This window comes from Trinickia sp. (assembly GCF_051954495.1).
Taxonomy (GTDB): domain Bacteria; phylum Pseudomonadota; class Gammaproteobacteria; order Burkholderiales; family Burkholderiaceae; genus Trinickia.
Genome location: NZ_JBQCHR010000032.1, coordinates 1 through 56851 on the forward strand (window position 1 = coordinate 1; position 56851 = coordinate 56851).

The following is a 56851-nucleotide window of genomic DNA, read 5'->3' on the forward strand; positions in this document are numbered from 1 at the left end:
AGCAACGCTTTCGCTTCCTTCGGATGCTGCGCGCCGACGGGAACGCCGGCCGCGAAACGCGTGACGGACTGTACGGATTCGGGAATCTTTCCGACGAAGGTCGCGCCTTTCACCGGCAGCAACTCGCTCACCTGCTGGAAGCCGATTTCGTAGTCGCCGTTCGCGACCACCGACGCCACCGGAATGCGCGGGACCATCTTCGCCTTCGATTTGACTTGGTCCTCGATGCCGAGCTTCTTGAACAGTTCGCGCTCGATATAGACACCGCTCGCGCTGTCCGAGTAGGCGATCGACTTGGCGTGCAGCAGCGCCTGCCGCAGGCCGTCTTCCGTGCTGATGTCGGGCTTCGCGGCGCCTTCGCGCACGACCATGCCGATGCGCGAATCGGCCAACTCGACGCGCGATCCGGGGATGACCTTGCCTTGTTTGATCAGGTCGTCGAGCGCGTACCCGACCATGATGACGGCATCGGCGCTCTCGCCGCGCGCGAGCCGGTTGGGGATCGCTTCGGGCGATTTACCCATTGACGGTCCCAGCGCCGTGTCGAGCGTGTCGCCGTGCTCGGTCGCGAACTTGGGGCCGAGCACCTTGTACGCCGCGGTAAAGCCGCCGGAGGTGATCACATGCAGATCTTCGGCTTGCACGTTCGCGGTGGCCGTCGTTGCAACGAGCGCTGCCGCGCAAAGTTTCAGAAAGAGGTGTTTCATGATGGAAGTTGTCTCTGATTGGAGTTGTTTGACTGCGTGCTGATCACAAGGCCGTTCAGTGCGCCGGCGTGAGCATGGCCGCACGGCGGCGATAAAGTGCGAACGTGGCGACGAGGGCGCACGCCGCGGCGAAGCTCATCCAGTAGCCGGGCGCGGCTTTGTCCCCCGTCACATGAATGAGCGCCGTCGAGATCGCGGGCGTAAAGCCACCGAATACCGCGGTGGCCAAGCTATAGGCGAGCGAGAAGCCCGCCACGCGCACCTGCGCCGGCATCACTTCCGTCAGCGCGACGATCATGGCGCCGTTGTACACGCCGTACATGAACGACAGCCAGAGCAAGACGAGCAGCATGTTCACGAAGCTCGGCGCGTGAGCGAGCAACGAAAGCGCCGGATACGCGGTAGCGATGTTGAGCACGGTCATGCCGACGAGCAGCGGGCGGCGGCCGATCTTGTCGGAGAGGGCGCCGCCGATCGGGAGCCACACGAAGTTCGACACGGCCACACACAGCGTCACGAGCAGACTATCGGCGGTGCTCAGATGGAGAACCGTCTTGCCGAAGGTCGGCGCATACACCGTAATCAGGTAGAAGCTCGCCGTGGTCATCGCCACGAGCATCATTCCGGCCACGACGACGGCCCAATTCTGAACCAGCGTACGGAACACTTCGTTCATGCTCGGGCGATGCTTGCGCGCTTTGAACTCCTGCGTTTCCTGCAAGTTGCGGCGCAAGACGAAAATGATCGGCACGATCATGCAGCCGACGAAGAAGGGCACCCGCCATCCCCAAGCGGCGATGGCTGCCGCGTTCAGCGATTGGTTGAGCGCGAAGCCCAAAGCCGCGGCCACGACGATCGAGACCTGCTGACTCGCGGATTGCCAACTCGTGTAGAAGCCTTTGCGGCCGGGCGTGGCCATTTCGGCCAGATACACCGACACGCCGCCCAGTTCCGCGCCCGCGGAAAAACCTTGCAACAGCCGCCCGACGAGGACGAGCGCGGGGGCCAGCAGGCCGATGGTCGCGTAGCCTGGGACGAATGCGATGAGGATGGTGCCGCTCGCCATGATGGAGAGCGTGACGATGAGGCCCTTGCGACGGCCCACGTCGTCGATGTAGGCGCCGAGCACGATCGCGCCAAGGGGCCGCATCAAGAACCCGGCGCCGAAGACCGCGAACGTCATCATCAAGGCGGCAAAGTCGCTGCCCGCCGGGAAAAAGACGTGAGCGATTTGCGTCGCGTAGAAGCCGAACAGAAAAAAGTCGAACTGTTCCAGAAAATTGCCGGCTGTCACGCGGAAAACCACCGCGGCCTTGGAACGCCCGGTTGGGGGAGTAGAGGGGGAGGGGTGCATCGAGGTGTCTCCTGAAATACTGAAAAACGCAGTGGTCCGCTCTTCGTCGTTTCAGGCATGTTCGCTTGCAACCGTTAAAACGATAAGTGCAATGTTCTCAATGATTGATGTTGTTTGGTTATCAATCGAGGTCCGAGCGGCCCACCTCATTCCGCATACCATTGGCGGCGGGGCGGTGGCCCGGAAGTCATTTCAAAGGTTGAAATTCCGCGGTTTGCGGGCCGAGGCGAGGCCGATAAATTGTGGTTGCGTGCAGGAAGCAATGACGCCATAACAAACACGGAGACACACGATGCACCAGTCCAACCTGGAAGCGCGCTCGGCTCTCGGCCGCGCGCGGACCCGATCGATGTTGCGCGCAGCGTATCCGCGCCCCCATTTCCTCGTCATTCGCTGAGGCGCCGCCATGAAAGACTCGACTCGGGCGAATATTCCGGCGATCCTGCGCGTGGCCAGCGGCAACTTCATGGAGATGTTCGACTTCTTTCTCTATGGGTTCTACGCGCGATACATATCGGCGGCCTTTTTCCCTAGTGCAAACCACTACGCCTCGTTGCTGCTGACCTTCGCCACGTTCGGCGCGGGGTTCCTCGTCCGCCCAATCGGCGCCATTGTGCTCGGCGGCTACATCGATCGCGTCGGCCGGCGCAAGGGCCTCACTGTCACGCTCGGCATCATGGCGGTCGGTACGATCGCGATTGCGTGTGTGCCGACCTATGCCACCATCGGCATCGCCGCGCCCATTCTCGTCGTGATGGGGCGGTTGGTGCAGGGCTTTTCGGCGGGCGTGGAACTCGGCGGCGTCTCTGTCTATCTTTCCGAAATCGCCCCGCCGGGCCAGAAGGGCTTCTATGTCGGCTGGCAGGCTTCCAGTCTGCAGGTCGCAACGATGGCGGCGGCCGGTATCGGCTACCTGTTGAACGCGCTCGTGGCGCCGGAGACGATTCACGCGTGGGCGTGGCGGATTCCGTTTCTGATCGGCTGTCTGATCGTGCCTCTGCTTCTGATTTTGCGGCGCTCGCTCGAGGAAACCGATGCATTTCTCGCACGCAAGCGTCATCCGAAGTTCTCGGAGATCGTCGCTTCGTTGGTCGTCAACTTTCGGCTGATCGTCATTGGCATGATGCTCGTGGTCATGACCACCGTGACGTTCTACGTGGTGGCCGTCTTTACGCCGACCTTCGGGCGGGCCGTGCTCGGGCTCAGCGCGGCCGATGGACTGCTCGTCACCTTTTGCGTAGGACTGCTCAGCTTTTTTTGCGTGCCCGCCATGGGCGCGCTATCCGACCGCGTGGGCCGGCGCCCGGTGCTGCTCGTCACCACGGCGGCCGCGATCCTCACTGCGTACCCGGTTTTGTCTTGGCTCGTGTCGAATGTCAGCTTCGCCCACCTCTTGATGGTCGAGCTTTGGTTCGCATTTCTCTACGCGGCCTATAACGGCGCGGCAATGGTGATGCTGACGGAGATCATGCCGCCGGAGGCGAGAACCGTCGGATTTGCTTTCGCTTTCAGCCTTGCCGTCGCGATCTTCGGTGGATTCACGCCGCTGATCTCGACGTGGCTCATTCACGTCACGGGCGACAAGGCGGCGCTGGCGTATTGGATGACACTGGCGGCGTTTTGCAGCATGGCTGCGACCTTCATGCTGCCCAAAGGGGCCGTAGCCGAAGCGGGGTCGTTCAAGGCCTCCGGCGACAGGGCTGTTCCGGCGACCGGCTCCATCGGCGAGTAGCGCAGGCGCACCGTCATGCAACGGTCGAGCCGGCTTCGCCGAGGCCCGCATTCTTCGAGATAAAACCATGACCGACACCTCCAAAGACGAACTCAGAGTCTTGACTACCGGGATCCTGAAGCAACCGCTGCGCGAACTTGCCCTTCAGTTCGAAGCGGCGCATGGATGCAAAATTTCGGCGTCCTGGGGGCCGTCGTCCGGCCATTCTCCCGAAGCCAATCAGGTGCGAATCCGCAACGGCGAGCACGTGGACGTCCTGCTGATGGTGTGCTCGGGGATGGATGCATTGGTCCGCGACGGTCATTTCACGCCCATCGTGCGCAAGGATGTCGCCATGTCCAAGATCGGCGTGGCGGTTCGGGCGGATCACGCGCCGGTCGACGTGAAAACCGTTGAGCAGTTGCGCGAGGTCTTGCTTAAGGCGCGTTCCATCGGATATTCCGAAGGCGCCAGCGGAAGCTATGTCGAGAACACACTGCTCGAGAGACTCGGCATCGAGCACGAACTCGCGGGCAAGACGCATGTCGTTCTCGGGCAAAAATTCGTGGGAGAAGCCGTCGCGGCCGGGGAAGTCGAAGTCGGCATCCAGCAGCTCAGCGAGTTGCGGCTCGTGCCGGGCATCAACATCGTGGGGGCGCTGCCCGAGCCGGTGCAGTACGTCAGCGTCGTGTCCGGTGCGGTGTCCGCGAAGGCCCGCCACGTCGAACTCGCGACCCGGTTCCTCGATTTCCTCTGTTCGGATCCGGCGCTCGCTGCCTTTATCGCCGCTGGGCTCGAGATACCGTCCGCGAGTGCGCGTTCATGAAAACCGAGGGGCATCCATACCGCCATGCATGATCAGCATCTGATTCGCCTACTGGCTCGCCATGTGGTCGCCATGCAATTCGATCGATTGCAACGCGTGGAAGTCGACCGGACGAAACAGTGCATTCTCGATTGCCTAGGGAACATGCTTGCCGGCCGATACAGCGAGAAGGCCGCCGGCTTGCTGCTTCATGCCGGCAGCGATGATGCGGCCGACGGCGCCACCGTATTCGGCTTGCGCAAAGTCGCGTACGAAAAGGCCGCGTTCTGCAATGCGGCCTTTTCGAGAGTGATGGATCTGGACGATGGACACCGGCGGGCGATGGGGCACCCGGGCGTCGTGATCATTCCGGCCGTGCTCGCATTGGGCGAAGTGCTAGGCTCGTCGACCGCCGAAGCCATCTGCGCGATCGTTTCCGCTTACGATGTCTATGTGGAAATCGGCACGACCATCAACCCGTCCTCTTATACGGTGAAGGGATTCGATACGACCGGCGTGGCGGGCACCGTTGCCGTGGCGGCCGCTGCGGCCAAGCTGAAGCGGCTCGACATGGAACGCATCAAGCACGCGATGGCGATTGCGGCCTTGCATAGCGGCGGCTTCATCGAATACTTGAGCGATGGCTCTTCGGGCAAACTGCTTTGTCCGGGTTGGACCGTTGCCACCGGGCTCCGAAGCGTGGAAATGGCGCAATGCGGCTTCACGGGCCCGGACACCGTGCTCGAGGGCCGCCACGGCCTGTTCCGATGTTTCTCCGACCGTTTCGATGCGTCGCGTTTCGGCCTCGGGCTGGAGTCGGCTCGCCACATCATGTCGACCTACTTCAAGCTTCATGCTTGTCTGCGCCGCCTTCACCCCGCGCTCGACGGTCTTTTGTCGGCGCGCAAATCGTATGCGCTTTCGCCGGAAAACGTAAGGCGTATCGTGGTGCGCGCCGGCCAGTTCGTGATGAAAGCGGATGGGCGCCGTCCGACGACGCTCGTGGCCGCGCAGGGCAGCATGCCCTTCACGTTGGCGGTCGCGCTGAAATACGGCAAGGTTTCCCAAGAGACGCTATTGGCCGCCATGGCGGATCCCGACGTGGAAGCGATCGAGGAGCGGATCGGGCTCGAGTACTCCGCGACGATTTCGGCTCGCCAGGAGGTTGACGCGAGTCTTTGGGGCGAAGCCGAGTTGACGATCGAGACTGTCGACGGCCGGACTTTTACGGAACACACGCCGTTCGCCGCCGGCGAGCCTGAAACGCCTCTATCGTGGGACGATTTGCGGCAAAAGTTCGCCGACCAGCTGCTGCGAACGCCTATCGCGGATCGCACAGCGGCCATCGAATCGGCGGTCTCGCGGTTCTTGGAATTCGATCGGGTGGATGACTTCGTCCGCGCGGTGGCGTCGTCGTCGGGCGGACGCTTTCACGCCCCTTCGTCGGGGTGCTCGAGCTCGATGCCTCGTTGAACGTCTTTCAGCAGTTTCAGCAGGTACGGCGCAAGACGCTTCGCCTCCAGTTCCATTGGATCGCCGGTGGACGTGCTGACATTGAGCACGTAGGTAGCGCCGTCGAGCGGCAAGGGCGTGGCCAATGCGATCACTTCCGGTTGCCACGATACGGCGCAATAGCCTTGCGCCGCGATCTGATCCGATGCGAGCCCGATCGCCGCCGCGAGGTGCGGCCACTGCGCGCCGTATTTGCGCTTGAAAAAGGCAAGCAGCGCGTCGCGCTCGGGGCCTTCGAGCGTGGATAGATACGCGCGCCCGAGCGACGTCAGTTCCATGGGCACACGCTGGCCCGACACCACCTGGCGCAACGCCACCCTGCGGCTGTATCGGATCGATTCCAGATAGACCATTTCGTCGCGGTCGGGCGCGGCCAGGCCCACGTTGATGCGCTGGCTCTCGGCTAGCGCGCGCATCAAAGGGGCCGCAATCTTCAGCAGCGTGGACCCCGTCTTCATTGCATGAGCCAAGCTCAATACCGCGGGCGCCAAGCGGTAGGCCCGCGTGGCGCGATCGACCTGAAGGTACCCGGCGCCCGCCATGGTTTGCGTAAGGCGAGTGACCGTGGCGCGCGATAGGCCCGTCCGCTCGGCCAACTCCCCATTGCCCAGCACCTCCGACCCCGGACGAAAGGCCCGCAGGATTTCGATGCCGCGCTCGAGCGACCGGTTCGCCGGCGAGCGGCCTGGTTTGTCCGGCGAGGGGGGCTTCGCCGGTTTGGAGATGGGTTGGCGCGACATGCCGCGATATTGCCCCAGCGCTCGGCACACGGTCAATGAATTTCACTGTTTGAAAATGACTCGTCGGATTGCCGGCGATCCATGGCTAGACTAACTACACCCTGAACGACTGGCCGAGGCGCACGCTCCCGGCGGACACAGGGACACAAAGCCGAATCATATGAAGGAGACGAACATGTTTGCTGTCATGCGCAAGGCCCTCGTTGGCTTGGGTGCAGTCATGGTTTCTATCGCCGCCGTGCCGAGCGCCGCGCAGGCGGCTTTTCCCGATCAGCCCGTTCACATCGTCGTACCGTTCGCACCTGGCGGCGGCACGGATCTGATCACGCGCGCGCTGAGCGGCGGCATGGCGAACGCGCTGGGGCAGCCGGTCGTCATCGACAACCGCCCAGGCGCGGGCACCATCATCGGCGCGAACGAGGTGGCGCGCAGCAAGCCCGACGGCTACACGCTCGTGATGCATACGTTCGCCTTCGTCGTGAACCCCAGCCTGCACAAGCAACTGCCGTATTCGACGGAAAAGGGTTTCGCGCCGATCTCGTTGATCGCACGCGGGCCGACTGTGCTCGTCGTTCCCGCCAATAGCCCGTTCAAGTCGGTGAAAGATGTGGTCGATGCGGCGCGGGCGCATCCGGGCACCGTGACCTTCGCCACGCAAGGCATCGGCACATCGGCCGACATGGCCGGGGAACTGCTGCAAAACCTCGCCAAGGTGTCGCTCGTTCAAGTGCCGTTCAAGGGCGCAGGGCCCGCGCTGACCGATCTGCTGGGCGGACATGTGCAAATCATGTTCGGCACGGCGGCCGCGGTGTCCGATCTCGTGAAGTCGGGCAAGCTGCGCGCGTTGGCGGTGACCTCGCCGGAGCCATCGACTGCATTCCCCGGCGTTCCTACCGTGGCGCAAACCGTCCCCGGCTATTCGATCGAGGCTTGGTATGGCCTGTTTGCCGCGGCGGGCACGCCGCCGGACGTCGTCGCGCGCTTGCGCGCCGCGGCGGTAAAAGCCACGCAGACGCCGGAGTTCGCGGAAAAAATCAAGCATGAGGGGCTGACCGTTACCGCGAGCACGCCGCAAGTGCTGCAAGACTTCGTGCAGGCCGAGCAAACGCGGTGGCACAAGGTCATCGTCGAAAACCATATCGAAACCAACTGACGGCAGTTCATCGCCGGCCAAAACATGACTTACGAACTCATTGACTATCAGTGCGACGCATCGATCGCCACGATCACGTTCAATCGCCCCGACAAACGAAACGCGATGAGCGACGAGATGCGCACGGAATTCATCGACGCACTCGAGCGGGTGGCGGGCGACAAGACGATTCGAGCGTTGGTCCTCACCGGAGCCGGTAAGGCGTTTTGCGCCGGCGGCGACATCGCCGGCATGCAGCGGCGCATGAGCGCGCCGCCCGGGGAAGTCGCGTTCAACGGCTGGCACCGCCAGCAACGCGTGCATCGTACGCAGACGCTGTTGTACTCGATGCCCAAGCCGACGATCGCGGCCGTCAACGGCGCGGCGGCCGGACTGGGCGCGGATGTCGCGCTGGCCTGCGATTTCGTCATCGCCAGCGAGTACGCCAGCTTCACGTGGTCGTATGTGCTGCGAGGCATCATTCCCGACGGCGGCGGGATGTATTTTCTGCCGCGTCGCGTCGGACCTTCGAAGGCTAAGGAACTCGTGTTTACCGGGCGCAAGGTCTCTTGCGACGAGGCGTTGCGCTTGGGTATCGCGGACCGCCAGTCGAGCTCGGCCGATTTGCTGACGGACGCGAAGGCCTGGGCAAGCGAGCTCAGTGCAGCGTCGCCGACGGCCCTCGCGCTGGCCAAGGGCATTCTCAACCAGTCGTATGAATCCGACGTGCACGAGATCTTCGCTCAGGGAAGTCAGGCGCAGGGCATGTGCTACACCAGCACCGAGCATCGCGAGGCGGTGCAGGCTTTTCTTTCCAAGTCAGCCGCGAAGGAATGATCGACATGGATGCGATTCATCGCTTGTTGAAACCTCGGAGCGTCGCGGTGATCGGTGCGTCCGCGGATCCGGCAAAGACCGCGGGCCGTCCCGTCTCGTATCTGCTCAAGCACCATTTCGCCGGAGACATTTATCCGGTGAATCCAAAGGTCGGCGCCATCGGCGACTTGCGCTGCTATCGGAGTATCGACGATCTGCCCGCGGTGCCGGACGTCGGTATCGTATTGCTCGGCGCCGAGCGCGCGCACGAGGCGGTGCGCGATCTCTCGCGGCGCGGCACGGCGGCTGCCATTGTGCTGGCGAGCGGCTACCAGGAGATCGGCGATGAAGGGGCGCGCCGTCAAAAGGAACTGCTTGATGCGGCAGGCCCGATGCGTTTGCTCGGCCCAAACACGATCGGCCTCGTGAATCTGACCGACGGCATCGTGTTGTCGGCGACCGGCGCGCTGGAGATGGAGCAGTTTCCCGTCGGAAGCGTCGGGGTCGTGTCGCAAAGCGGCGGGATTCTAGGCGCCTTTCTGTCGCGGGCCTCGGCGCGCGGCATCGGCGTATCCAAACTCATCTCGACCAGCAACGAAGCCGATCTCGAACTTGCCGATTTCGTCGATCATTTGGTGGACGACGAGGCGACGCGCGTGATCGCGCTCTACGTCGAGACCGTGCGTAACCCCCTCAAATTCAGAACGGCGGCGCTGCGCGCCGCTCGCGCGGGCAAGCCGGTCGTGGCCTTCAAAATAGGCCGTTCCGAGGCGGGCGCTCAAGCGGCCGTCTCGCACACCGGGGCGATGGCCGGCGCCGATCGGATGTACGACGCGCTTTTCAAGCAGGTCGGCGTCATTCGGGCGCAGAGCTTCGACGACCTGCTCGACGTATCCGCCGCATTGGCGACTGGACGACGATTGAAAGGCCGGCGTGTCGCCGTGCTGACATCGACGGGCGGGGCGGGCACGCTCGTGTCCGACGCGCTCGGCGTGGCGCAGTTCGAGACGCCGACGCCCGACGAGCCGACGAGCCGTGCGCTGCGCGCGCTGCAGACCGGCGATCACGCCGTGCTGGATCGCAATCCGATCGACGTCACGTTGGCCGGGTTACGGCCCGACCTGCTGCGTGGAGCCATCCGCGCGTTGCTGGACAGCGCCGGCTATGACGCCCTCATCAGCATCGTCGGTTCGTCGGCCCTCTCGATGCCGGAACTGGTGGTCGGCGCGATCCACGATTGCATGGATGCGTCGGATAAACCGGTCTTGGCGTATGTGAGTCCGCACGCGCCCGAGATTCGCGCCTTGCTCAATAGTCGCGGCGTTCCGGCGCTGACTACCGCGGAGGGGTGCGCGGCCGTCCTCGGCGCGATGCGTCAGCACGACCAGTGGGAAGATGCGCCGGAGGGACAAGGCTGCGCGCCGATCCAGCTGGGCGATTTGCCGAAAGGGGCATTGGACGAAGCGAAGGCGAAGGCGCTATTCGCGCAGTTCGGCATTCCCGCGCCGCGCGAGGCCGTGGTATCCGATGCCGGCGAGGCCGAAGCGGCCGCGGCGTCGTTCGGGGCTCGTGTGGCGCTTAAATTGTTGGCTTCCGAAACCACGCACAAGAGCGATGTCGGCGGGGTGGCGCTCAATCTGGGCGCCGGCGATATCGGCGCGCGCCTGGAAAAGATGCGCGAAGACGTCGAGCGAAAGGCGGGCTTTCGCCCCGAGCATTTCCTCGTGCAAGAGATGGTGACGGGGGGCGTTGAACTGATCCTCGGCATGCACCGCGATGCGCTCGGTACGGCGATCCTGCTCGGCGCCGGCGGGACCGGCGCCGAGCTGCTGAAGGACACCACGCTGCGACTCTTGCCGCCGCAGGGCGGGATGAAACCGCAGGAGGCTCATGCCATGCTGCGCGAACTGAAGACGTGGCCGCTGCTCGACGGCTATCGCGGTGCGCCGAAATGCGATGTCGAGGCGCTGGTGGCGGCGATCGTGGGCTTCTCTCGGATGGTCGCGCAATTGGGTGAGCAACTGCTGGAAGCCGAGATCAATCCGGTGATCGTGCTGCCGGCCGGACAGGGCGTGCGTGCGGTTGACGGCGTCGCCGTTTTGAAGAGCTGATCATGTACGTGACCGAAGCATTAGCGCGCTACGCGAGTTCGCTGGCGGGGAACCCTCCGCCGACAGAGGTGCTGCACCATGCGAAGCGGGCCGTCATCGATTGGTTCGCATCGGCTTACGCGGGCTTGGGCACGCCGCCCGTGCCGATGCTCGAAGAGGTCCTGGCCGACGACATCGGTCATGGCCGCGCGACGCTCCTGCGGGGCGGACCCGCGACGCCGCGCGCGGCGTCGCTCATCCATGGGGCGGCGGCCCACGCCGCGGAAGTCGACGACAGCTTCCGCGATGCGATGTACCACCCCGGGGCAGCGACGGTCGCGGCCGCTCTGGCCGCCGCGCAACAGGCCGGAAGCAGCGGATTGCGCTTCCTGCACGGCGTGATCGCGGGATACGAAATATCGACGCGGATCGGCGTTGCGCTTGGACGCTCCCACTATCGCTACTGGCACAACAGCGGCACCGTCGGAACGTTTGGCGCGGCCGCTGCCGCCGGCGTCGCACTAGCGCTCGACGAAACGATGCATGCGCATGCGCTCGCGACGGCGGCGACCTTCGCGGCCGGATTGCAGCAGGCATTCCGAATGGACTCGATGTCCAAACCGCTTCATACGGGCCGCGCCGCCGAGGGCGGATATTTGGCGGCGCGTCTTGCGGCAGCCGGCGTGACCGGCGGCAAAGACGTACTCGAGGGCGAGAGCGGGTTTGGGGCGGCGATGAGCGACGAAGCCGATTGGTCCGGCGTCTCGGCCACGCTGGGACGCGACTTTCATATCGCTCGGCTCACGGTGAAGAATCATGTTGGCTGCGGACACACGTTCGCCGCGGTCGATGCCGCCTTGGCGCTGCGCCGGGCACACCCGTTCGAGCTCGAGCGGATAGACGGCATCAGCGTCGAGACCTATCGGCCCGCGCTCGACATCGCTTGCCAGGTTTCGCCGGCGACAGCGAACGAGGCTCGATTCAGCATGCGCTACATGGTTGCCTCGGCGCTGGCGCACGGCAGTCTGCGTCAGCAGGCCTACACGCCGGAGCGGCTCGCCGATCCCGTCGTCCGTCGGTTGATGGCGTGCATGGAAGTAGGCGTCGATGCGCAGTTAGACGCCGCTTTCCCCGGCGAACGTTCGGCGCGGGTGGTCGTGACGCTGGCCGACGGGACGCGTCACGTGCATCTTCAACGTCATCGCCGGGGCGACCCGGAATTGCCGCTTTCCGACGACGAGCTGAACGCGAAGTTCATCGAATTGGTGTCTCCCGTCGTCGGCGAGACACGCACGCAAGCCTTGCTTGCGCAACTGTGGCGTCTGGAAGATCGGCCGGACGTCATGGGGCTGGGAGCATGAGCGCCGGACGTTGACGCGCGGCGCCACGCTCGGACGAATGGGATGATCGCTCGTTCGTCCGAAACAGAAAAGAGATATTGGAGACGAACGATGACTGCGAATGCTTGGCTCAAGCGAGATATCGTGGGCGGCGCGTTGCTGGTGTTGCTGGGCGGCGCCGTGTTCTATCAAAGCCAAAGCTACGGCATCGGCACGCTGGGGCAGATGGGCCCCGGATTCTTTCCCGCCGTGCTCGGTGTCTTACTGGCGATTGCCGGTGTATTGATCGCGGCGAGTTCGAAGGATGCTGCCGCGCTCGTCAAGCCTTCCCGCGCTGCATGGCGAGGCGCTTCGCTCGTCTTGCTGTCGGTGCTCGCCTTCGTCGCGGCTGCCGCGCACGTGGGATTGCTGCCCGCCACATTTTTGTCGGTGGCCGTCGCGGGCTTCGCGGATCGTCGCAACAGCTTGCGCGACGTGCTGACGATGGCCGGTGTGCTCACGGTGTTCTGCTACGTCGTATTCATTTGGGGGCTGCATTTGCAGCTGCCGGCATTGATTTGGGAGTGGTGATCATGCACCAGACCATCGTCGATCTTCTCTATGGATTTGGTGTCGCACTGCAGCCGACGCACCTGATGTGGGCCGTCGTCGGGGTGTTGCTGGGCAACTTGATCGGCGTGCTGCCCGGCATGGGCCCGATTACCGCCATCTCCATCCTATTGCCGCTGACGTATTTCATGGCGTCGGTGCCGGCAATCATCATGCTGGCGGGGATTTTCTACGGATCCCAATACGGCGGCGCGATCGGGGCGATCTTGCTCAACCTGCCGAGCCATCCGCCGCATGCGGTCACTTGCATCGATGGTTATCCGCTCACTCGTGCGGGTAAAGGGGGCGCCGCCTTGGGCGTCGCGATGCTCTCGTCGTTCTTCGCCGCCAGCATCGGCATCCTGGTCATGATTTTCATGTCGCCGCTGCTGGTCAAGGTGGCCTTCAAATTCGGGCCGACGGAAATCGCCGCGATCATGGTGCTGGGGCTCATTGCGGGATCGACGATGTCGCGCGGCTCGCCGCTCAAAGGGATTGCCACCACGTTGTTCGGTTTGCTCTGCGGCACGGTGGGAACGGATTTGATCACGGGCACGTTCCGGTTCACCTTCGGCTCGCCGTCGCTGTACGACGGGGTGGAGCTCGGCGCCATCTGCATGGGGATATTTGCGATTGCCGATTTCGTCATGCACGTCAATCGAGAGAAGATCGTCACGACGAGGGCGAAGGTGCGCGCGCGCGATATGCGCCCGTCGCTGGCCGATCTGCGCAAGGCGGTGGCGCCGACGCTTCGCGGCACGTTGATCGGTGTGCTGTTCGGCGGAATGCCGGGCACGGGCCCGACGATCACGACCTTCATCGCTTACGCGTTCGAACGAAAGATCGCGAAGGATCCGAGCCGCTTCGGCAAGGGGGCGATCGAAGGCGTCGCGAGTCCCGAAGCCGCCTCGCATTCGAAGACGCAAGTGGATTTCATTCCCACGATGACGCTCGGCATCCCAGGGGATGCGGTGATGGCGCTCATCATGGGGGCGTTGATCCTGAAGGGCATTCAGCCGGGGCCGCTCTTGATCATCGATCATCGCGATATCTTTTGGGGCTTGATTGCGAGTTTCTGGATCGGCAATGTGATCTTGATGATTCTGAACGTGCCGCTCATCGGGGTGTGGGTCAAGATGCTGCAAGTGCCGTATCGCATTCTCTATCCCGCGGCGGTGTTCTTCGTATGCATAGGGGTGTACAGCGTGCGCAACGATTTGTTCGATGTTGCGTCGGTTGCCGCATTCGGCATCGTGGGGGCGCTGTTCATGGCGCTCGATTTTCCCGTCGCCCCGATCGTGCTCGGCTTCGTGCTCGGGCCGATGCTGGAATCGAATGTTCGGCGTGCCCTTTTGCTCTCGCACGGCGATCTCGGCGTCTTCGTGACGCGTCCCATCAGCGCGGCTGTCCTCGGGTTGGCCGCGCTCATCCTGGGCTGGCAAACGGGCTCGTTTCTCCTGTGGGGATCGAATTCGCTGTTCATGCGTTTGCGCGCACGCATGCAATACCGGATCACGAACGGGCAGGGATGACGGCGGACGCGGGCCTGCTATGCGGCATTGACCGAATCATGGCGACTGCCACAGCCGTCGTGAACGTCATCGGCAACCCCTTCGCAATCGACTCAGCGTCGTCTCTAGGATGTTTTTTATGCCACGCATCGCACCATTGATCCCGGACGCGCTGTCCGGCGAGCAACGCAAAGTCTATGACGCCATTGCGAGCGGTCCTCGAAATGGGGTCCGCGGTCCGCTGGCAGTCTGGCTCCATCGGCCGCAGCTCGCCAGCTGCGCGCAGGAACTGGGTCGGTACTGTCGCTATGACAGCAGCGTGCCGCCGCGGCTGTCGGAACTCGTCATCCTTCTGCTCGGACGGCACTGGCTTGCCGAGTACGAATGGGCCGCCCACAAGCCGTTCGCTCTCGAAGCGGGGCTTGCCGCCGATGTCATCGACGCGATTCGCGACGGCATCGAACCTCGATTCATCCATCGCGATGAAGCGCTCGTCTACGCGTTCGTTCGCGGGCTGCACGCGGATCGATGCATTTCAGAGGCGTTGTATGCAGCGCTTGTCGCAGAGCTAGGCGCGGGCGCCGTCGTCGACCTGGTGGGCATCGCCGGGTACTACACATTGATTTCGATGACGATCAAGGTCTTCGAGGTGCCGCCTCCGGCCGGCGTGTCGCCCGAGCTTCCCACGACGTTTTGAACAAGAGATATTCATGAGCACTAGACCCACTATCGAAGCCGGCACGGGCCGTTTGCAAGGGAAAGTCGCGATCGTGACGGGCGCGGGTTGCATCGGCCCGGGCTGGGGCAACGGACGTGCGGTTGCCGTGTTGTTCGCGGCCGCCGGCGCGAAGATCTTCGCCGTCGACAAGAACATGCAAGCCATGGAGGAAACCGTCCGGCGTGTCGAGGAAATCGGCGGCGAGATCGCCGTCCATGCATGCGACGTGACCGACAGCGACGCAGTGAAAGAAATGGCGGCGGCATGTTGCGCGAAGTATGGCCGCGTCGACGTGCTCGTCAACAACGTCGGCGGTTCGTCGGCGGGCGGCCCGGTTGCATTGGCCGAGCAAGCGTGGGACGCACAGGTCGCCTTCAATCTAAAAAGCGTCTATCTCGCCTGCAAGCATGTGATTCCGCTCATGGAGCGGCAGGGAGGCGGCGCGATCGTCAATACGGCATCGACTTCCGGCATGCGCTGGACCGGGGCCGCGCAAGTGGCCTACGCCGCCTGCAAGGCGGGCGTGATTCAGTTGTCGAAGGTGGTCGCGGTCGAATATGCGAAGAAGGGTATCCGGGTGAACACGGTCGTCCCGGGGCAGCTTCACACCCCCATGGTCGAAGCGCGTCTCGCCGGCCAGCGCTCCGGCGGTGACGTCGACAAGCTGCTCGAAAGCCGTATCGCCAGGATTCCGTTGGGATTCATGGGGGACGGGCGAGATACGGCGAACGCGGCGCTGTTCCTCGCATCCGACGAAGCGCGTTTCATCACGGGGACGGAAATCGTCGTCGATGGCGGTATGACGGCCCGGTGCGATTGAAGGCGATCCGCGTGATTGCCGGCGTCGCGGAAGCGGGGATATCGGGCCCGCTCGCAGCGCCACTCGCTTGGGCATCGTCGATCAAGGACAAGACACGATGACAATGGATGCTTGGATGCCGAGCCGCCGCACGCCCGACCCGGCCGTGCGAATACTCGACCCGCGCTTCGAACGCTACCGGCTTGCGCACGCGAGCGTCGAGCGCCTCTGGACGGGATGCCGCTGGGCGGAGGGGCCCGTATGGTTCGGCGACGCAAGAGCGCTCTATTGGACGGATTTGCCCAACGAGCGGATTCTGCGTTGGGACGAAGCCTCGGGCGCAGTCTGTACGTATCGCTCGCCTTCCGACAAGGCCAACGGCCTCACGCGAGACCGCCTAGGGCGGCTCATTGCATGCGAGCACGGCGCCAGGCGAGTGACGCGCACCGAATACGACGGCAGCGTGACCGTATTGGCCGACCGATACGACGGCAAGCCGCTCAATTCGCCGAACGACGTGATCGTTGCGCGCGATGGCGCGATATGGTTCACCGATCCGCCCTTCGGACTCGTCAGCGACTACATGGGGCAAGTTGCCGAACCGGAACTGCCGGCATCGATCTACCGGCTCGATCCAGTGACCGGCCAACTCGCCTGCGTCGCCGACGATGTGGCCGGTCCCAACGGCCTAGCTTTTTCGCCCGATGAGCGCACCCTCTATGTGGTCGCATCCCGCGCCCGGCCGCGCACCATCGTCGCGTTCGACGTATCGGACGGACGAGCCCTGGTTCGCCCGCGCGTGTTGATCGATGCGGCGGACGGCACACCCGACGGGCTGCGCGTCGACGTGGACGGGAATCTGTGGTGCGGCTGGGGGACCGGCAGCGATGCGCTCGACGGTGTGCGCGTTTTCGCGCCGGACGGCGCGGCGATCGGCCATATCGCGTTGCCCGAGCGATGCGCGAATCTCTGCTTCGGCGGGCGCCGCGGAAATCGCTTATTCATGGCGGCGACATCGTCGCTCTATGCCTTGTTCGTCAATACGCGTGGGGCGGCATAACGACGTCACGCGAGACGACGACCCAATCAAGTTCGCCAAGGAACCGGATCGAAGGCCCGCTTCGCGGCTTCCAAAAACACGCGCTGACGAATCGTCAGACCCTGGCGCGTAGGCGTCAGGGCGATGACCGGCGCGGGTTCGAGCCGCCATGCGGGCAACACGCGCTTGAGCTTTCCCTGCGCGATAAGCCGCGCGCAGTCCCATTCGGATCGGGCGACGACGCCCAGGCCATCCACCGCCCAATCCCTCACCACGGTGCCGTCGTTCGACGATAGCGCGCTGTTGAGTCGAACCGTCACCGCTTTGCTGATTCGTTTGCCCGCGGCATCGTGCTGCGTGAAACGAAGACGGGTCACGTCCTCGTCGTTCTCGCGCAGCGTCAGGTACGGGTGCATGTTCAGTTCGGACGGATGCTTGAGCTTGGACAGGCTGCGCGCCAACGCAGGGCTTGCGCACAGCACCCGGTCGTTCGGGGCCAGAAAATGCCCGACCCAGGACGACCCTTTGATGTGCCCGATGGAAATGACCGCGTCGGCGCCCGATGCCGCGGCGAGCGGGCTCTCCACCAAAATGAGCGAAACCGCGAGATGGGGATGCGAGCGATGCAAATCCCGTACGAGCGGCGCAACGTATTCGCGGCCGAACCCGAACGGGGCCACGACGCGCAAATGGCCGCTGACGCCGCTCGATTCCCCGGAGAGGCGGGACGGAATAGATTCGATCCGCTCGAGAATGTCGATCGCCTCCTGAACGAGACGCTGTCCCTCGTCGGTCAGCGAAATGCCCCTCGCCGCACGGGTGGCAAGACGCATCCCTACACGCTCCTCGATGCGCTGAAGCCGCACCGTGACCGCGGGCGGCGTGAGATCGAGCAGCCGTGCGGCTGCGGCCAGCGATTGCGACGCGCCCAGCGCGCGCAGCAGTTGCATGTCTTCGAGCTGAAGCATTAAAACTCCGTTAACGATGAATTCATTTCATATTAAACACGATGAAAATGTTTTTTTCTATAGTGGGAGTCGCGCGCGCTCGAGAGTCGGCGGCGCCGCTCGATGAGCGAGGAGCCCCGTCCCTCGACGCGCGACGGGCAGCGATTCTTTCTACTTACGGTGGTCTCGATGGATCAGCGGCAAAGCGATGCGCAGCACCCCAGGACAATGAACCCCGAGGGACTGGCGCCCCCCGGCGGTCACTACAGTCACGTTTCGATCGCAAATGGTCTGGTGTTCGTCTCGGGGCAACTGCCGATCGACGCGACGGGACGAAAACTGACGAGCGAGCCGTTCGAAGCTCAGGCCGAGCAGGTGTTGGCCAATTTGGCTCGCGCGCTCGCCGGCGCGGGGAGCGACGTCACGAAACTGGCTCAGGTCCGTGTCTATATCGTCGATGTCGAGTACTGGGCGCGTTTCAACGAGATCTACGCGCGCTGGGCGGGGGAAGCGCGACCCGCGCGCGCCGTGGTTCCTGTTCCCGCGCTGCACTTCGGTCTGATGATCGAGATCGAAGCGGTCGCCCAGCTGTAGCGAGCCGGATCGAATTGGCATGCCGCAAGTGCGTCGATCGTTACGAGCCGTTCGCTGGTTTTGGAGTTTGGAATGCATTTCGAATCATATTGGCTGGATACGTCCGAGCCATTCGCCAACCATTCGCCTGACGAGCACGGCGGACGTTGCGACGTGCTCGTGGTGGGCGCAGGGATCACGGGGTCGGCCGCTGCGTTGGCGCTGACCAAGAAAGGCGCGCGCGTCATCGTCTGCGAAGCGGGAACCGTGGGGCAGGCGGCATCGGGCCGCAACGGCGGCATGTGCAACAACGGGTTCGCACAGGATTACGGATCGCTCTCGCAACGTATCGGCACGGAATGGGCCAATCGGCTATACCTCGCGTTCGACGCCGGCGTCGACACGGTCGAGCGATTGGTCAGGGAAGAGTCGATCGATTGCGATTTCGTACGCTGGGGCAAGCTCAAGCTCGCGGCGAAACCGGAGCACTTCGACAAGCTCGCGCGAAGCCAGGCGCTGCTGGCCGCCGGGGTGGACCCCGATACGCGCCTCGTCACCAAGGCGGAACTGCGAGACGAGATCGGCTCCGACCGTTATCACGGCGGGCTGCTTTTCAAGAAGAGTGCGGGGATGCACGTCGGGCGCTATGTAAGGGGCCTCGCGAGGGCCTCACAAGCGCGTGGAGCGCATATCCTGGAGCATGCGCCGGTTCTGGGGCTGAAAAGGGAATCGGGCGGCGGCTATGTCGCGCAGACACCGCGCGGAGAAATCAGCGCGGCGCAGGTCCTTCTCGCGAGCGGCATCTCGCAGGTGGGGCCGTTTGGCTGGATCCGGCGCAGAATCGTGCCGGTTGGCGCGTTCCTCATCGTCACCGAACCGTTGCCGTTGGATTTTCTCGATCGGTTGATGCCCACGCGCAGAATGGCCACCGACACCAAAAATTTCGTCAATTTCTTTCGTGTCACGCCCGACAATCGAATACTGTTTGGCGGACGCGCGCGCTTCGCGACCTCGAACCCTCGCTCCGACGAAAAAAGCGGCGCGATCTTGCGACGGCAAATGGCAGCCGTGTTTCCCGAACTGGCCGACGTGCGCATCGACTATTGCTGGGGCGGCATGGTCGATATGACGGCCAACCGCCTGCCGCGCGCCGGGCAGCGAGACGGTGTGTATTACTCGATGGGCTATAGCGGCCACGGCACGCACATGGCCACGCTGATGGGGACGCTGATGGCGGAGATCATGGATGGGCGCGCCGATTTGAACCCCTGGAAAGATTTCGACTGGCCCGCTATTCCGGGGCATTTCGGCAAGCCGTGGTTCTTGCCGTTCGTGGGCGCATGGTATCGACTCAAGGACGCACTGCAATGACTTCACCCATTTCTCATCTGATGCAAGCGGGAAGGCTGGACCGATTCTTCATCGACGGCGCGTGGGTCGCGCCGGAGAGCACGGAGCGTGTGGCGGTCATCTCGCCTTCCACCGAAGAGGCGATCTGCGAGATCCCGTTGGGCGACGAGCGCGACGTCGAACGCGCGGTACGCGCGGCGCGCAACGCTTTCGCCGGCTGGTCGAGGACGTCGCCGCAAGCGCGCGCCACGTTGCTCGATCGCATTCATACCTTGATGCGGGAGCGTGCCGAGCTGTTCGCCTGGGCGTTGACAGCGGAGATGGGCGCGCCCATCGCGTATGCGCGCGCCGCGCACGTGCCGCTCGCGACCGAGCATATCCGAGTCGCCCGAGACAATCTGACGAACTACCCATTTCGGATCCAGCGGGGCGCGACGGCGGTGGTGCGCGAGCCGATCGGCGTATGCGCGCTGATCACGCCTTGGAACTGGCCCATCTATCAGATCACGGCGAAGGTGGGGCCCGCGCTGGCCGCGGGCTGCACGGTGGTCCTGAAACCCAGCGAGCTCTCGCCGCTGAGCGCCCTCTTGTTTGCGGAAGTGATCGAGGATGCGGGCGTTCCCGCCGGCGTGTTCAACCTGGTGAGCGGCAGCGGCGCGACGGTCGGCGCCGCGCTCGCCTCGCACCCGCAGGTCGATATGGTTTCGATCACGGGCTCGACGCGCGCCGGCGTATTGGTGGCGCAAGCGGCTGCGCCGACCGTCAAGCGCGTGGCGCAGGAACTGGGCGGCAAATCGCCGAACGTCGTCTTGCCCGATGCCGATCTTCCTCGCGCCGTGTCGCTGGGTGTCGCCGCCGCGTTCCGAAACATGGGGCAATCGTGTAGCGCGCCGACGCGGATGATCGTGCCGCGCAGCGCGTTGGATCGGGTCGAAGCGCTAGCCATCGCGGCAACTGAACAAATGATCGTCGGCGATCCGTTCGCGGCGGAGACGACGCATGGCCCGCTGGCCAATCGGGCGCAGTTCGGCAGAGTGCAAGCGATGATCGAAGCCGGCCTCGACGAACGGGCCGAGTTGATCGTCGGCGGCCCGGGACGGCCCGCGGGATTCGATCGAGGTTTCTACGCACGGCCCACCATCTTTTCCGGCGTTCGCACCGAGATGACGATCGCGCAGGAGGAGATCTTCGGTCCCGTGCTCGCCATCCTTCCTTACGACTCGGTCGACGAAGCCGTCGCCATCGCCAACGACACCGTTTATGGGCTCGGCGCGCACGTTCAGGGGGCGGATAAAGCGCTCATGCAGGCGGTCGCCGCGCAAATTCGCTCGGGCCAGGTCCATCTGAACTATCCGGCCTGGGACCCGCAGGCGCCGTTCGGCGGGTACAAGCAGTCGGGCAATGGCCGGGAGTATGGGATCGAGGGCATGGAGGAGTACATGGAAGTGAAGTCGATCCTAGGTTTTTTCGATTGAAGCAGCCGTGACGCTTGACGCGATGCGCGGCGCATTCGATGCTATCTGCTTTGTTAAGGAGCACAGATTGGACACCTCCGCCATCGCTGAAAATTCGCTGCATATGCATCACGCGCATTGGTCGAGATTGCGACGCGACCTGCACGCCCATCCGGAATTGCGATTCGAAGAACGCAGGACAGCCGATATCGTCGCGCGCGAGTTGGAGTCGCTCGGATATTCGGTGCTGCGAGGCTTAGGCGGGACCGGCGTCGTCGCGAGCTTGCCGGGGACGAACCCGGACCGGGGGATCGTACTGCGCGCGGATTTGGATGCGTTGCCGATTCAGGAGGCCAATGATTTCGCGCATGCATCGTGCACGAATGGAATCATGCATGCGTGCGGACATGACGGTCATACCGTGATGCTGCTGGGCGCCGCGCGCGTCTTGAAGGATCTGCCGCGCTTGCCCGGTACGGTTCACTTCGTGTTTCAGCCCGGCGAAGAGGGCGGCGCGGGGGCGCGCAAGATGATCGACGACGGCCTGTTCGAGCACTGTCCCACGGAGGCGGTATTCGGCATGCACAATTGGCCCGGTTTGCCCGGCGGGCATTTCGGGATGCGCACGGGCGCGATCATGGCCGCGGGCTCCCGATTCAAGATCACGATTACCGGGAAGGGCGCGCATGCGGCACAGCCGCATCTGGGCCTCGATCCGATCCCGCTGGCCTGCTCGATGGTGCTCCAGTGCCAGACGATCGCGGCGCGGCACAAGGATCCCGTCGATCCCGCCGTGGTTTCGGTCTGCATGTTCCACGCAGGCAACACAGACAACGTCATTCCCGACAGCGCCGAATTGCGCGGCACGATCCGTACGCTGTCATCGGCTTTGCAGCAGAAGCTGCAGCGCGACATCCAGCTCATGTGCGAAGGGCTCGCCGCCGCTTATGGCGCGCAAGTCGAGGTCACGTTTTTCCAATACTATCCCGCGACGATCAACACGCCCGATGAGACCGCGCTCTGCGAAGCGGTCGTTCGCGAAACCTTCGGCGACGAACGCCTGCATAACGGCATTGCCCCGAACATGACGTCGGAGGACTTCGGCTTCATGCTCGAAGAGCGGCCCGGCGCTTACGTGCTGATCGGCAATGCGCCCGTGGGAAATGCGTCGCCGGCGCTGCATCACCCGAATTACGATTTCAACGACGACATCATTCCGGCCGGCGTGCGGTACTGGGTCGCTCTGGCGCAGCGTTACTTCGAGACCGAATAAAGGGCCGTGCACCGGCCTTGATCGCTATACATGCGCGCTCGGAGAATGTCTCCGGCGCGCATCTTCTTGAGGGGGATCGTCCGCTAAAAATCAGCGACCTTGCCCCACGAGGAATGAGCGAATCGGCCCGGCCGGTAAGGGACGGCATCGACGATCGGCTGCGCGCCGGTGGCGAGATCCGCGATCAGATGTCCCGCACCGGGCCCGATGCCGAAGCCGTGACCGGAGAACCCCGCCGCCAAGATCAATCCGGGGACGCCCGGCACTTCCCCAATGCCAGGGACGCCATCGGGCGTACTGTCGACGAAACCGGCCCACGCATGCGTGATTTTCGCTTCGCGAAGTTCCGGCAGCAGTTCGACGGCGCGGCGGTGCGTTTCAGTAATCGTCGCTCGATCTGGCTTCGGATCAAGAATGCGCATCTGTTCCATGGGGGTGGGTGCGTCGAGCCGCCACCGTTTCAAGGTTTCGTGACCGCCTCGAACGCCTTCCAAGCCGCCTGGCAGCAGGCTGCGCCAACGCTTGGCGAACATGGGCAGAAACTGCGGCGCGAATCGCAGGAACTGCGGCGTGACGTCCACGCGCGCTCGTCCGCTGATCGCGAGCGCATAGCGTCCGTCATTGCGGCGAGTAATCGACACGCCGGAGGTAAACATCGCATCCGGCAAGCGATGTTCGACAGGCGCCACGCTAAGTATGGACTGGCGAATCGAGGCCTGAGGAAAACGGATGCCGAGCTGGCGGCAGAACGCCGACGCCCATGCGCCGCCCGCCAGCACGACCGTCCGGGTTTTGATGACGCCGGCTTCGGTGACGACCCCGCACACGCGGCCGCCTTCGAGCTCGATGCCGCGCGCCGCGCAATGCTGCGTGACGCTGCCGCCGAGCTTCATGAGCGCGGACGCCACGGCTGGCGCGGCCTTCGCGGGGTCCGCCGTGCCGTCGCTCGGTGAAAAAACGCCGCCTTTCCACGTTCGGCCCGTCGCCTTTCCCCGCTCCGCCGCTTGCCGGCTGTCGAGCATGTAGGTCGTGACGCCGGCCGTCTTAGCAAACTCGCCCCAGCTGGCCCAACGAGACAGCTCGGCGTCGTCATTGCTCAGGTACAGCAGCCCGCAGCGATGAAAGCCCGTGTCTTCGCCGGATTCGATGCCGAATCGTTCCCACAGATCGAGGCTTTTGCTGGCTAGCGGCAATTCGCGCTCGTCGCGGTTTTGCTGGCGGCACCAGCCCCAATTGCGGCTGGACTGCTCGGCGCCGATCCTGCCTTTCTCGACCAGCGCGACCGAAACCCCGCGCTGGGCCATGTAGTACGCGGCGAAAACCCCGATGATGCCGCCGCCGATGACGACGACGTCGGCGGTGGCCGGTAGCGTGGGCGAAGTTTGAATGTGGTGCAGCGGAGGAGACATGATCAATCTCGTGCGATGGGAACGCGGACGGTTTGCGTAACGTAGAACTTGGCCACTCTTTCGCTGCTTTCCCATCCGATCGGCGCACCCTTGGGCACGAACAGCGTATCGCCGGCTGAGAGCGACAGCACGCTGCCGTCGGGCGCGGCGAACCGCACGCTGCCGGCCAGCAAATGCATGAACTCGTTCAAGCGATGCGGGCGCACGATGCGATGGTAGGGCGTCGAATCCCACGTGCCGGCCTGGTACTGCGCGCCTTCGTCGGTGAAGACGTTATGGCTGCGGCATTCTGGAGCCGGGCCGAGCAGCACTTCCGCGGGCAGGGTGGAGGAGGGTTTGAAGTCGGCGTCGGCGCGCAAGGGCACGAGCCCGCGCTGCGCAGTGTCCTCTCCGGCGGCGGCGCAGAACGCGAAAACCGCGCGGGACTCGGCCGTCACGCTAAGCGCGGCGCCGCGGCCGATCACCGCGCCCTCGCCCCGGCCCAGCACCAAAGGCGCTGTGCCCTCCGCTTGCAGCGTGACCACGCCTTCGGCGACGACGATGGTTTCGATGTGGGGAAAGCTCGCTATGTAGAGTTCGCCGATGAAGCTGATGCGACCCGCGGCGATCGAGTCCGGGCCTTCCCAAGCGATCTCCCGATGTCGCGCGAACGGATCGTTGTATCCGAACGCCGCCCGACGGAACGTGGTCGAAAGAGGTGCGCCATCGGCGCGATGCAATACGATTGCGACGGTCACTGTTGCTCCTAGGTTTGCGTCGATGTTGGTACGTGCGTGCGTGCAATTATGCGTCGCAAGCGCCTATGAATGATTAACCGCTCAACAAGTAAGCGTTAAACATTGATTAATGTCCGGATGAGCCTGTAGAAGACCCGGCTCATCGCCGAGATTGCCGGCGGCTCACAGTGCCGCGAGCACGGCATCCAATTCCGTCAGCAATCGGTCGGCGTCGTTCGCTCCGAATACGAGCGGCGGCCGAATCTTCAGCACGCTCGCGTCCGGCCCCGTTGCCGAAATCAGCACGCGCCGTTGGCGCAAGCCATTGACGAGCTTGAGCGCTGTTGCGATGTCGGTGTCCTTCTTCGCGCGGTCTCGTACGATTTCTACACCGAAGTACAGACCCGTGCCGCGCACGTCGCCGATGCAGTCGTACTTGCGCGCGAGACCGTTCAATCCCTCGAACATGACCGCGCCCACGCGTTGCGCGTTCTCGAGTACCTGCTCTTCGCGCAGCACGTCGAGCGTCGCCTGTGCGGCCGCGATCGCCACCGAGTTGCCGCCGAAGGTGTTGAAGTAGCGCATGTCCTGACCGAAACCGGCGACGATGTCGGGGCGCACGACGAGGCCGGCCACCGGATAACCGTTGCCCATCGGTTTGCCCAGCGTCACGATGTCGGGCACGACCGCATGCCGCTCGTGCCCCCACATATGCGTGCCGCCGCGGCCGAAGCCCGATTGCACCTCGTCCGCGATGAACAGGCCGCCCGCCCGGCGCACCACCTCGGCCACGGGGGCGAGCACATCGGTGGGATGCGCGAAGACGCCGTCGGAAGAGAAGAATGAATCGGCGATGAACGCCGCCAGCCCCCCGCCGTGACGACGAATGTCCTCGATTTGCAGCGCGACCTGTTCGGCCATGCGACGGCCGACTTCGGAGGGCGCAATACGATAGGCGTCCGGGGCCGACACCGTGCGCACGTAGGGCCCGAGCGGCGCCTTGCGGCCGAGCGACGGCGAAAAGCTCGAGGTCAGGTGCGAGTTGCCGTGATACGCCTCGCTGGTCACGATCACGCCCGTCTTGCCGGTGTGATGCATCGCGATACGCATGGCCAGGTCGTTGGCCTCGGAGCCGGTGCAGGTGAACATCATCTGACCTTCGCGGATCGGCGTGTTGAACGTCGCGCGAAGGGCCTCGGCGTAATCGAGGATCGGCTCCTGCATGTAGCGGGTGTGCGTGCAGAGCGTCGAGAGCTGGCGAGTGATGGCGTCGATGACGCGCGGATTGGCATGGCCGACGCAGACGACGTTGTTGTAGGCGTCGAGATAGTCGTTGCCTTGATCGTCGTAAAGGTAGACCTTCTCGCCGCGTACGATTTTTACCGGCTCGGCGTAGAACAGCCGATACGACGGACTGAGCACCCGCAAGCGGCGCGCAATGTGCCGTTGCGTGGCGGCATCGAGGTGGGAGATCGACGACGGATCGAAGCCGTTCGGCATGTCGCCGCGTAGTGCGTCGTGCGGCTTGTTCGCGTCGTCGGCTTCGGTGACGGCTATCGACTGCGACGTGGAGGTGGCGTTCATAGAGCGGTCAGGAAAGGAAAGGAGAGCGGTGTGGGGCGAGGGAAGCACTAGAGCAAGGCGTTGGACACAGCATCGTGATCGCGTTGCATGAGCCAACGCAGGTGCTCCCACCCGGGCCGAGTGAAACGTAGGATGTAGGCCTCGTTTTCCGGAAACAGCGTCGCGCGCCATGACGTGAGTAAGGCGCGCGCCGCGACGCGCGCCATCGCGAGGTGCGGAATCAGGATCAGTTCGTCCCGGCTCAGCTGCGCATGCGCGAGATACCCGCGTAGGAGTTCGCGCGCCTGCGCAAAAAGGTCGTCGGGGCCGTCTGCGTCGAAGTCGAGCGGGAACTGGTTCATGACGGCCGTGGCGACGTCGATGGCAACCGCCGTATGCACGGTGTCGCCGAAGTCGATGATCCCGCTGACGAATTTCGACCCGTCCGGATCGGCGACGATGTTCGAGCGGTTGAAGTCGTTATGGACGACCTGCGTGCGACAGCGCCGCAGCGCCGGTTCGATCGACGCGAAGCGCGTGAATGCCTGCTCGATCAGCTGCCGGTGCAAGGGGTCGGCAACGTGCGCCCGCAGCCCGGTCAGGCTCGCCAAATGTTTGACGTCCCAAGCCAGCACCCGGTGCTCGTGCGGATGGCGGAAGCTGGCCATCGCAAGCTGCAGCTGCGCGAGCACTTCGCCGATTTCGTAATGATCGATTGCACTCGCGGGCAGCGTATCGAGCGGTTTGCCTTCGAGGTAGCTATAAAGCCTTGCCGTGCGCTGCGGTTGCTGCGATGGTGCAAGCGGAACGACGAATTGCCCGCCGATGCTGGGCAGCACGCGCGGCACGGGCAAATGCGGCGCGGCGGCCTCTACGTGCCGCATCGCGGCAACCTGCAAGTCGAGTTCTTCCGCCGTCTCGCCGGGATTCGAGACTTTCAGCACGTAGCGCATGCCGTTGGCGGCGTCGATGCGAAAGGTGTCGTCTTTCTCGGTCGAAAACCGTGTCGCCGCACCGTCAATGCCATAAACGCGGCGCGTGATCGCGATCGCGTCGAGTGTGTTCAGACGTGAAAAACCGACCGACAAGCCACTGGCCAACACGGCGTCGGACTCCACCGCGGACGCGGGACAGATGCCTTGAGAAGGGCTGGAGGTGAACATGAGCGTTTCGGCGCGAGGGATGAGAAAAGCGCGGTGGGCATCCGTGGCCGCCGGCGGACGGCCACGGCAGCGTCGAACGCTTACAGGCCAAGTTGCTCGGCCAATTCGATGATGTTCTTGACGGCCGTATAGCCATAGGCCGGCGCTTCAGGTTCGTGGCCACGCAGCACGTGGGCCTTGTGAACGATGCCGAGGTCATGCGCCGTCATCAGGTCGTAGCGCGGGCTGGACGAGACATGCAGGATTTCGTGAGGTTGCACGTCGAGCTTCTTGAACATGTATTCGAAGCCCTGCATGCGCGGTTTATAGGCGCGGGCGTCTTCCGCCGTGATGACGGCATGAAACGGCGCGCCGAGCTTTTCGATGTTGCTCATGATCTGCGAGTTGTCCGCGTTGGTCAGGCCGACCAGCTTGTACTTCTTCGCAAGGCGCGAAAGACCTTCCGGAACGTCCGGATGCGGGCCCCACGTCGGGACGGCCAGGTAGAACTGTTCGGCTTCGGCTTCGATGTAGGGCACGCCGGTGCGCTCGCACGTGCGGCGCACGGAGTTGTGGACGACGTTGCGATAAGGCTTCCATTCGCCGAGCACTTCATCGAGACGGTAGGCCTTGAACAGCTTGATGAAGTTCTCCATGGCGTCGCCCTGCAGGCGGTTGCCGTAGATTTCTCGCGCCTTGTCGGCCATTTGGAAGTTGACGAGGGTGCCGTAGCAATCGAACGTGATGTATTTCGGTTCGAAGTCGATCATGTCTTCAATCTCGATGAGTGATGAGTCCCGAGGGACGCTTGAATGAGAAGCCCGCCGCGAGCCACTTCGGGCAAGAGCCGACCGCGATGTCGGTAAGTGAAATTTAAGCAGGAATCACTACGCTGATACGCTGAATTGACTGGCGCAAAAGATAGGTTTCATGCGATTTGGAGGGGTGTCGCGGTATTTCCTGCTGCGCGATTTGCTGCGGGGCGCAACGGCAAGGGCAAATAGCAAGATCGTCCTATCGTCACCCCCGCAAGGGGCGCTACCATCGCTCTTCAGCGCGCGCGAAGGCGATCATTTGGAGGTCTACCCGACCGAACCGGCATGAAAACGGATTGCACACTTGACAGGCTGGACTTGCGTATCCTCGCCGAGCTGCAGCGGGACGGCCGCATCACCAACGTCGAGCTGGCCGACGCCGTCGGCCTCTCGGCCAGCCCGTGTCTGACGCGCGTCAAGCGGCTCGAGCAGGCCGGGTTCATCGCGGGCTACGGCACGGCGCTCAAGATTGAGAAGCTCGGCCCCTTTCAAATCGTCTTTGCCAAGATCACGCTCACCGATCATCGTCGCGAAGACTTCGCCCGCTTCACCGATGCCATTCGCGGCATCGAAGAAATCATGGAATGCCATCAAGCGACGGGCGGCTACGACTATCTGCTCAAGTGCATTGCGCGCGACATCGGCCACTATCACAGCGTGATCGAGGCGTTGATGGAGCGCGATATCGGAATCGAAAAGTGCATCAGCTACGTGGTCGTCGAATCGCCGGTCATGAAGCGGCGCTATCGTCTGGACACGCTCTTCGCCGCTAAATGAGGCCGTGACGCGCAACGGCGAGCGCGGCGGCCTTCCGAGCGGCGATACGCCCGGCGAACCTCGATGCCGCGCGGCGTCGGCACTCGCAACGCATCATGCGGTGACGCCTTCGATTTTGAAGATCTCATCGATCTGCGCGGACAGGCGCCGGTCGACGAAAGCATGCTGGAACAACGCGCTGCCCACGGTGAAGCCCCAGGTGTGCGCGCCGATCATTGCCCTAACGCGCGGTTCTCGGTCGATACTGCCCGCGGCGATGACGGGCACGTCGACCGCCTCGACGACACGCCTCGTCAGTTCGGCCGGGTCGCCCTCGCCGGCGAAGCGATACGCAAGCAGGTCGAGGCCGTGCACACCGGGCATGGCGGCAATACGGCGAGCGTCATCGACGATTTCATTCATCGTTCCTTCCAGCACGGTCGGATGGCCTACGGTGCGGCCCGCGAACGGGAAGTACCGCACGCTCGAACCACGCAGCAGCGATAGCGCCTCTTGCACGTGGCGGCCGCCCAGCAGGTAGTCGACATTGATCTCGAGCGCGGCCCGGATCGATTCCAGTTCAGCCTCGCGGCTGGTCGCCACGACTTCCAGCATGACCTTGCGGCCATCGGCGCGGATGCGCTGGGCAAGCTGCTCGAGGGCAGGGATGGGCAAGCCGACGTCCTTGAAACCGACGAAACGGACGGGGCTCTCGCGCAGGCCGTCGTAGGTTTCGATCGCATTGGCCACCGTGGCGTCGTTTTCGGTCAGCATCAAAATGAAGTGGGACACGTCAGGCTCCGATAATGGATGAATGGTTCGCGCGCGAGCGGGCGAACTGATGAGCGGTTTGGAGGGCAATCTGCAGGCTTGCCGGATCGGCGATACCCCTGCCGGCAATATCGAAGGCGGTGCCATGATCGGGGCTCGTGCGGACGAACGGCAGGCCGACGGTGATGTTCACGCCGTCCTCCACCCCGGCGAGCTTCACCGGTATCAGACCCTGGTCGTGATACTGCGCCACCACGATGTCGAAGCGGCCGCGGCGGGCGTTCATGAATACGGTGTCGCCGGGCCATGGGCCGCTCGCCTCGATGCCTTCGTTCCGAGCGAGCTGGATCGCGGGCGCGATGATGTCGAGATCCTCGCGGCCGAACAAGCCCCCTTCGCCCGCGTGCGGATTGAGTCCGGCCACCGCGACGCGCGGACGTTCGATGCCGAGATCGCGCATCGCCCGGTACGCCAGCCGGATGATGCGCAGCTCGGCCTCCACGGATAGCTTCGAGATCGCATCGAGCATCGAGCAGTGCACCGTCACGAGGATCGTGCGCAGTGTCGGATTGACCAGCATCATGGCGTAGTCGCGCGTGCCCGAGAGGTCGGCGAGCATTTCGGTGTGACCGGGGTAGGGCACGTGCGCGGCGGCGAGCGCTTCCTTATGGATCGGCGCGGTGCAGATACCGGCGATCTCGCCCCGCACCGCAAGATCGATGGCGGTACGGATCGCTTCGAATGCCGCCTGTCCCGCGGCTGCGTTCACCGCGCCGATGGGCAAGTCTTCGGGGAGTGCATTCGCGCGGGGCGCTCGCAATACGTCGAGTGCGCCTGGCCGCGATGCAACGTCGGCGACAGAGTGGATCTCGCGTATTTCCAAGTCCAAGCGAAGCGCCCGCGCCTGTCGTCGCAACGCGCCGGCATCGCCGATCGCGAATGAAGGGTGCTCGGCGATGAACGCGGTGTTGGCGAACGTCTTGAGAATGATCTCCGGTCCGATGCCCGCGGCGTCGCCCATCGTGACGGCTATCAGTGGCTGCTTCATGGTTTGGCCCCGGTCAATAGATTGATGCACGTCGTCAATGTGTCGTTGTCGCCGAATCCGCCGGCTTTCGTAATCATGGGAAATGCGCCGGTTGCGGTTCGAACTTCAGCCAAGGGCACGCCGGGCATGATTTCACGGCATACGCGCAGGGAGACCGCCGGCAATGCGTCGATGATGCGCCGAGCGGTTTCGCCGCCGGTCACGACCAGCCCGTCGCACGTGCCGCTGCCGAGCGCGTCGATCGCTTGCGGCACGAGTGCGCGCAGCGCCGCGTGAGGTGCGGGGCCGGCAGGCAGGCGCGCTTCCTCCGTGGACAGGATATCGATTTGGCATCGCGCTCGAGCGACGGCGAGTTGCTGTCGGGAGCGTGGGTTCAGGCTGCCGACGACGAGCAAGGGGCGCTGGGCCGTCAGCGCGGGCATGGCGCTGGCGCTCCGATCGCGGCAGTCGCCGACATCGTTGGCCGCGAGTGGAGGGCGAGGCAGCACACGAGCGAGCCCGCGCAGCAATCCGGTCGAGCCGGCCAGCAGCAGATCGCGTTCTGCGGCAAAGGTAGCGGCGATCGCATCGAGCTCTGCCTCGATGCATGCGTCGACGACCACGGCGTCGTGCGCCGACATCAGCGCGCGAGCGTGAGTTGCGTCGCGTGCGACTTGGACCTCGATGCCATGCGCGCGAAAGAGCGCTGGAACGCTGGACTCGCGCACCGGCAACGTCGGATCCGAGCCAAATGCGGTTTGATGAACCGGTACGCCGTCGACCCGCACGCAGCCGTTCTCAACCGTGCGACCGGCAGACGGAAAGGCGGGTGCGATCAACAGCTTGCGTCGACCGGAGGAAGCGAGCGCTGTCGCGCAGTCGCGTGCGATGCGGCCACGCAGCGTCGAGTCGAACTGCACCGCGAGCACGTCGGCATCGCGCCATGCGTGGGCAGCGTTGACGACAGCGTCGTGTTCGAGCGCAGGTGCGTGTTCGCGGGAATCGGTGTCGAGGGTGACGACGTCGGAGGTAACGGTGCCGTCGGGGCGGATCAGAACGGCTGTCGTCCAGCCGCGCTCGGCAAAGCATGCCGTCCCGTCAAGGGCGCTGGTGAAATCGTCGGTGATGATACGGATGCGCATGGCGATCCCGTGCTGTCTTGGTTCGCCGATTCTGACGAATTACACGGGATTTTTAAGAGCCAAAGTTGAGGTAGTTCGGGGCGTTTATGGTTGTAGACCGCCGCCCCGACGATCGGAGATCGGGGCGGCCCTACGCAGCACGCTTAGAGGCCGACGAGCGCCGGCAGGCCGCTCAGATCCTTGATTTCATGGCAGCCCCACACCGGCCAGCTCGGCTCGTGGCCGCGCGCAACGAAGACCTTGTTCTTGATTCCGACATCGTCCGCCGACAGATGGTCGTAGCGCATGCTGGACGACACGTGAAGAATGTCGCTCGGGCTGCAATCGAGTTGCTCGATCATGTATTCGAACGCGCGCAGCCGCGGTTTGTAGGCCTGGGCCTGCTGCGCGGTGTAGACGCGGTGGAAAGGCGCGCCTAGTTTTTCGACGCTATGCGGAATCTGCACGTCCATGGCGTTGGAGAAAATGACGAGCTTGTATTCCTTGGCAAGGCGCGCCAGCGCGTCCGGCACGTCTGCATGCGGCTTCCACGTAGGGACCGCGTTGTAGAACTTCAGGCCTTCGTTGTCCCGGTATTCGATGCCCCAGCGGCGGCAGGTCCGTTCCACCGAGTTGCAGAGGATCTGATCGTAAGGCCGCCAGTCACCCATGACTTCGTCCAAGCGGTAGCGCGCGAAATCCGTCGTGAACTGTTGCATGTCCTGTGCAGCGATGCGATCAGCGAAAAGTTCGCGCGCAAGATCGGCCATCTGAAAATTGATCAGTGTTCCGTAGCAATCGAACGAAATGTACTTGGGTCTCAGGCTGGTGCTCATGTCAAGGTTTCCTCTGGTGGCGACAGGATTGTTGAACAATAAATTAAAAATTGCGATGCTGCCAGCTTTTTCTAAGTGTGCGTTTCTGCCAGAAGAAGCGGAGAGAAGTTGCACGCTGGACGCCAGCTAGGCTGAAGAATGTGCGCGGCGAGCGTACAGCCGCGCTTGTGAATGGTCATTTATTGTTCTACAATGTGCGCGACCATAAGCCTTTTAGGGCCGCGACTATAATGTGCGGGGCCGCTAGCTCCGGCCGGCCTTGACGAGGCTGCAGATCGATCGTCGCCATCCCAATTTCCACTTGCCTCGATGTCGACCACCAAAGCACCCCAGAGCGGCGAACCCACACGAGCATCGATCGTCACCGAGGTCGCCGATAAGCTCAAGACCCATATCTTGAACGGTCGATTCAAGCCCGGTGAATTCCTGCGCGATCTACGAATGGCGGAGGAATATGACGTCTCGCGCCATACTTTTCGCTCAGCCGCGCAACTGCTGGTGAGCGACAGGATTCTCCGGCAGGCTGCGAATCGCGGGTTCTACGTGCCCGAGTTCGGTCCGGACGATATCGTCGATGTCACCCGCTTACGTGCTGTCCTCGAAGCGGAAGCGGTCAAGATGATCGTTCTTACCGGCAAAATTCCAGAGGGCGCCACAGAGGCGGTGGAGACGTTGCGCAATGCGTCGCCCGACGCGCCGCGAGCGCTCCTCGTCACCGCTGACCGCGATTTCCACCGTGCGATCATCTCCGCAAGCGGCAGTCCGCGACTCGAGCGCTGCTACGAAATGCTGGAAGGGGAAATCGAGCTTCTGCTGGTGCAGCGTCAGGAATATTACGATGATCCCCAAACGATCGTGCGCGAGCATGAACATCTGATCGCGTGCATGAAAAGCCGCGACTTCGAAACCGCCCGCGATGCATTTCTGGAGCACTGGGACGATCTGCGCATCAAGCTGCTTCGCTCGGAAGCCGGAAAATTGCTGGCCAAAGCGACGACGCAGTGACCTGGCGATGTCCATGAAATCTTGAGGGCCGAAGCTGAATCGGTGTGGCGTATCTATGGTTGTGAACCGCTCATTCAGGCATGCGCCGCCCGCGCTCATCGCCCTCGAACTGGACCGTGCCTCCGGCGCACCGGTCTTCCGACAAATCGCACGCCAGCTGCGCGAGAGAATCGCTAGCCGTGCGCTGTCGCCCGGCACACGGCTGCCGCCGAGCCGAGAGCTCGCGCTCCAACTGGGCGTGGCGCGCAATTGCGTGGTCGACGCTTACGACGACTTGATCGCCGAAGGCATCCTGGAGGGGCGTGGTCGCCATGGAACGTTTGTCGCCGCCAGCGTCCCAGCGGGACGAGGCGCCGCGATCGGGACGAGCGGGAGTCCGCAACTGCTAGGGCGGTTGAATGCTCCGACACTTCCTGTGCAGGAACCACCGGCCAACGCGAGTTTGGACTGGCGGCCCGGGCAGGCGAGCGCACGCACGCTGCCGCTCGACGTATGGCGCAACGCCTGCCGCGAAGCGGGGCGGAACTTGCCGCCGCAGAGCTACGGGGATCCGAGCGGAGAACCGGGGCTCAGACGCGCGATCGCGGCGTGGCTGTTCGAACACCGCAGCGTCAAGGTCGAACCCGAGCAAATCGTCGTGACGCACGGCACGGGCCACGCGCTTCAATTGGCGGCGCAGGCGCTGCTCGCCAAAGGGGACCTATGCGCGACGGAGGATCCCGGTTACGCCGGCGCCACATTGGCGTTCTTGCGCGCCGGCGCATCGCTGCGCTACGTGCCGGTCGACTCGGAGGGCGTGGTTGTCAAGCGCATTATCGAGGCGGGCAAGGTTCCTGCCCTTATCCATGTGACACCGGCGCATCAGTATCCGATGGGCGGGCGGCTGTCGGGGCCAAGGCGCAGGGCACTGGTCGAACTCGCACGCGCGCGCGCAATGCTGATACTCGAAAACGAGTACGACTGCGAGTTCCACTACGCGGGAACGAACCATCCGCCGATTTTCAGCCATGCACCGGAAAGCACACTGCTGCTGGGCACGTTCGCTAAGTCGGTCAGTCCTTCCCTTCGTCTCGGCTTCATCGTCGCGCCGCCGGCCGCGGCCGCCGCGCTGGTTGCGCGAATCGAACGCGAGCGTACGCACGTATCGTGGCCAGTGCAGAAAATCGTCGAGACGTTGCTCGTGTCCGGAGAACTGGACCGGCATCTGCGCAGGGTGCGGCGGCATTACGAGGCGATGCGCAACGCCATCCGCGAACGGCTTGCGCCGTACGCGGATGTGCTCGCGCTCGGGGGCGACGAGGGCGGTCTGCATGTCGTCATCGCGGGACGGGACGGTGCGTTCGATCGGGATTTGCGCGGTATATTGCGTTCCCGCAGTGCCGTGTTCAACGACGTGCACGACTTCACTGCCCTCGAAGCGCAGCCGAGGGGCTTCCTGCTCGGATATGGGCATATGGAGGGCGAAGCGCTGACACGGTCGCTCGACCTGTTGGAGGCCAGCATTAAGGAAATCGAACGTGCGAATCGTTCCGGGGTGCGCTATGGGCGGCAATAGGCGCGTGCGCCGGCCAGCGTAGCTTCGACCGCGGCCTGTAGCCAGTCCACGAAGCGCGCTTCAGGCGAGCCCGGTTCCAGGGGTTTGCGCATCAGCGCGATATACCGGGAGTGATCCGCCACAAAGCCTTGCGGCGCAGCGAGGGTTCCCGCATCCAAGCTGTCCACGACCATGAACAGCGGTGCAATGGCCACGCCGAGCCCCGCTTCGGCGGCTTGCAAACTGAGAAAGAAATGGTCGAAGTATAGGTCGCGCGGCGCGCCCCGCGAGGCGCGCGCAGCGGCCTTGGCGCGCCTCGACCATGTCTTCCATGCATCGGGGCGGCTGGTGGAATGCAAACGCGTTTGAGCGGCCTTGCCGGTAAGACCCGGAAGCGCGACAGGGCCGACATGTTCTGGGAACAACGGTACGCAGATCGCACGCGGATCCAGCGCGAAATCGGCACGGCGTATCGCCAGGTCGATATGCTCACGGGGGAGGTCGATCGGCCCGTCGCCGGTTGAAAGATAGACCGGCAGATCCGGATGCATATCCTGAAACTGCGATAGCCGCCGAATGAGCCATCGCATCGCCAGCGAACGCTCGCACGATACGAGAAGCGGCTTGTGGCGCGCGGGCTGCACGATTTCGGCCGTGGCTTCCTCGATGCGCCGCAATGCCTCTTGCGCTGCCTCGAACAGAATCTTTCCTTGCGGCGTAAGCGACATCTTGCGACTGGTTCTGTGCAGTAATTGCACACCCAGCCTCGACTCGAGTTCGGACACCCGGCGGCTGACGGCGCTGTGCGACAGCACGAGGCTTTCCGCTGCGGCCGTAAAACTCTGCAGGCGTGCGACGGCTTCGAAGATGCGCAGGTTTTCCAGGGGAGGCAGTTTCATCTGTGCATTATATGCACAGATCATGTTCCGAATCGGCACTCACGGTTTTATCGACGCATTCACAATGAGGCCTCACTATCGATGGCTTGTTGAGGAAACCATGAGCGACTTTCGCAGCGACACCGTCACCCTGCCCACGCCGGCGATGAAGCAGGCGATGATGGAAGCGCCGCTCGGTGACGACGTCTTAGGTGAGGACCCTACTGTCAACCTGCTGCAGGAAACCGCTGCCGCGATGCTCGGCTTCGAGGCGGCACTGTTCGCGCCCAGCGGCACGCAGACCAACCTGATCGCGATGATGACGCATTGCCGGCGCGGCGACGAAGCCATCGTCGGCCAGCAGTGGCATACCAACCGTTGGGAAGCGGGCGGTATGGCGGTGCTCGGCTCCGTTCAACCGCAGCCGCTGGAGCACCAACCCGACGGCACCATCGCCCTGAACGACATCGAAGAGGCCATCAAGCCCGACGATCCGCACTTCGCCCGCACGCGCCTCGTCGTGACCGAAAACACGTTTGGCGGCAGGGTGTTGCCCATGCAATACATGCACGATGTCGCCGCGGTGGCGAAGCGGCACGGATTGCGCGCTCACATCGATGGCGCACGCCTGTGCAATGCCGCCGTCGCACTAGCCGACGGCGGCGATCCGTTGCAGCGTGCGCGCGAGCTCTGTGAAGGCTTCGATTCGGTATCGCTTTGTCTGTCGAAAGGGCTGGGTGCTCCGGTGGGATCGCTGCTGCTGGGCTCGCAAGACTTCATCCGCCAAGCGAGCCGCGTGCGAAAGATGCTGGGCGGCTCCATGCGCCAGGCCGGCATGCTGGCGGCGGCAGGACGGTACGCCCTGCGGCGGCACGTGCATCGCCTCGCCGACGACCATGCCAACGCAGCCAGGCTGTCGCGCGGGCTGGCCGAGGCCGCCGAGGGCAATGCCAGGCTGCGCGGCCGCTTCATCGCGCACCCGGCGCACACCAACATCCTTTTCACGGACATCGATCCCAATATCGCCGACGACTTCTTCGCCCACCTGGACGCGAGCGATATCAAGGTGAAAAGCGGCGTGTATCGCGGCGAGGAAGGCGCCATGCGCCGCATCCGCTGGGTCACGCACCTCGACGTCAGCGAAAAGGACGTCGAACGCGCCATCGAGGCGGCGGCATCGTTCTGATCGCTTCCCATCACTTGAGCCATCAGCAGGAGTGTTGTCATGAGCTACGTCTCGACCCGGGGCGACGGTCGCCATCGGCGGTTTTCCGATGTGTTGATGGAAGGATTGGCGCCGGACGGCGGCCTGTACGTGCCCCACGACTACCCCAAGGTCGACGACGCTACGCTCACGCGCTGGCGCGGCTTATCGTACGCGGAACTGGCCTTCGAGATTCTCGCGCTGTATGTCGACGATACCCCGCTCGACGAGCTGCGTTCGCTCATCGCCCGCACCTACACAGCGGAAGTCTTCGGCTCGACGCAGATCGCGCCTTTGCGAAAGCTGGACGAATCGATCGCACTGCTCAATCTGTCCAATGGCCCCACGTTCGCCTTCAAGGACATGGCGATGCAGCTTTTGGGCAATCTGTTCGAAGCCGAGCTGAGCCGCCGCGGCACACGGCTCAACATCCTCGGCGCGACATCGGGCGACACTGGCAGCGCCGCGCAATACGCCATGCGCGGCAAGCGAAACGTACGCGTGTTCATGCTGAGCCCCCACGGTCGAATGAGCCCCTTCCAACAGGCGCAGATGTTCAGCCTGCATGACGAGAACATTCACAACCTGGCCGTCGAAGGCAGCTTCGACACATGCCAGGATATCGTCAAGACCGTCTCCGCGGATCGGGACTTCAAGCTTCGATACAACATCGGGACGGTCAATTCCATCAATTGGGCGCGATTGCTGGCCCAGGTGGTTTACTACTTCTTCGGTTACTTCCAGGCCACGAACGAAAACAGCGAACGTGTCTCGTTCTGCGTGCCGTCCGGCAACTTCGGCAACATATGCGCCGGCCATGTCGCGCGCATGATGGGCCTGCCGATCGAAAAGCTCGTGCTGGCGACGAACGAGAACGACGTGCTCGACGAATTCTTCAAGACCGGCCGGTACCGTCCGCGTGCCATTGGCGAAACGATGGCGACGTCGAGCCCGTCGATGGATATCTCGAAGGCATCCAATTTCGAGCGTTTCATTTTCGATCTGCTGGAGCGCGATGCACAACGCGTTGCGCAGTTGTTCGGCACGGAGCTTTCAGCGCACGGTCAGTTCAGCTTGACGCGGGAGGAGACGTCGCGCATCGCCGGATATGGTTTCGTGTCGGGCAAGAGTACGCATGCAGATCGGCTGCGAACGATCTCCGACGCTTGGGAACGCCATCGCACCCTGATCGATCCACATACTGCCGACGGCGTCAAGGTCGCACGCGAGCATCTTAGCCCTGGCATACGCACCGTCGTGTTCGAGACCGCGCTGCCGGTCAAGTTCGAGGACATCATTCGCGAAGCAACGGGCCGAAGCGCGCCACGGCCGGCCGCCGTGGCCGACATGGAGCAACGCCCGCGGCGCTGCGAGGTGGTCGCGCCTTCGGCCGAGCTAGTGATGGCGTACATCGCTCGGCATTGCAACGACGACTAAAGCCGCCGAGAGCATTCACCATGGCCGTGTTTACTTCGACTCTCCGAACCTTCCGAGGGTCAGTTAGCCGCTTTAATGCGTAAGCGCGGCACGGATTCCATGAAAACGTGGCGAGCGGCGACGAAGCCGCGCCCGCCACGTGGGCTGTCACATCATTTCCGGCGTCTTGATGATGCTGCCGTCGGTGAAGCGGCTCAATCGGTAGGGGGAGATGTCCATCATGGGTTTCACATCCGTGACCATATCGGCGACGAGTTCGCCTGCCGCCGGCCCCATGGCGAAGCCGTGCCCGCTGAACCCCGTGGCCAGGTACAGCCCCGGATGGGTCGCGACGTCGGAGATGATGGGAATGAGGTCGGGCGTCGTATCGATCGCACCGGCCCAAGCATGGACAATCCGCAGGTCGGACAATTGCGGGATCGCGCGTTTGACGTTATCCAGAGCGAGCTTCATGAACTCGAGGTCGGGCTTCGGATCGAGCACACGGCAGCGTTCAAACGGCGAAATTTCATCGAATTGCCAACCGGCCGATGCTTCGGGGCCGTGAAACCAGGGCTGAGCAAGGCGGTACTTGAGCTTCTTGCCGAGGTCGTTCCGGTAATTGCGGTAGTACTTCAGCGCGTGTTTCAAACCAAGCGGCGCCAAGTCGATACGCCCGAAACCGGGGACGGCCACCGTGTATCCACCGTCCAAGCGACGACGGAGCGCAAAGCCGGGTCCGCTGAAGCAACCATTGATCACGTTGGCGGCGACAGACGTGCGCATGGCCGTGCCAATCACGTTGACCGCCGGCAGGTCAATGCCGTGACGCGCGCAAAAGCGCGAACTCCATGCGCCGCCTGCGCATACCACGGTGTTGGCCTTGATCAGACCGCGCTCGGTCCACACGCCGCTCACGCGGCCAGCACTGAAATCCAAGCCACGCGCCGCGCAGTTCTGGTAAAGCAGCGCGCCAAGACGCTTCGCCCCTTCGGCCAGCGCCGGCGCCGCGCGAGAGGGTTCCGCTCGCCCGTCGCTGGGCGACCAGACACCGCCGGTGTAGCGCGGACCGCCCTGTGGCACGCGTTGGTTGACCTCGGCGGAACTGAGCATGTGGCTCACGAACCCGATTTCACGCGCTCGCTTGCCCCACGCTTCCCACTGAGCGATGCTTTTTTCGTCGCTGCTGGCATAAAGAATCCCTTCGCGACGAAAGCCCAGGTCGATCTGGATTTCATCGCTCAGCTCACTCCAACGACGAAGGCTGCGCATGGCCAGCGGCAGTTCGAAGAGGTCGCGGTTCTGTTGACGAACCCAGCCCCAGTTGCGCCCCGATTGTTCGCCGCCCACCACGCCTTTGTCGATCAGCGCGACGGAAACACCGCGTCGCGCCAGTTCATAGGCGGTGGATGTCCCCACGATCCCGGCGCCGATCACGATTACGTCGACCTCGCCCGAGAATTCCGGCGTGTCGTATACTTCTTCGACTCTTAGCATTTCACTCTTCCATCGTTCGATTTGCCGAGCACCCGCCTACGCCGCGGCTCCTGCTTGGCCGTTGTGCGCGTGTGGTTCTTCGGCACGGTGCGTCAGCACGTGGCGCACAAACTTTGAGTCATACGCACCGCCAATGACATGTCCCTGCGGCAGCGCGACAGTGGCGGGATCGAAATCTAACGTCGGAGTGGACATGCTCGGCCGGACCTCGTGGTCTGGAGTGACGCGCCGACGCCAACGGTTCATTCCAAGCGTCGTCGCAAGTTGCAGGGCTTGTCCATCGCACTACCCGCAATGAACATTCGTCGATCGATGTTCATTATAGTGAATGAAGAATGAATTGCTAGCGGTCAAAATTATAGTTCTGTAGTTTCCGTTGTGCATCGCGCAAGTGTATGCGCTCGCGCGCCCGCGGGGTGCGAGCGTTCACAAGTGAACGACCGGTGGGCGCGTATTCATGACCCAGAGTACGCGCGCCATTTCACTGCTTTCGTTGCGTACGCTGTGCGGCACCGTGCTCTTGAACTGGAAGCTGTCGCCGGTGCGCAGAACGGCGCGGCGGTCGCCGACGTTCAGCACGACCGTACCTTCGAGCACCAATCCCGCCTTTTCGCCCACGCCAACGAGCACCTCATCGGAGCCCGCACCCGCCGGCAGCAGAATGATCATCAGCTTCAGGTCGTGATCGCCGTGCGGCGACAGCAACTCTTTTTGCATGCCAAGGTTGCCGACGTCGAACAGAGGCCGCTCGGCCGCCTTGCGCACGAAATCGCCGACGACCGGATCCGATACCGCGTCGTCCGCCTCCAGCAGGGCGCTAAGCGGTACCGATAGGGCCTGTCTCAGGCGCTCGAGAATCCTCACGGACGGATTGGCCTTGTTGCGCTCCACCTGACTCACCGTGCCGACGGACACGCCGGCACGCATGGCGAGTTCATTGACGGACAACCCCTGCTCGGTGCGTAGGGCGCGCAGGCGCGCACCCACGTCGGAGTGATGCAATTCAGTCACGGTCTTCTTTCTAGCCTGTGCTGGCTTCATGCGAACCCCTAAGTAAACAGTTCAATCCATCCATCCGCGTTTGCGACCCGCTCGTGCGCGGGCATCGTTTGCGCTGACGGCAGGTCCAGCCGGTTTCCGCGCCATGAATGAGCAGAACCACTTGATCATTATATTGAATAATGCCATATTTCGCTGAACACTCGTCGCTGCCTCGGTCGGCGACAAGCATACATAGATCGACCGGACCGGCGGTGGGGCGATGACGCCGCGATACGCGCGCGCATCGTGCGCAAGGAGCCGGTCGAGCAGCACGACAGTGGGCCCGACGCGATAGATGGCGCGTTCGGCATCATGAATCAGGCGATGGGGTAGACGACGATGGCTGTGCTTTACAAGTCCGATCCGGTGCGAGGCGCAATCTGGGCCGAGCGCTTCGCTCAACTGGCGCCGGATATTGAATTTCGCATTTGGCCAGACATAGGCGACCCATCGGCGATCCGCTATCTCGTTGCCTGGCAGCCCGACGATCTCGCCGTCACCTTGCCGAATCTGGAAGCGGTGTTCTCGGTCGGGGCAGGGGTCGATCAACTCGATCTCACCCGTATTCCGGCGCACCTTCCGGTCGTGCGCATGATCGAGCCGGGCATCGTGGACGGCATGGTCGAGTACGTGACGGAAGCGGTGCTGGCGATCCATCGCGATGTGTTGGACTACGCGATCCAGCAACAAGCACGCGTGTGGAAACCGATGCCGCTGCGGCCGGCCGCGTCGCGGCGCGTCGGCGTTCTGGGGCTCGGGGTGCTCGGGACAGCGGTGCTCGAACGACTGCGGCTGTTCGGTTTCGCGTGTGCCGGATGGAGCCGCTCGCCGCGCGACATCGAAGGCGTTGAGTGCTTCGCCGGCGATGCCGCGCTCGATACGTTTCTCGCGCGCACCGACGTGCTCGTCTGCCTGCTACCGCTCACCGACGAGACCCGGGGCATGCTCGATCGACGCGTGTTCGCCGCGTTGCCCAAGGGTGCGTCGATCGTGCACGTGGGCCGCGGGCCGCAACTGGTGGCGGGCGATCTGCTCGATGCGCTCGAGCGCGGCCAGATTCACAGCGCTGTCATCGACGTGACCGATCCCGAACCATTGCCCGCGGAGCATCCGCTGTGGGTCCGACCGCGCGTGCGCATCACCCCGCATATCGCGAGCGTGACGAGCGCCGTGCCGGCTGCCGATGCATTGCTCGCCAACTTGCGCCGCCATCGGGCAGGCGAGCCCATGATCGGCCAAATCGATCGGTCGCGCGGATATTGAGCCGATGGATATCGCGCTTGCCACGCAACGCAATTCACGAAAGGAGCTGCGCTCGTGAGCACGGATTCAGAAGGGCAAGCGCGCGCTCCGATCCGGCGTTGGCGCGCTTCACCAACCGTAAAAGCGCGGCCAGGTCTCGACACTTCCGTCCGCGTTGAGCGCTTGATAGGCGGGATGCTGCGCGCCCGTGGCGCACGCGTGGTTCGGCAAGATGCGCAGACGCGTCCCGATCGGAAACCGCTGTTCGATCTCGTGATCCGGGGCGCCCGACCGGGAGACGATGCCGTGCTCTTGATTCGCTCCGCTCATCAGGTACTCGGTCAGCACTTCGCCGTTTTCGCGGCAAACGAGTCCGTATCCGAAATCGCGCTTCTGACGCTGCGTCCCGCGATCGCGGCTCATCGCCATCCAGCCCGCGTCGACGATGGCCCAGCCCTTCTCGCGCTGATGGCCGATCACCGTGGTCAACACGCTCAATGCGATCTCGCATGTGTCGTTCACGCCTACGTTGTGCATGACGAGGTCGAACATGACATACACGCCCGCACGAACTTCCGTCACGCCTTCGAGGTGTTCGGCGGTCAGCGCGGTCGGCGTCGATCCGATACTGACGACGTCGCACGGCAGCCCCGCAGCACGAATGCGTTCGGCGGCGCGCACGCAGCGCGACCGTTCCTGTTCGGCAATCCGGACAAGATCGTCATGGGTATCGTAGTCGTAGCTCGAGCCCGCATGAGCCAATACGCCGCCAAGATGCATGCCGCCGCTCGCGAGCGTGGTTGCAACGGCGAGGAGCGTGTCGTCGTCAGGCTCGATCCCGGAACGGTGGCCGTCCACGTCCACCTCGATCCACACTTCGAAACGTTCTTCCTGATCCTGGCCGAAAGCGACGATGGCTTCGGCACAGGCCACGCTATCGGCGACGATCTTCAGGTCGCAGCCTTTCCGGCGCAACGCGAGCGCTTGGGGGAGCTTCGTCGGTGCGATGCCGACGGCGTAGACGATATCGCTGACGCCGCCTGCGAAGAATTGCTCCGCTTCCTTGAGCGTGGAGACCGTGATGCCCCTTGCGCCGGCCTCTATTTGCGCCTTGACCACCTGCTCGCACTTGCTGGTCTTCACGTGCGGCCGAAAGCTGACGCCGAGCGCGTTCATGCGTTGCTGCATACGTTCGATGTTGTGGTGCATACGCGCGACATCGATCAATGCGGCGGGCGTATTCAACGACTCCAAATTCATCTGTGGCTCCTGGCGATTCATCGTGCGGCCGGCATCCGCGCCGGCTCGCGCATTCGGATGAGTCACTATAGAAGGGGGGCGAGAATTTGTGCTTAACGATGGATAAAGTGTGCGTTAAGCCGCCTTAAACGCATAACCGGTCAGTACGGTGCGGACGCTGGCAGGGCGACAGCGGCGACCGTCCCGCGCAGGCGTCGGGCTATCTGAACGCACCGGCGCATCGAACGGGATGCTCGTGCGACTGCACCATTAACGTTTGTTTAACGCTCTGTTTATTGGCTATTAAGCACGAAAAATTATTTGTTTCTATAGTGCGTTGCAAGGACGCATCCGTTGCGAGTTGGGCGACCGGCGCCGAACGCGCGGCGCGCAACCCCTGCAAGGATCGATTGTTGAAAAAGGAGTGCGTTGTGACTGTTCCTCGATCGCCGGAGACGCTTCGGTATCGGAGATTTACCCCGGCCGATGTCGTCGCGGCTCACGGGCTTTCGACCGCGGTCGGCTGGCCTTACCGGCCGGAAGACTGGCAATTTTCCGCGGATACGTCGATAGGATTCGTGGCCGAAGACGAGGGGGTCGTCATCGGCACCGCGATGTGCTGGACGTTCGGGGCTGACCGCGCCTCGCTCGGTCACGTCATCGTGTCGTCCGAACACCAGGGCAGGGGCATTGGCCGCAAGCTGATGGAGATCGTCCTCGAGGAGCTGGGGCCGCGCATGACGTTCCTACATGCGACACGGGCCGGCCAGCCGCTTTACGAGAAGCTCGGCTTCAACGTATGCGGCACGTTGGATCAATTCAACGGCAACGTCGGCAAGGCTGAGGCGGTTCCGTTGCTCGATGGCGAACGACTGCGCGCAGGGACGCCGGACGACTTTCCGTGCTTCATCGAACTGGATTCGCGCGCTTCCGGGCTGAAGCGCCAGGCGCTTTTGTCCGCATTGCTCGAGCGAGGGGAAAGCGTCGCGCTGGAGCGCGACGGCGAAATCGTTGGGTTCTCGGTGCTGCGGCGCTTTGGCCGAGGCTACGTGATCGGCCCCGTGGTCGCGCTTCGCGCGCGCGACGACATGCGTGCGAGGGCCCTGATCGGGCATTGGCTGGGCCGCCGCGAGGGCGAATTCGTTCGCATCGACGTTCCCACGGGAACGAGCCTGCCCGACTGGTTGATCGGGCAGGGGCTGAAGCGCGTCGATACCTGCACGAAGATGGTCCGCAATGCGCCGGCCGGCGCGCACACGGGCGCTGACGACCCGGTCTACAGGTTGTACGGGCTGATTAGTCAAGCGATGTTGTAGCTCGCGGTAGGAGCGGCGAATGCAGCCGTACGTAAGGGGGCTTGTTGGTAGTCGTTCGATATGGGGGGAACGCATCGCATTTGCACAGTGCTTTCCATCGCGGGCTGAAGGCGGTCGAGCGACGCCGTGTCCTTTGCCTTCTCCGCAGTTGTTCGAAGATTTTTCGTTAAGGATCCGTCATGTATCACTACACATCGAAAAGCGTTTCCCGCATGCAGGCTAGCGTCTTTCAGCGAATGCTCGCCGCCACGGCTTTGATTGCCTCGATGGCGTTCGGCGCCAGCCATGCAAGCGCGGCGACCGTCAAGATTTCGGCCGGGACGACGCCCTCGAGCGTGCCCAATGCGTTCTTGGATTTGAAGACGCATGAGATTCAAGGCGTCATGCCCGACGTGATTCGCGAAATCGGCAAGCGCGAAGGCTTCGACGTGTCGTTCGACGTCATCCCGTTCTCGGCGCTGATCCAGTCGGTCGTGTCCGACAAGATCGACCTCATCGTCGCGGGCATGAGCCCCACGCCCAAGCGCGCAGAAGTGATCGACTTTTCTCAACCGGTCGCTTACTTCGGCAAGGGGATCATCGTCAATGCTTCGGATAAGAACAACTATCACACCATCGACGACTTGAAGGGCACGGTCGTGGGCGCCGGCGTGGGCGAGGAAACCTCGGATGAACTGATGAAGCTGGGCATCTTCAAGGAAGTCAAGTTGTACAACACCGGCGCCGATATGGCCCGCGACGTTGCGCTGGGCCGCATCACGGCAGCGTTCAACGACTATCCGGTATGGAAGGCTCAGGAAGCGGCCGGGACGCTGCAAGGCACGCGCGTGGTCGATGGTTTCCAGCCGCTGCGCAGGGTGCCGATCGCGTTCGGCGTGAAGAAAGGCAATGCCCAGTTGCTTGCGAAGATCAACGACGGGCTCGTCAAGATCAAAGCCGATGGAACGCTGGAGAAGATCCTGAAGAAGTGGAATTTCGGGGATTGACCGACGCGTTATCGATGGAAGTTGGCAGGAGGGCATAGTGATGCGCGTCGGGCAACCCGAGCGGGCAAGCGGTAGCGGCGGCCCCGCTCGCCAGATGCGCATGAGTATGACCGATGGGTAAGGAGACGGCCGGTTTGCCTCGGCGCCGGCCATGCGATGTAACGATTATTAGAAGGGCGAATCATGCGTTGGAGCGACATAGTCGAGTTTGTCCCGATACTGCTTCAAGGGGCCGGGATGACTATCTTCATCACCCTTAGCTGCCTGATACTGAGCACCGCGCTCGGTCTGGTTTGGGCGCTGCTGAAGATGTCGCGGCATGCGCCGGTCAAACGTGCGGCCACCACGGTGATCAACGTGGTTCGCGGGCTGCCGATGATCGTGCTGCTGTTCTACATTTATTTCGTATTCCCCTCGATCCATGTGCAAATGAGCGCCTTGCAGGCGAGCATCGTGGGCCTGGCGTTCGGCTATTCGACGTACGTGGCGGAAATCATCCGCTCGGGTATCGAATCGGTGGATCAAGGCCAATACGAAGCGGCGCAGTCGATCGGCATGGGCCGCATCAAGACCATGACGCGGGTGATTCTTCCCCAGGCGATCAAGGTGGCGCTGCCGCCCTACAGCAACACGCTGGTGTCGATGCTCAAGGATTCCTCGCTCGCCTCGACGATCACGGTGGCCGAGATGACGCGCCAGGGCACGCTGATCGCGGCCGCGACGTTTCAGAACTTGGAGGTCTACACGCTGGTGGCGATCGGATACCTGGCGATGAGTCTGCCGTTGATGAGTTTGACGAAGGTGCTCGAGCGGCGCTTCGGCAAACACAAGGTGAAGTGAGGTTGCGATGATCGAAATCAAAGACGTCCACAAAAGCTTCGGCGACGTGCCGGTGCTCAAAGGCATTACGTTGAATGTGCGCGAGGGCGAGGTCGTATGTTTGATCGGCGCCTCGGGCTCGGGCAAGTCGACGCTGCTTCGCTGCATAAACGCGCTGGAATCGTACGATTCGGGCGACATTAAATTGCTCGGTCAGCGCGTGGAGCAACGCTCGCGCCACATCCATCAGCTGCGCACTCAAGTGGGCATGGTGTTCCAGCGCTTCAATCTGTTTCCGCACCGCACCGCGGTGGAGAACGTGATGGAGGGGCCGGTGCACGTGAAGCGCGAGCCGGTTGCGCAGGCGCGGCGCGAGGCGATCGAGTTGCTGCACAAGGTGGGGCTGGGCCAGAAGATCGATGCATATCCGCATCAACTGTCGGGCGGCCAGCAGCAGCGGGTTGCGATTGCGCGCTCGCTGGCGATGAAGCCGAAGGCGATCCTGTTCGACGAGCCCACGTCGGCGCTCGATCCGGAGCTCGTGGGCGAAGTGCTGAGCGTGATGCGCACGCTGGCGCGCGAAGGGATGACGATGCTGGTGGTGACGCACGAAATGGGCTTTGCCCGCGAGGTGGCCGACCGCGTGTGCTTCCTGCATGCGGGCCTGATCATCGAAGAAGGCAGCGCCAAGGAAGTGCTCGGTTCGCCGCGCGAAGCACGGACGCGAGAGTTTCTGCGCCACGTGCTGTCGCACCACGCCGAGGCTCCGCACGCGCACAACGGCGGAGCAGGAGCCGTGGCGTAAGCGGGCGATCGGAATGCCGCCAGGCGCGGCATTTTGTTCTGTTTGCGAGGCGCAAAACGGTGACACACGCTGCCGAGTCGCGATTACGATCTCGCAGCTCAATCATAAGATCCCTAGACCTACGATGCTTTCGTCCATTCGAGCACGCGTTGTCCTTGCATGCGTAGCGCTGGTCGTGTTTTCCGTCGTCGCCAGCACCGCAACCGACTATGGGATCGCGAAGTCGAGCATGGAGGCGGCGATCGACCACGACTTGACGTCGTCGGCCAACGATCACGCCGCGGAAATCAGCCAGTGGATCGCGGGCAAGACGCAGATGGTCTCGTCGCTGCAGGATGTGGTGCTGACGGGCGATTCGCTACCCATGCTTCAACAGATCGCAGTGGCCGGTGGATTCTTCGATGTCGGCGTGGGCTACCCGGACAAGCGCGCGAAGTTCAACGATTGGGCGAACCCGCCATCGAGCTACGACCCGACTAGCCGCCCATGGTACAAAGCCGCCGTCGAAAGCGGCAAGCCCGTTGCGATTCCCTACGTCAGCACGAGCGGCGCGTTGCTGGTCGGCTTGGGCATTCCCGTGATACGCGACGGTGTGGTGAAGGCCGTGCTCGACGGCAATGTCCCGTTGGACAGTGTCGTCGAGAACGTGAAGTCGATCCATCCGACGCCGGCCAGCTTCGGCATGCTCGTCGACCGTAGCGGCCGCATCATCGCGCATCCCGATCCGAAGCTGCGGCTCAAGGCGGTCACCGATATCGCCGCGGATTTCGCGGGGGTGGCGAACGCGTCGGCGGGCCCGGAGAACGCACCGGTCAAAGTGGTGGTCGACGGGAAGACGAAGTGGGTGCGCGCGCAGGCTGTGCCCGGTACGGATTGGAACGTCGTCGTGGCGCTCGACCAAGCGGAGGCGACCGCGGGGATGCGCTCGCTATTGAGCGGGTCGTTGGTGTCGCTCATCGTGATAGTCGGCATCGCCTCGGTGATAGGGGCCGCGGTCACCACGTCCGCGTTTCGCCGGCTCGATCACGTGCGTCGGGCAATGGCGGCGATCGGCTCGGGCTCGGGCGATTTGACGCAACGCTTGCCGGACGACGGTAAAGACGAGGTGGCCAACATCGCGCGCTCGTTCAATCGATTCGTGGCGAGACTTCAAGGCGTGATGCTGGAAATACGCGGGGCGAGCCAATCGGTACGCGCCGCCGCGAATGAAATCGCCGCGGCAAACCAGGATCTGTCGTCGCGCACCGAATCGGCGGCGGCGAGCCTGCAGCAGACGGCCGCATCGATGGCGCAAATCTCGGGAACAGTGGACCGGTCCGCCGCCGCGGCTCTCGAGGCCGACGAACGCTCGGGCGTCGCCACGCAAATGGCCTCGCGCGGCGGCGAGATCGTCACCGCCGCCGTGGGCACGATGGGAGAGATCGAGGAGGCGTCCGGCCGGATCGGCGCCATCATCAGCGTCATCGACGGCATCGCGTTCCAGACCAACATTCTCGCGCTCAATGCCGCGGTGGAAGCGGCGCGGGCCGGCGAGCAGGGCCGCGGTTTCGCCGTCGTGGCGCATGAGGTGCGCAGCCTCGCGCAGCGCAGTGCGCAAGCGGCGCGGGAAGTGAAGCAACTAGTGGAAGCGACGGTCTCGCGCGTGGGTGCGGGCTCGACCTTGGTGCGTCGAGCCGGCGAGACGATGAGCGAGATCGTCGCCAACGCGGTCGATGTTCAATCGGTCGTCTCGGGCATCGCGCGTTCGACGACCGAGCAGACACGCGGGATCCAAGAGGTCAATCGTGCTGTCATGCAACTCGACGCGATGGTGCAGCAGAACGCGGCGCTGGTGGAAGAATCGGCCGCGGCATCGGCCGCGCTGCAGACTCAGGCGAACGCGTTAGCGTCGACCATCGGAACGTTCAAGGTCGAATGAGCGGATGCGCCGCTGTCGCGGCGGCTATGCCAGCAAACGTACCGCTGTGCGCAGCTGATCGTTCTCGAGCGCGGGAGCAAACGCGTCGAGATCGTCGTTTGTCATGCCGACCGGCGCCGATTTCGCGATCCTTTTCCAATCCTGAACCGCTGCGCAGACTTCGCCTAGCACGCGCTTGGCGTTGTCCTCGCGTAGCCAGAAGTCCGGGGCCGCGTCCAACACATCGACGATGGAATCAACCGGGCCGGAGTGCTCGGTCAGCCATAACTTCAACTCGGGGTATTTGTCGGGGAACGGGTTGATGTCGAAGGCCGGCGCTAGTCGCCATTGGCCGTGTGCGACGTGCAAGAAACCGTGATTTTGTACATGATCGTCGACGTTCGTGATGAGTAGGTTGAACGCGAGTCGGCGCCACAGCTCTTCGAGGTCGCGTGCGGGATCGAGGCATTGGGCTTTGATAACATCGGCGATCTGCGAGTAGGCATGGTCGTCCGCCCGGGAAGCCTGAAGCATGGAGCCGGCGGACAGGTATGGAATGCGTCCACCGTGCTTTGCCCGATCGAACCGGCGGACAAGCGCCACGGGGATGTCCTCCGACATCACCACACGCGACTCGGCGACGGTGATGCCTGCGGCCGCAGCCAGGTGGAGCGCAAGGACTTCGCCTCGAGTGACGCTTCGGTCGTCCTTGACGCTAGGAAACTTGCCTATAGCCAGGTGCCCATCCTCGTCGAGGATGGTGCACTTGGGCCGCATGCCACCCAGCGAAGTGCCGCGGCCCCGCAAGTATTTCAGGTCGGCCTCGGTTTCCTTGTTGGCTTCTACTGCACGGGTAGCGCTGATCAACTGACCGAGCTCGAGTAAGGGCGGCGTGCCGCGCCCGCCGTCCTCGATGGTGCGTAGGAAGTTGCCGGACTCGTCGAGCAAGCGCAGCGCGCCGATACGGCTGCGGTCGTCGACCCCCAGCAAGTAGTCCATTTCGGTGAGCGTCGCGCCGGGCGCGGGCACGCCCGCGGCGTGCGCCGCCTTACGGCGTTTTGCGTGGTCGCGCGCAATGACGCGGCAGCCCCAGCCGTCCGGCTCGGTATCGGCGAACGCAAAATGGAAAATCGAATCTTCTTTTGTGGGCGCCTTCCGGAACTGGTGCCCCTCCACGAGGGCAAGATCGGGCGACAGCTCGAAACGATGGGCATCGGCGAGCCACTGCGCGCCGTACGCAAAGGCCGTAAATTCGCGCCCCCCATCCTTGCTGTACGTGAGGGTGCCAACCGGTAGTGCGGCCTCGCCAAGCGCAACATTGACAGTCTGTTTTACGGCCGATTTGCTCATAGTGCTCCGGAGTCGGGTGTGACTCGCTTCTTGCGGATGCGCTGCGGTACTTCCTCGTTCATGAGCGACAACCCGATCTCGTCGGCGGCGGAGTCGAGCAGCAGCGCGAATCGATCCAACTCGCCAAGGATGAAGCACGCCTGAGCGATGGTCCCCATCGAAATACCAGAATCGCCATGCTCCATGCGACGCACCGTGGTTTCGGAAACGCGCATCCGCTCGGCCATCGAGGCCTGGGTCAAATGGCGGCGCCGACGCGCCAACGCCATGTCTCTTCCAAGCTTTTCGAGGGCGCGAGCAACGGGTGAAGGAAGGGTTGGCGAGGAATGGCGCTTACCGTTCATATTTGCTCGATTAAAGGCGATTAGCAGCCAAATCTGGGCGGTACCGTCCATGGGACTGCGTATTGTGTCGACGCGTGACGATGATGTCAAGCTGCGAAGTGCTTAACCGATCGCATATGATCGGTTATCTACCCTAATAAACCAAATATGAACGGTTAATGCGCCGCGTCTTGATCGCGCCGCGATCGCCGTTGCTACTCCACGCCCTGTTTCAACGCGCCGCTGATCCACCGCTCTTCGGACGCCATGAGGTGCGCGCGCATGGCGGTTTGCGCGGCGATGGGATCGCCGGCTTGCAACGCTCTGAGCACCGTTTCGTGCTCCTGCACGGCGGCCGTCCAGGTTTGCGCGGTTTCCGCATGACCCCGCATGGCGGCCGCGATCGGATCGTGCCGACTGTCGAATAGCTCGCCCAGAAAGCGGCTCAGCACCGAATTACCTGCCGCTTCCGCGATCAACATGTGAAATTGCCGGTCCGCCTCGACCGGCGATTTGCCGGCGGCCGCCAATCGACGCATCCGCTCGACGGTGCGACGCAGTCGATCCAGCATGGCCGCGGTCATATGCGCCGTCGCCAGGACCACCACGCTGCCCTCGATGGCAGCTCGCGCCTGCATCAATTCCGAAGGGCTATCGCCCAGTGCGCCCACCGTCCCCGCGGCGTCCGCGCTCGCCTCGCTGACATAGACCCCCGACCCCATGCGGATTTCCACTTGACCGCCGATCTCCAGCGCGATCAACGCTTCGCGTAGCGACGGACGCGACACGCCGAGCTTCAGCGCCAGTTCGCGTTCGGGCGGCAGACGTTCGCCAGGCGGAAATTCCCCCTGGCTGATCAGCGCAAGGATTTGGGTGGCGACGGATTGGTAAAGCCGCTTGGGTTCTGTTGATTTCATCGTATGGGTAAAAAGAGGTGCCGCTAAGCGCCAGGCAGCTTTTGCCGAAGTCTAGCACGCTGCCCTGTAACCATTGCCACGCAAGCGCTCGGTAGACCTATCGGGGTTTTTACTATTGGTAAGATGGGTGCGAATGAACGAATATTGGCTTGACCAGAGCAACATGTTTCGCTTTAATTCGTATAAATTGGACTGACCACACGCAAGCAAGGTCGGCCGCTTACAGGAGACGAAATGCCAGTGCCTCAGGGTTCACCACACCCCGCGGTTGCCGACCGGGCTGCTTCGGGGCAGGAGATCTTGCGCCTCGAAGGCGTCGTGAAGCGATTTCCGGGGGTGCTCGCCCTCGACGGCATTCGTCTGGATCTTCGAGCGGGCGAAGTGCATGCAGTCTGCGGCGAAAACGGGGCGGGCAAATCGACGCTGATGAAGATCATCAGCGGTCAGTACCAGCCGGACGAAGGGGTCATCCATTACCGCGGCGCGCCGGTGCGCTTCGCTTCGACATCGGAAGCGCAGTGTGCGGGCATCGCGATCATCCACCAGGAGCTGAACCTCGTTCCGCATTTGAGCGTGGCGGAGAATCTCTACCTTGCGCGCGAGCCCAAGCGGGGCCCGTTCGTCGACACGCGCAAGCTCAACGTCGACGCCGTGCGCTGTTTGCAGCGGATCGGATTGGATGTTGCACCTACCACCTTGGTGGGTACGCTGTCGATCGCCCAGCAGCAGATGGTGGAAATCGCGAAGGCGCTTTCGTTCGATTCGAGCGTGCTGATCATGGACGAACCGACGTCGTCCCTGACAGAAACCGAGACAGCGCAGCTTTTTCGAATCATTCAAGAATTACGCGAGGCCGGCGTCGCGATCCTTTATATCTCGCATCGCCTCGACGAGATGGCGCAGATCGTCGATCGCGTGACGATCCTGCGCGACGGCCGGTATATCTCGACGGACGATTTCTCGGCCTTGACCGTGGGCGACATCGTCGCGCGCATGGTCGGGCGGTCGCTCGACGACGCGTACCCCGCTCGGCAATCGGTCCCGACGCAAGAGGTACTGCTCACCGCACGAGACTTGCGCCGCGACGGCATATTCGGTCCCGTGTCGTTCGAGCTGCGTCGCGGGGAGATTCTCGGTTTCGCCGGGCTGATGGGTGCGGGCCGCACCGAGGTCGCCCGAGCGATTTTCGGCGCCGACCGGCTGGACGCGGGGACGATCGAGTTGCATGGCGCCCCGGTGGCGATCCGCTCGCCGCGCGAAGCGATTCGCCACGGCATCGCGTACCTGTCCGAGGACCGCAAGCAAGAAGGCCTCGCGCTCGGCATGTCCGTCGCCGCGAACATCACGCTCTCGAACGTGGACGGCATCTCCTCGCGCGCGGGCTTTTTACGCTTCGATCAGGAGGCCGAGATCGCGGCCCGGTATGTCCGCGATTTGGCCATTCGCACGCCGTCGGTGGCGCAGACCGTTCGCAACTTGTCGGGCGGCAACCAGCAAAAGGTCGTCATCGGCAAATGGCTGTACCGCGGATCGAAGATCTTGTTCTTCGACGAGCCCACGCGCGGCATCGACGTAGGCGCGAAGTTCGCCATCTACGGGCTGATGGATCGGCTCGCGGCAGACGGTGTGGGGGTCGTACTGATCAGCTCGGAGTTGCCCGAATTGCTCGGGATGACCGATCGGATCGCCGTCTTTCACGAAGGCCAAATCACGGCCGTTCTCGAAACGAAAAATACGAGTCAGGAGGAGATTATGCATTTTGCTTCGGGGTGTGCCCATGCTTGAAATGACATCGGATCGTAGCCAAAGCGCCGATCGCTCGGCGCGACAGCGACGCCGCGATCTCATTCAGAAGTTCGCGGCGCTCGGCAGTCTAGTTGCGCTCGTCATTGCGTTTTCGATCACCAGCTCCGCGTTTTTTTCGGTCGGCAATATGATGACCGTGAGCTTGCAAGTGACGTCGATCGCCTACCTGGGCGTTGCCGCCACCTGCGTCATCATCACGGGCGGCATCGATCTGTCGGTCGGCTCGGTGCTCGCGCTGGCGGGTGTCTCGGCCGCCTTGCTCGCCAAATCGGGCGTGCCCGTGCCTGTGGCCATGCTGTGCGGCGTACTCGTCGGCGCGGCATGCGGCTACGTCAACGGGATCTGCGTGACGCGAATGGGCTTGCCCCCGTTCATCGCCACGCTCGGCATGATGCTCGTCGCTCGGGGTCTCGCGCTGCAGATCACCGGGGCGCGGCCGGTTTCGGATTTGAGCAATGCGTTCGGCGTGCTCGGCAACGGCGCATTGTTCCGCGTTTCGCACATCGGCGCGGACGGATTTCCGGATACGACCTTTCCGGGCATCCCGTATCCGGTCGTCATCATGGTCGTGTTCTTCATCGCGGGCGCCATTCTTCTATCGAAAACCGCGCTCGGCCGGCACATCTACGCGGTCGGCTCCAACCCTGAAGCGGCGCGGCTCTCGGGCGTCCACGTTCGCCGCGTGACGATGTTCACGTATGTGCTCTCCGGCGCATTGGCCGGTGTGACGGGCTGCGTGCTGATGTCGCGTCTCGTCACCGGTCAACCCAACGAAGGCGTCATGTACGAACTCGACGCGATCGCGAGCGCCGTCATCGGCGGAACGTCGCTGATGGGCGGCGTGGGCACGATTTCGGGCACGGCCATCGGCGCCTTCGTAATCGGGGTCCTGCGCAACGGCCTGAACATGAACGGGGTGTCCAGTTTCATCCAGCAGATCATCATCGGCGTCGTGATTTTAGGCACCGTGTGGATCGATCAATTGCGAAGCAGGAAGCGTTAACCAAGCGTAGTTCAACCATGAAAAAAGAGGAGTGAGACATGCAGAGGCTTTCGATTTTTGCGGTATCGGCGATGTTGTGCGCGGCGTTCAGTACGGGCGCGTACGCCGCCGGCGGCGAGATCGCCGTGATCGTCAAGACGGTCAATTCGAATTACTGGCAAAACGTGCAGAAAGGCGCCAAAGCCGCGATGGGCGACGCCAAGGGCTTCACGATGACCTTCCAAGGTCCGGCCGCCGAATCCGACATCGCGGACGAAGTGAACATGGTCGAAAACGCGGTCAATCGTCACGTCGCGGGCATCGTGCTCGCGCCGTCGGATCCCGACGCGCTCGTGCCGGCCATCAAGAAAGCGTGGGAGGCGCATATCCCCGTCGTGCTGATCGACTCGGCGTTGTCCGATGCGGGCAAGCAGTACTACCAGTCGTTCTTGTCCACCGATAACGAGAAGGCCGGCGAGCTTTGCGCGCAGGCGCTGATCGCGCGTGTCGGGCAGACCGGGAAGATCGCGCTCATGTCTTACGTGCCGGGCGCGGGTTCGGAAATCGGCCGTGTCGGCGGCTTCAAGAAGTACCTTGCGGCGCATTCGAAGCTGCAGATCGTGGGGCCGTATTACTCGCAATCGCAAATGGCGACGGCGCTCAATCAGACCACCGACGTGCTGTCGGCGAACCCGGATTTGAAGGGGATTTTCGGTGCGAACGAGCCGACGGCGATCGGGGTGGGCCGCGCGCTCGCGCAATCGGGCAAGGCGGGCAAGGTCGTGGCGATCGGATTCGACGGCAACCAGGATCTGCAAAATTTCGTGCGTGACGGGACGATCCAAGGGATCGCCGTCCAAGGCTCTTACCAGATGGGATACAAGGGCATTCAGACGGTCGTGAACGTCATCGAACATAAGAAGGTGGCCAAGGACATCGACACGGGCGTGGTGATGGTCGACAAGCAAAACCTCGATTCGCCCGAGGCGAAGAACGTCCTTTACTGACGAAGCCGATGACCTGCGCCGATGCCGATAGGCAATCGGCGCGGGACGTGCCGCGGTGCTTTCAACGACCGATACCTTCTCGATTGCGTTTCTCGATGATCAACGCTCGTACTCTCCGCACCTTGCCGCGCAGTGGCCTGAAACTCACGGCCTTGGGCCTCGGCTGCTCGCAGCTCGGCGGCTTGTATCGTCCCATGTCGTGGGCCGATTCGGAGGCGCTCGTCGATGCGGCGTGGTCCGCCGGGCTGCGCTACTTCGACACCGCGCCGTACTACGGCTATACGCTCTCGGAGCGCCGCGTGGGACAGGCGCTCTCGATCCGAGCGCGCGACGCGTTCACGCTCAGCACGAAGGTGGGCCGACTGATGCAGCCGGATGCCGGCGTGCGGCCCGGGGACGAGGGCTGGGCCGAGCCGTTGCCATTTCGCCCGGTGTTCGACTACACCTACGACGGCATCATGCGCTCCTACGAGGATAGCCTGCAGCGGCTCGGGATGAGTCGCATCGACATTCTCTACGTTCACGATATCGGCGCGATGACGCACGGGCCGCGCCATCCGCACTTTTGGGCTCAGTTGACGGAAGGGGGCGGCTTGCGCGCCTTGGCGCAGCTGCGCGAAAGCGGTGCGGTGTCGGCCATCGGCCTTGGCGTCAACGAGTGGGAGGTCGTCGTCGATGCGATGAAAGAGGCCCCGCTCGACATCGTCATGCTCGCCGGACGATACACGCTGCTCGAGCAAACCGCCCTCGAGCCGCTGCTCGACGCTTGCCTGCGCGCGCAAACGGCTGTCGTGGCGGGCGGCGTATTCAATTCCGGGGTGCTTGCCGGTAACGGCAAATTCAATTATCAGGACGCGCCGGCTGAAGTCGTCAAAAAAGTGCAGCGACTCACCGAACTATGCGGGCGCTTCGACGTCCCCTTGCCGGCGGCGGCGCTGCAATTCCCGCTGGCTCATCCGGCGGTCGTTTCGT

General features: G+C 63.4%; 51 protein-coding genes (1 of these 51 cut by a window edge). 31 read left to right on the plus strand and 20 right to left on the minus strand.

Annotated elements, in window-relative coordinates; translation table 11 throughout:
• Together ACTHNR_RS04315 and ACTHNR_RS04320 are read right to left on the minus strand one after the other, a co-directional pair.
• The coding region (locus ACTHNR_RS04315) for a substrate-binding domain-containing protein (RefSeq protein WP_440546276.1) at positions 1–707 on the minus strand (707 nt) is incomplete at its 3' end.
• Positions 708–762: 55 nt separating this feature from the next.
• Positions 763–2061 (minus strand): MFS transporter, encoded by a 1299-nt coding sequence (locus tag ACTHNR_RS04320; RefSeq protein WP_440546277.1) that lies wholly within the window; start codon positions 2059–2061, stop codon positions 763–765.
• Between the two features lie 406 nt (positions 2062–2467).
• Here ACTHNR_RS04320 and ACTHNR_RS04325 point away from each other — a divergent pair, with 406 nt between their 5' ends.
• The 3 genes from ACTHNR_RS04325 (at position 2468) to ACTHNR_RS04335 (ending at position 6050) form a co-directional block, all read left to right on the plus strand.
• The gene (locus ACTHNR_RS04325; protein WP_440546279.1) at positions 2468–3793 is read left to right on the plus strand and encodes an MFS transporter; all 1326 of its coding nucleotides are present in this window, start codon (positions 2468–2470) and stop codon (positions 3791–3793) included.
• A gap of 67 nt (positions 3794–3860) precedes the next feature.
• Entirely contained in the window at positions 3861–4598 is a 738-nt protein-coding gene (locus ACTHNR_RS04330; RefSeq protein ID WP_440546280.1) for a substrate-binding domain-containing protein, read from the plus strand.
• Between the two features lie 24 nt (positions 4599–4622).
• Positions 4623–6050 carry an MmgE/PrpD family protein gene (locus ACTHNR_RS04335; protein WP_440546281.1) on the plus strand — a complete coding sequence of 476 codons (1428 nt, stop codon included), beginning with the start codon at positions 4623–4625 and terminating at the stop codon, positions 6048–6050.
• Here the strand turns inward: ACTHNR_RS04335 and ACTHNR_RS04340 are convergent.
• Positions 6008–6829 (minus strand): IclR family transcriptional regulator, encoded by an 822-nt coding sequence (locus tag ACTHNR_RS04340; protein ID WP_440546282.1) that lies wholly within the window; start codon positions 6827–6829, stop codon positions 6008–6010. The genes ACTHNR_RS04335 and ACTHNR_RS04340 overlap by 43 nt on opposite strands.
• 175 nt (positions 6830–7004) lie before the next feature.
• On the opposite strand from ACTHNR_RS04340, the gene ACTHNR_RS04345 reads away from it, so the two are divergent.
• From ACTHNR_RS04345 to ACTHNR_RS04385, 9 genes are all read left to right on the plus strand, one after another.
• Positions 7005–7982, plus strand: coding sequence for a Bug family tripartite tricarboxylate transporter substrate binding protein (locus ACTHNR_RS04345; protein WP_440546283.1), 978 nt, complete (start codon positions 7005–7007; stop codon positions 7980–7982).
• A gap of 24 nt (positions 7983–8006) precedes the next feature.
• Positions 8007–8798 (plus strand): enoyl-CoA hydratase/isomerase family protein, encoded by a 792-nt coding sequence (locus ACTHNR_RS04350; RefSeq protein ID WP_440546285.1) that lies wholly within the window; start codon positions 8007–8009, stop codon positions 8796–8798.
• 5 nt (positions 8799–8803) lie between these two features.
• On the plus strand, positions 8804–10888 hold the full coding sequence (locus tag ACTHNR_RS04355) for an acetate--CoA ligase family protein (protein WP_440546286.1): 2085 nt from the start codon (positions 8804–8806) through the stop codon (positions 10886–10888).
• A 2-nt stretch (positions 10889–10890) separates the two neighbouring features.
• The gene (locus ACTHNR_RS04360) at positions 10891–12228 is read left to right on the plus strand and encodes an MmgE/PrpD family protein (protein WP_440546287.1); all 1338 of its coding nucleotides are present in this window, start codon (positions 10891–10893) and stop codon (positions 12226–12228) included.
• Between the two features lie 90 nt (positions 12229–12318).
• Positions 12319–12777 (plus strand): tripartite tricarboxylate transporter TctB family protein, encoded by a 459-nt coding sequence (locus ACTHNR_RS04365; protein WP_440546288.1) that lies wholly within the window; start codon positions 12319–12321, stop codon positions 12775–12777.
• Positions 12777–14327, plus strand: coding sequence for a tripartite tricarboxylate transporter permease (locus ACTHNR_RS04370; RefSeq protein ID WP_440546419.1), 1551 nt, complete (start codon positions 12777–12779; stop codon positions 14325–14327). The genes ACTHNR_RS04365 and ACTHNR_RS04370 overlap by 1 nt, the downstream gene beginning before the upstream one ends.
• A gap of 118 nt (positions 14328–14445) precedes the next feature.
• The gene (locus tag ACTHNR_RS04375) at positions 14446–15003 is read left to right on the plus strand and encodes a carboxymuconolactone decarboxylase family protein (RefSeq protein WP_440546289.1); all 558 of its coding nucleotides are present in this window, start codon (positions 14446–14448) and stop codon (positions 15001–15003) included.
• A gap of 13 nt (positions 15004–15016) precedes the next feature.
• Positions 15017–15844 (plus strand): SDR family NAD(P)-dependent oxidoreductase, encoded by an 828-nt coding sequence (locus ACTHNR_RS04380; protein WP_440546290.1) that lies wholly within the window; start codon positions 15017–15019, stop codon positions 15842–15844.
• A gap of 103 nt (positions 15845–15947) precedes the next feature.
• A complete protein-coding gene (locus ACTHNR_RS04385) occupies positions 15948–16883 on the plus strand; it encodes an SMP-30/gluconolactonase/LRE family protein (protein WP_440546420.1) in 936 nt (311 codons plus the stop codon).
• Between the two features lie 26 nt (positions 16884–16909).
• Here the strand turns inward: ACTHNR_RS04385 and ACTHNR_RS04390 are convergent, their stop codons facing one another.
• Complete coding sequence (locus ACTHNR_RS04390; RefSeq protein ID WP_440546291.1) at positions 16910–17830, minus strand: LysR substrate-binding domain-containing protein; 921 nt, start codon at positions 17828–17830, stop codon at positions 16910–16912.
• 168 nt (positions 17831–17998) lie between these two features.
• On the opposite strand from ACTHNR_RS04390, the gene ACTHNR_RS04395 reads away from it, so the two are divergent.
• From ACTHNR_RS04395 to ACTHNR_RS04410, 4 genes are all read left to right on the plus strand, one after another.
• Complete coding sequence (locus tag ACTHNR_RS04395; protein WP_440546421.1) at positions 17999–18403, plus strand: RidA family protein; 405 nt, start codon at positions 17999–18001, stop codon at positions 18401–18403.
• A 72-nt stretch (positions 18404–18475) separates the two neighbouring features.
• A complete protein-coding gene (locus ACTHNR_RS04400) occupies positions 18476–19753 on the plus strand; it encodes an NAD(P)/FAD-dependent oxidoreductase (protein WP_440546292.1) in 1278 nt (425 codons plus the stop codon).
• On the plus strand, positions 19750–21207 hold the full coding sequence (locus tag ACTHNR_RS04405) for an aldehyde dehydrogenase family protein (RefSeq protein ID WP_440546294.1): 1458 nt from the start codon (positions 19750–19752) through the stop codon (positions 21205–21207). Before ACTHNR_RS04400 ends, ACTHNR_RS04405 begins: the two co-directional genes overlap by 4 nt.
• A 103-nt stretch (positions 21208–21310) precedes the next feature.
• Positions 21311–22459 (plus strand): M20 aminoacylase family protein, encoded by a 1149-nt coding sequence (locus ACTHNR_RS04410; RefSeq protein ID WP_440546422.1) that lies wholly within the window; start codon positions 21311–21313, stop codon positions 22457–22459.
• Positions 22460–22542: 83 nt separating this feature from the next.
• Here the strand turns inward: ACTHNR_RS04410 and ACTHNR_RS04415 are convergent, their stop codons facing one another.
• From ACTHNR_RS04415 to ACTHNR_RS04435, 5 genes are all read right to left on the minus strand, one after another.
• Positions 22543–23868, minus strand: coding sequence for an NAD(P)/FAD-dependent oxidoreductase (locus tag ACTHNR_RS04415; protein WP_440546295.1), 1326 nt, complete (start codon positions 23866–23868; stop codon positions 22543–22545).
• A gap of 2 nt (positions 23869–23870) precedes the next feature.
• Positions 23871–24605 (minus strand): cupin domain-containing protein, encoded by a 735-nt coding sequence (locus ACTHNR_RS04420; protein WP_440546297.1) that lies wholly within the window; start codon positions 24603–24605, stop codon positions 23871–23873.
• Between the two features lie 162 nt (positions 24606–24767).
• Positions 24768–26084, minus strand: a complete 1317-nt coding sequence (locus tag ACTHNR_RS04425; RefSeq protein WP_440546423.1) for an aspartate aminotransferase family protein — start codon at positions 26082–26084, stop codon at positions 24768–24770.
• A gap of 131 nt (positions 26085–26215) precedes the next feature.
• Positions 26216–27310: a phosphotransferase gene (locus tag ACTHNR_RS04430; RefSeq protein ID WP_440546298.1), complete on the minus strand. Its 1095-nt coding sequence runs from the start codon at positions 27308–27310 to the stop codon at positions 26216–26218.
• 80 nt (positions 27311–27390) lie between these two features.
• Positions 27391–28059 carry a haloacid dehalogenase type II gene (locus ACTHNR_RS04435; RefSeq protein WP_440546299.1) on the minus strand — a complete coding sequence of 223 codons (669 nt, stop codon included), beginning with the start codon at positions 28057–28059 and terminating at the stop codon, positions 27391–27393.
• Positions 28060–28389: 330 nt separating this feature from the next.
• Here ACTHNR_RS04435 and ACTHNR_RS04440 point away from each other — a divergent pair, with 330 nt between their 5' ends.
• Positions 28390–28881 (plus strand): Lrp/AsnC family transcriptional regulator, encoded by a 492-nt coding sequence (locus ACTHNR_RS04440; RefSeq protein ID WP_440546300.1) that lies wholly within the window; start codon positions 28390–28392, stop codon positions 28879–28881.
• A 93-nt stretch (positions 28882–28974) separates the two neighbouring features.
• Here the strand turns inward: ACTHNR_RS04440 and ACTHNR_RS04445 are convergent, their stop codons facing one another.
• The 4 genes from ACTHNR_RS04445 to ACTHNR_RS04460 form a co-directional block, all read right to left on the minus strand.
• Positions 28975–29652 (minus strand): 4-hydroxythreonine-4-phosphate dehydrogenase, encoded by a 678-nt coding sequence (locus ACTHNR_RS04445; protein WP_440546301.1) that lies wholly within the window; start codon positions 29650–29652, stop codon positions 28975–28977.
• 1 nt (position 29653) lies between these two features.
• The gene (gene pdxA / locus ACTHNR_RS04450) at positions 29654–30679 is read right to left on the minus strand and encodes a 4-hydroxythreonine-4-phosphate dehydrogenase PdxA (protein ID WP_440546302.1); all 1026 of its coding nucleotides are present in this window, start codon (positions 30677–30679) and stop codon (positions 29654–29656) included.
• On the minus strand, positions 30676–31800 hold the full coding sequence (locus ACTHNR_RS04455) for a four-carbon acid sugar kinase family protein (protein ID WP_440546303.1): 1125 nt from the start codon (positions 31798–31800) through the stop codon (positions 30676–30678). The genes pdxA and ACTHNR_RS04455 overlap by 4 nt, the downstream gene beginning before the upstream one ends.
• 143 nt (positions 31801–31943) lie before the next feature.
• A complete protein-coding gene (locus ACTHNR_RS04460; RefSeq protein ID WP_440546424.1) occupies positions 31944–32615 on the minus strand; it encodes a haloacid dehalogenase type II in 672 nt (223 codons plus the stop codon).
• Between the two features lie 309 nt (positions 32616–32924).
• Between ACTHNR_RS04460 and ACTHNR_RS04465 the strand changes: the two genes are divergently transcribed.
• Positions 32925–33620 carry a GntR family transcriptional regulator gene (locus ACTHNR_RS04465; RefSeq protein ID WP_440546304.1) on the plus strand — a complete coding sequence of 232 codons (696 nt, stop codon included), beginning with the start codon at positions 32925–32927 and terminating at the stop codon, positions 33618–33620.
• A 55-nt stretch (positions 33621–33675) separates the two neighbouring features.
• Positions 33676–35175 (plus strand): MocR-like pyridoxine biosynthesis transcription factor PdxR, encoded by a 1500-nt coding sequence (pdxR, locus tag ACTHNR_RS04470; protein ID WP_440546305.1) that lies wholly within the window; start codon positions 33676–33678, stop codon positions 35173–35175.
• Here pdxR and ACTHNR_RS04475 read toward each other — a convergent pair.
• Entirely contained in the window at positions 35160–36053 is an 894-nt protein-coding gene (locus tag ACTHNR_RS04475; protein ID WP_440546306.1) for a LysR family transcriptional regulator, read from the minus strand. The two genes, pdxR and ACTHNR_RS04475, sit on opposite strands and share 16 nt — an antisense overlap.
• A 100-nt stretch (positions 36054–36153) precedes the next feature.
• Here ACTHNR_RS04475 and ltaE point away from each other — a divergent pair, with 100 nt between their 5' ends.
• Both ltaE and thrC read left to right on the plus strand, forming a co-directional pair.
• Positions 36154–37218, plus strand: a complete 1065-nt coding sequence (gene ltaE / locus ACTHNR_RS04480) for a low-specificity L-threonine aldolase (protein ID WP_440546308.1) — start codon at positions 36154–36156, stop codon at positions 37216–37218.
• Between the two features lie 39 nt (positions 37219–37257).
• Complete coding sequence (thrC, locus tag ACTHNR_RS04485; protein WP_440546309.1) at positions 37258–38673, plus strand: threonine synthase; 1416 nt, start codon at positions 37258–37260, stop codon at positions 38671–38673.
• Between the two features lie 147 nt (positions 38674–38820).
• Here the strand turns inward: thrC and ACTHNR_RS04490 are convergent, their stop codons facing one another.
• Together ACTHNR_RS04490 and ACTHNR_RS04495 are read right to left on the minus strand one after the other, a co-directional pair.
• A complete protein-coding gene (locus tag ACTHNR_RS04490; RefSeq protein ID WP_440546310.1) occupies positions 38821–40149 on the minus strand; it encodes an NAD(P)/FAD-dependent oxidoreductase in 1329 nt (442 codons plus the stop codon).
• Positions 40150–40575: 426 nt separating this feature from the next.
• Positions 40576–41190, minus strand: coding sequence for a helix-turn-helix domain-containing protein (locus ACTHNR_RS04495; RefSeq protein ID WP_440546311.1), 615 nt, complete (start codon positions 41188–41190; stop codon positions 40576–40578).
• 339 nt (positions 41191–41529) lie between these two features.
• On the opposite strand from ACTHNR_RS04495, the gene ACTHNR_RS04500 reads away from it, so the two are divergent.
• Positions 41530–42453, plus strand: coding sequence for a 2-hydroxyacid dehydrogenase (locus ACTHNR_RS04500; RefSeq protein WP_440546312.1), 924 nt, complete (start codon positions 41530–41532; stop codon positions 42451–42453).
• Between the two features lie 108 nt (positions 42454–42561).
• Here ACTHNR_RS04500 and ACTHNR_RS04505 read toward each other — a convergent pair whose 3' ends face one another.
• Positions 42562–43692: a DSD1 family PLP-dependent enzyme gene (locus tag ACTHNR_RS04505; RefSeq protein ID WP_440546313.1), complete on the minus strand. Its 1131-nt coding sequence runs from the start codon at positions 43690–43692 to the stop codon at positions 42562–42564.
• A gap of 410 nt (positions 43693–44102) precedes the next feature.
• Between ACTHNR_RS04505 and ACTHNR_RS04510 the strand changes: the two genes are divergently transcribed.
• The 5 genes from ACTHNR_RS04510 (at position 44103) to ACTHNR_RS04530 (ending at position 49515) form a co-directional block, all read left to right on the plus strand.
• Positions 44103–44987, plus strand: a complete 885-nt coding sequence (locus tag ACTHNR_RS04510) for a GNAT family N-acetyltransferase (protein WP_440546314.1) — start codon at positions 44103–44105, stop codon at positions 44985–44987.
• Positions 44988–45166: 179 nt separating this feature from the next.
• On the plus strand, positions 45167–45973 hold the full coding sequence (locus tag ACTHNR_RS04515) for an ABC transporter substrate-binding protein (protein WP_440546315.1): 807 nt from the start codon (positions 45167–45169) through the stop codon (positions 45971–45973).
• A 183-nt stretch (positions 45974–46156) separates the two neighbouring features.
• Positions 46157–46813, plus strand: a complete 657-nt coding sequence (locus tag ACTHNR_RS04520) for an amino acid ABC transporter permease (protein ID WP_440546316.1) — start codon at positions 46157–46159, stop codon at positions 46811–46813.
• A gap of 7 nt (positions 46814–46820) precedes the next feature.
• Positions 46821–47597, plus strand: a complete 777-nt coding sequence (locus ACTHNR_RS04525; protein WP_440546317.1) for an amino acid ABC transporter ATP-binding protein — start codon at positions 46821–46823, stop codon at positions 47595–47597.
• Positions 47598–47721: 124 nt separating this feature from the next.
• Entirely contained in the window at positions 47722–49515 is a 1794-nt protein-coding gene (locus tag ACTHNR_RS04530) for a methyl-accepting chemotaxis protein (protein WP_440546318.1), read from the plus strand.
• A 24-nt stretch (positions 49516–49539) separates the two neighbouring features.
• Here the strand turns inward: ACTHNR_RS04530 and ACTHNR_RS04535 are convergent, their stop codons facing one another.
• From ACTHNR_RS04535 to ACTHNR_RS04545, 3 genes are all read right to left on the minus strand, one after another.
• A complete protein-coding gene (locus tag ACTHNR_RS04535) occupies positions 49540–50844 on the minus strand; it encodes a type II toxin-antitoxin system HipA family toxin (RefSeq protein WP_440546319.1) in 1305 nt (434 codons plus the stop codon).
• Entirely contained in the window at positions 50841–51239 is a 399-nt protein-coding gene (locus ACTHNR_RS04540; protein WP_440546320.1) for a helix-turn-helix domain-containing protein, read from the minus strand. Before ACTHNR_RS04540 ends, ACTHNR_RS04535 begins: the two co-directional genes overlap by 4 nt.
• A gap of 143 nt (positions 51240–51382) precedes the next feature.
• Positions 51383–52084, minus strand: coding sequence for a FadR/GntR family transcriptional regulator (locus ACTHNR_RS04545; protein ID WP_440546321.1), 702 nt, complete (start codon positions 52082–52084; stop codon positions 51383–51385).
• A gap of 234 nt (positions 52085–52318) precedes the next feature.
• Here ACTHNR_RS04545 and ACTHNR_RS04550 point away from each other — a divergent pair, with 234 nt between their 5' ends.
• The 4 genes from ACTHNR_RS04550 to ACTHNR_RS04565 form a co-directional block, all read left to right on the plus strand.
• Positions 52319–53869, plus strand: coding sequence for a sugar ABC transporter ATP-binding protein (locus ACTHNR_RS04550; RefSeq protein ID WP_440546322.1), 1551 nt, complete (start codon positions 52319–52321; stop codon positions 53867–53869).
• Positions 53862–54893 carry an ABC transporter permease gene (locus ACTHNR_RS04555; protein WP_440546323.1) on the plus strand — a complete coding sequence of 344 codons (1032 nt, stop codon included), beginning with the start codon at positions 53862–53864 and terminating at the stop codon, positions 54891–54893. Before ACTHNR_RS04550 ends, ACTHNR_RS04555 begins: the two co-directional genes overlap by 8 nt.
• 38 nt (positions 54894–54931) lie before the next feature.
• On the plus strand, positions 54932–55879 hold the full coding sequence (locus ACTHNR_RS04560) for an ABC transporter substrate-binding protein (protein ID WP_440546324.1): 948 nt from the start codon (positions 54932–54934) through the stop codon (positions 55877–55879).
• Between the two features lie 98 nt (positions 55880–55977).
• A protein-coding gene (locus ACTHNR_RS04565; RefSeq protein WP_440546425.1) for an aldo/keto reductase crosses the window boundary here: on the plus strand, positions 55978–56851 show its 5' portion. Its footprint extends 143 nt past the window's final position; the window shows 874 of its 1017 coding nt (coding positions 1–874); it begins with the start codon at positions 55978–55980; its stop codon lies off the right edge, out of view.

What these genes read in the sequence shown, in the direction of transcription:
- ACTHNR_RS04320 (WP_440546277.1), bottom strand. Translation starts at nt 2,061, where the DNA reads ATGCACCCCTCCCCCTCTACTCCCCCAACCGGGCGTTCCAAGGCCGCG.
- ACTHNR_RS04325 (WP_440546279.1), top strand. Translation starts at nt 2,468, where the DNA reads ATGAAAGACTCGACTCGGGCGAATATTCCGGCGATCCTGCGCGTGGCC.
- ACTHNR_RS04330 (WP_440546280.1), top strand. Translation starts at nt 3,861, where the DNA reads ATGACCGACACCTCCAAAGACGAACTCAGAGTCTTGACTACCGGGATC.
- ACTHNR_RS04335 (WP_440546281.1), top strand. Translation starts at nt 4,623, where the DNA reads ATGCATGATCAGCATCTGATTCGCCTACTGGCTCGCCATGTGGTCGCC.
- ACTHNR_RS04340 (WP_440546282.1), bottom strand. Translation starts at nt 6,829, where the DNA reads ATGTCGCGCCAACCCATCTCCAAACCGGCGAAGCCCCCCTCGCCGGAC.
- ACTHNR_RS04345 (WP_440546283.1), top strand. Translation starts at nt 7,005, where the DNA reads ATGTTTGCTGTCATGCGCAAGGCCCTCGTTGGCTTGGGTGCAGTCATG.
- ACTHNR_RS04350 (WP_440546285.1), top strand. Translation starts at nt 8,007, where the DNA reads ATGACTTACGAACTCATTGACTATCAGTGCGACGCATCGATCGCCACG.
- ACTHNR_RS04355 (WP_440546286.1), top strand. Translation starts at nt 8,804, where the DNA reads ATGGATGCGATTCATCGCTTGTTGAAACCTCGGAGCGTCGCGGTGATC.
- ACTHNR_RS04360 (WP_440546287.1), top strand. Translation starts at nt 10,891, where the DNA reads ATGTACGTGACCGAAGCATTAGCGCGCTACGCGAGTTCGCTGGCGGGG.
- ACTHNR_RS04365 (WP_440546288.1), top strand. Translation starts at nt 12,319, where the DNA reads ATGACTGCGAATGCTTGGCTCAAGCGAGATATCGTGGGCGGCGCGTTG.
- ACTHNR_RS04375 (WP_440546289.1), top strand. Translation starts at nt 14,446, where the DNA reads ATGCCACGCATCGCACCATTGATCCCGGACGCGCTGTCCGGCGAGCAA.
- ACTHNR_RS04380 (WP_440546290.1), top strand. Translation starts at nt 15,017, where the DNA reads ATGAGCACTAGACCCACTATCGAAGCCGGCACGGGCCGTTTGCAAGGG.
- ACTHNR_RS04385 (WP_440546420.1), top strand. Translation starts at nt 15,948, where the DNA reads ATGGATGCTTGGATGCCGAGCCGCCGCACGCCCGACCCGGCCGTGCGA.
- ACTHNR_RS04390 (WP_440546291.1), bottom strand. Translation starts at nt 17,830, where the DNA reads ATGCTTCAGCTCGAAGACATGCAACTGCTGCGCGCGCTGGGCGCGTCG.
- ACTHNR_RS04395 (WP_440546421.1), top strand. Translation starts at nt 17,999, where the DNA reads ATGGATCAGCGGCAAAGCGATGCGCAGCACCCCAGGACAATGAACCCC.
- ACTHNR_RS04400 (WP_440546292.1), top strand. Translation starts at nt 18,476, where the DNA reads ATGCATTTCGAATCATATTGGCTGGATACGTCCGAGCCATTCGCCAAC.
- ACTHNR_RS04405 (WP_440546294.1), top strand. Translation starts at nt 19,750, where the DNA reads ATGACTTCACCCATTTCTCATCTGATGCAAGCGGGAAGGCTGGACCGA.
- ACTHNR_RS04410 (WP_440546422.1), top strand. Translation starts at nt 21,311, where the DNA reads ATGCATCACGCGCATTGGTCGAGATTGCGACGCGACCTGCACGCCCAT.
- ACTHNR_RS04415 (WP_440546295.1), bottom strand. Translation starts at nt 23,868, where the DNA reads ATGTCTCCTCCGCTGCACCACATTCAAACTTCGCCCACGCTACCGGCC.
- ACTHNR_RS04425 (WP_440546423.1), bottom strand. Translation starts at nt 26,084, where the DNA reads ATGCCGAACGGCTTCGATCCGTCGTCGATCTCCCACCTCGATGCCGCC.
- ACTHNR_RS04430 (WP_440546298.1), bottom strand. Translation starts at nt 27,310, where the DNA reads ATGTTCACCTCCAGCCCTTCTCAAGGCATCTGTCCCGCGTCCGCGGTG.
- ACTHNR_RS04435 (WP_440546299.1), bottom strand. Translation starts at nt 28,059, where the DNA reads ATGATCGACTTCGAACCGAAATACATCACGTTCGATTGCTACGGCACC.
- ACTHNR_RS04440 (WP_440546300.1), top strand. Translation starts at nt 28,390, where the DNA reads ATGAAAACGGATTGCACACTTGACAGGCTGGACTTGCGTATCCTCGCC.
- pdxA (WP_440546302.1), bottom strand. Translation starts at nt 30,679, where the DNA reads ATGAAGCAGCCACTGATAGCCGTCACGATGGGCGACGCCGCGGGCATC.
- ACTHNR_RS04455 (WP_440546303.1), bottom strand. Translation starts at nt 31,800, where the DNA reads ATGCGCATCCGTATCATCACCGACGATTTCACCAGCGCCCTTGACGGG.
- ACTHNR_RS04460 (WP_440546424.1), bottom strand. Translation starts at nt 32,615, where the DNA reads ATGAGCACCAGCCTGAGACCCAAGTACATTTCGTTCGATTGCTACGGA.
- ACTHNR_RS04465 (WP_440546304.1), top strand. Translation starts at nt 32,925, where the DNA reads ATGTCGACCACCAAAGCACCCCAGAGCGGCGAACCCACACGAGCATCG.
- pdxR (WP_440546305.1), top strand. Translation starts at nt 33,676, where the DNA reads ATGGTTGTGAACCGCTCATTCAGGCATGCGCCGCCCGCGCTCATCGCC.
- ACTHNR_RS04475 (WP_440546306.1), bottom strand. Translation starts at nt 36,053, where the DNA reads ATGAAACTGCCTCCCCTGGAAAACCTGCGCATCTTCGAAGCCGTCGCA.
- ltaE (WP_440546308.1), top strand. Translation starts at nt 36,154, where the DNA reads ATGAGCGACTTTCGCAGCGACACCGTCACCCTGCCCACGCCGGCGATG.
- thrC (WP_440546309.1), top strand. Translation starts at nt 37,258, where the DNA reads ATGAGCTACGTCTCGACCCGGGGCGACGGTCGCCATCGGCGGTTTTCC.
- ACTHNR_RS04490 (WP_440546310.1), bottom strand. Translation starts at nt 40,149, where the DNA reads ATGCTAAGAGTCGAAGAAGTATACGACACGCCGGAATTCTCGGGCGAG.
- ACTHNR_RS04495 (WP_440546311.1), bottom strand. Translation starts at nt 41,190, where the DNA reads ATGAAGCCAGCACAGGCTAGAAAGAAGACCGTGACTGAATTGCATCAC.
- ACTHNR_RS04500 (WP_440546312.1), top strand. Translation starts at nt 41,530, where the DNA reads ATGGCTGTGCTTTACAAGTCCGATCCGGTGCGAGGCGCAATCTGGGCC.
- ACTHNR_RS04505 (WP_440546313.1), bottom strand. Translation starts at nt 43,692, where the DNA reads ATGAATTTGGAGTCGTTGAATACGCCCGCCGCATTGATCGATGTCGCG.
- ACTHNR_RS04515 (WP_440546315.1), top strand. Translation starts at nt 45,167, where the DNA reads ATGTATCACTACACATCGAAAAGCGTTTCCCGCATGCAGGCTAGCGTC.
- ACTHNR_RS04520 (WP_440546316.1), top strand. Translation starts at nt 46,157, where the DNA reads ATGCGTTGGAGCGACATAGTCGAGTTTGTCCCGATACTGCTTCAAGGG.
- ACTHNR_RS04525 (WP_440546317.1), top strand. Translation starts at nt 46,821, where the DNA reads ATGATCGAAATCAAAGACGTCCACAAAAGCTTCGGCGACGTGCCGGTG.
- ACTHNR_RS04530 (WP_440546318.1), top strand. Translation starts at nt 47,722, where the DNA reads ATGCTTTCGTCCATTCGAGCACGCGTTGTCCTTGCATGCGTAGCGCTG.
- ACTHNR_RS04535 (WP_440546319.1), bottom strand. Translation starts at nt 50,844, where the DNA reads ATGAGCAAATCGGCCGTAAAACAGACTGTCAATGTTGCGCTTGGCGAG.
- ACTHNR_RS04540 (WP_440546320.1), bottom strand. Translation starts at nt 51,239, where the DNA reads ATGGACGGTACCGCCCAGATTTGGCTGCTAATCGCCTTTAATCGAGCA.
- ACTHNR_RS04545 (WP_440546321.1), bottom strand. Translation starts at nt 52,084, where the DNA reads ATGAAATCAACAGAACCCAAGCGGCTTTACCAATCCGTCGCCACCCAA.
- ACTHNR_RS04550 (WP_440546322.1), top strand. Translation starts at nt 52,319, where the DNA reads ATGCCAGTGCCTCAGGGTTCACCACACCCCGCGGTTGCCGACCGGGCT.
- ACTHNR_RS04555 (WP_440546323.1), top strand. Translation starts at nt 53,862, where the DNA reads ATGCTTGAAATGACATCGGATCGTAGCCAAAGCGCCGATCGCTCGGCG.
- ACTHNR_RS04560 (WP_440546324.1), top strand. Translation starts at nt 54,932, where the DNA reads ATGCAGAGGCTTTCGATTTTTGCGGTATCGGCGATGTTGTGCGCGGCG.